We start from the raw sequence: 56,568 nt of genomic DNA on the forward strand, positions 1-56,568 counted from the left end.
TGTTATTAAGACAAGCTGGGCCACTGAGGCAATGATCCATTATCAAGGAAGCGGGAGCCGCTCATGAACGACTGTCCCGATAAAGACCACGTGCTCATCATCGAAGACGATCAGCGACTGGCCGGGTTAACCCGCGACTATCTGGAAAACAACGGTTTCAAGGTCACCGTGGAAGCCGACGGTGGCAAAGGGGTCGAGCGCATTCTCGAGCTGCAGCCGGATCTGGTGATTCTGGATCTGATGCTGCCCGGGGAAGATGGTCTGTCGATCTGCCGGCGGGTTCGCCATAATTTCGCCGGGCCGATCATGATGCTGACCGCCCGCACCGACGATCTGGATCAGGTGCTGGGACTTGAGATGGGCGCCGACGACTACGTGCCCAAACCCGTACAGCCGCGCGTATTGTTGGCCCGCATGCGCGCGTTGATGCGCCGCGCCGACGCGCCCGCCGCCCCCAACGGCGAAGTAAGGCTTCAGTTTTCCAATCTGGATATCGATAGCGCCACCCGCGAGGCGTTTCTGGACGGTGAGCGTATCGATCTGACCAGCGCCGAGTTCGATCTTCTCTGGCTATTGGCGCGCAATGCCGGCAACGTTTTGACCCGGGAAGAGATCTTCAGCGATCTGCGCGGCATCAAGTACGACGGCCAGGACCGTTCTATCGACGTGCGTGTGTCGCGTATTCGACCCAAGATCGGCGACGACCCCCATCAGCCGCACCGTATCAAGACCGTTCGCAGCAAGGGCTACCTCTTTGTCAAGGATAGCTGACGGCGCCGGCGCCTTCGTGGCGAACGCGTATCCACGAGGTAGGGCTCATGCCGCGCGTGCCTAGCCAGGGCTCCTTTCTACGCTTTTACGTGCTGTTGGGCCTGGCCCTGTGCATCGTCTTTTTGATCTCCATCGGCGGGCGTACGTTCATCGAGCAGGTGCGCCGCGAAGAGTTTCGTGAAGAGCTGGCAAGCTTGCCCATGACGCTGATGACCCGCCAGCTTGCCGCGCTCGCGCCCGAACGCCGCGCCGAGCGGCTGGAAACCTTCGCCCGTCAGTTCGGCATGCAGCTGACCCTCATTCCCGTGTCGGACGCGGCGCCTGGTTATTTCGAGGCCGCCCGACTCAAGCGCGGTCGCCCGGTGATCGACGAGGACCCCTGGCAGCTTAGCCAGCTCATTCCCGGCGGTTCGTTTGAGCAGGGAACGCTTTTGAGCGCGACCCTCATGGGCTGGAGCGAGCGTCAGTGGCAGGCAAGCGTGGCGTTGCTCGGCGACTGGCTCGGCCAAACGCCACAGGACGAGCGCCCGGCGCTGCTCTCCGAGCTGCGCTTGCCCCACTGGCCGCTGACGCTGTTGACGACGCTGCCCGAAGACCTGACGACCGTTCAACGCCAGGCGCTGGCGCGCGGCGAGGTCGTGACAAGGCTGGTCACCGAGCAGCTGACGCTATCGTTTGTCTATCGCGTACCCGAAAGCGACCAGTGGTTGAAGGTCGGCCCGATTCCACGCCACGAAACCATGCCGCTGGGGCTTCACCTGCCCCTTCTCATCGGCGTCATGGCGGTGCTGAGTCTGATCATCTATCTGATCATGCGCAGCATCGAGGCGCGCATGGCGCGTTTGGAGCTTGCAGCGACACGTATTGCCAGCGGCCGGCTCGAAACCCGCGTGAAGGTCGAAAGCGGCGACTTTTTAGGCCGGTTGGGCATGGCCTTCAACGCCATGGCAAGCCAGGTACAGACGCTGTTGAAAGGCCAGCAGGAGATGATTCGCGCGGTATCCCACGAGCTGAGAACGCCGGTGGCGCGCATTCGCTTCGCCGTGCAGATGGTCGAGGACATGACCGAAGAGCCCTCGATTCGCCATCAGCTCCAGGGGATCGACGCCGACATTGCCGAGCTCGACGACCTGGTCGACGAGATTTTGACCTACGCCCGTTTGGGCGGCGGGCCGGACCACGGCGATCCGCTGGATATGGTGCCGGTGGAGTGCTCGGCCATGGCGAACCGCGTGATCGACGCGCTGACGCCGCTGCACAAGTCGCTTTCGATCACGCTCGAAGCGGATAGCGAAATAGAGCTTCTGGCCGAGCCGCGCTATCTGCAGCGGGCGCTGCAAAACCTGGTCAGCAACGCCTGCCGCCACGGGCGCAGCCAGGTCGTCATTCGGGTGTGGGACGAGCCGCAGCTGGTGCGCTTCGACGTCGAGGACGATGGCCCAGGCGTTCCGGTAGAGGCGCGCAGCGACATCTTCAAACCCTTTGCGCGGCTGGACGACAGTCGCGCGCGAAGCTCCGGCGGCTATGGCCTGGGGCTCTCTATCGTGCAGAAAGTCATGTCCGGGCACGGTGGCAGCGTCACCGTCGATGAAAGCCCGAAGCTCGGCGGCGCGCGCTTTACGCTGTTGATTCCTCGTCGGGAGTCGCCGGCTTGACGCCGCTGAGCACCGCAAACGAGGTTTCTCGCGCGGTGCGCAGAAAATCGCGCATCCAGGGCGTGGCGCGGGTTTCCTCGCGAATCGCCGCGAACAGCGTGCTCCAGATCCCCGTTTCACCAAGCGTCACTGCGCTTACGTAGTCGCGCTCCAGATACTCGGTCAGCGCCCAGTTGGGCAGCGCGCACACGCCGCGCCCGCTGGCCACCAGCTGCATCATCATGATGGTGAGCTCAGCGGTGCGAATCTCTTTAGGGCGCACCTGGGCGGGGCTCAGAAACTGGGTGAAGACGTCCAGCCGTGAATGCTCCACCGGATAGGTGATCAGCGTCTCATCGGCGAGCTCCTGAGGGGTGACGAAGCTCTTTTTGGCGAAGGGGTGCTGGCGCGCCACGGCCAGAAGGCCTTCGTAGCGAAACAGCGGCGCGTAATGAATGCCGTCGATCGGCTGGGGGTCGGCGGTGATCACCAGATCGAGCTGCTCTCGGGCCAGCGCCGGCAGCGGGTCGAAGTGGTGGCCGCTCGGGATATCGATTTCGATTTCCGGCCAGTGATCGCGAAAGTAGTCCACCGTTGGCATCAGCCACTGAAAGCAGCTGTGGCACTCGATCGCCATGTGAAGCCGGCCCTGCTCGGTGCCGGCCAGCCGCGCCAGATCGCGCTCGGCGCGGCGCACTGCAGGCAGAAGCTCGTCGGCCAGCGCAAGAAGGCGAAGCCCCGCGCGAGTGAACTCCACCGGGCGCGTCTTGCGCACGAACAACGGGCTTGCCACCCGATTTTCCAGATCCTTCAACTGATGCGACAGCGCCGACTGGGTAAGGTGAACGCGCTCGGCGGCCTCGACCAGCGAGCCGGTTTCGCGAAGCGCGATCAGAGTGCGCAAATGGCGTAGTTCGAGCATGGTAAAAATTCACGATTAAGAATGAACAGTTGAGTCATGTTCATTCTAAGCCAGAGTACGCCATAACACATCCTACTCTCTCACTGACGCCTCACTCACACCTCGCTAGCTTTTCGACGCATAGGCGTACAGCAGCGTTTCCTGAGCGCTGATGGGGTCGCTTTTACCCGGGCTTTGCAGGTGGTAGCTGCCGTCGCTTTCGAGTATCCAGCTCTGGCAGTTGTCCACCAGATAGGTCTCTAAATCCTTGCGCACGCGGTTGGCGAGCTTCTTGTCCTTGAGCAGAAAGCAGGTCTCGACCCGGTGGAACATGTTGCGCGTCATGAAGTCGGCGCTGGCGCACCAGGTTTCCGGCTTGCCGCCGTTGTGAAAGTGGAACACCCGGGTGTGTTCGAGAAACCGGCCGATGATCGAGCGCACGCGAATGTTCTCCGACACCCCCTTCACCCCCGGGCGAAGGCTGCACATGCCGCGAATGATCAGATCGCACTCCACGCCGGCCTGGGAGGCGCGGTAGAGCGCCTTGATCAGCTTGGGCTCGGTCAGCGAGTTGCACTTGATGATGATATGGCCGCGTTTGCCGCGGGCGGCGAACTGGGCCTCGCGATCGATCATTTCGATCAGCCGCGCGTGCAGCGTGAAGGGGGCGTGGAGCAGGGTGTCGATCTTGCGCGTCTGGCCCATGCCGGAAAGCTGCTGGAAGACTCTATGAACGTCGGCGCAAAGCGCCTGATTGGCGGTCATGAGGCTGTAATCGGTATAGAGCCTGGCGGTTTTGGCGTGGTAGTTGCCGGTACCCAAATGCGCGTAGTGTCTGAGCTCCCCGCCTTCGCGGCGCACGATGTGGATCATCTTGGCGTGAGTCTTGTAAGCCATGATGCCGTAGATCACGATCGCACCGGCCTCCTGCAGGCGCGAGGCGAGCTGCAGGTTGTCGGCTTCGTCGAATCGCGCGCGCAGCTCGATCACCACGGTCACTTCCTTGCCCTGGCTTGCCGCCTCCACCAGGGCGCCGACGATGGAGGAGTCCGCGCCGGTGCGATAAAGCGTCTGCTTGATCGCCAACACGTCCGGGTCGCGAGCCGCCTCGCGCAGCAGATCCTCGATCGGCGAGAACGCCTGGAACGGGTGATGCAGCAAAATGTCCTGCTGGCGGATAGCGCTAAAGAGGCTACCCTCCTTCAGCCCCTTGGGAATGCTCGGGGTAAAGGGGCGATACACAAGCTCCGGGCGGTCGACGTCGCCCAGCACCGACATCATGCGCGTCAGGTTCACCGGTCCTTCGACGCGGTACAGGTCGTCCTCGGTGAGGTCGAACTGGCGCAGTAAAAAGCCGGTCAGCCCTTCGGGGCAGTTGTTGGCCACCTCCAGGCGTACGCCGCTGCCGTAGCGTCGTGCCAGAAGCTCGCCCCTGAGCGCCGAAGCGAGATCGGACACCTCCTCCGGGTCGACGCTCAGATCCGCGTTACGGGTCAAGCGGAACTGGTAGCAGCCCAGCACGCGCATGCCGGGAAAAAGCTCATCGGCGTGCGCGTGAATCATCGACGAAAGAAAGACGTACTCGGAGAAGCCTTCAGAACAGAGCTCTTTGGGCAGTGCGATCAGGCGCGGCAGCGAGCGCGGGGCGGGCAGGATCGCCATGCCGCCGGCGCGGCCGAAGGCGTCCTTGCCTTCGAGCTCGACGATGAAGTTAAGGCTCTTGTTCACAAGTCGTGGAAACGGGTGCGACGGATCGAGGCCGATCGGGCTGATCACCGGCATGATTTCGCGATCGAAAAATGCGCGCACCCAGGCGCGCTGCTCGTCACACCACTGGTCGCGGCGGCGAAAGCGCAGCCCCTGGGCTTCCAGCGCCGGAAGCAGGGTATTGTTGAGAATTTGATACTGGCGGCGAATCTGGCGATGCGCGGTATCGGAGATTTCGGCCAGCACTGCCTTGGGCAGTCGGCCGTCGGCGGAGGCGGCGTTGTCGTTGAGCGCCACCTGGTGTTTCAGCCCGGCCACACGAATCTCGAAGAACTCGTCCATGTTCGAGGAGAAGATCAGCAGAAACATCAGCCGGTTCAACAGCGGGTGTGCGTCGTCGAGGGCCTGTTCGAGCACGCGGATGTTGAACTGCAGATGCGAAAGCTCGCGGTTGAAGTAGAGCGCCGGGTCGTCCAGGTCGGTCTGGCCGAGCGCCTCCTTCGCCTGAACGCCGGTGGGGGTGCGGTTGATACGAAGCGGAAGGCTCTCGCCTTCAGCGCTTGACGTATCAATACCGGAAGGCGGTGTCGCGTCTGACGTTTGCATCTCCATGACGAATTCCCCGCAGAATGGGCGGCGCGCTTTGTCGGCGCTTTCCTTGACCTTAGTGTGTTGCGCCCGATTCTGCAGGAGAAAGATGACAGTTGCGTGTCACGCGCGCCCGGTTAGCGCTTCGCGCTTAGTAGCCGCGCGGCGTCGAGGGCGAAGTAGGTCAGGATGCCGTCGGCGCCGGCGCGCTTGAAGCACATGAGTGACTCGAGGATCACCGCGTCGGCGTCGAGCCAGCCGTTATCGAACGCACCGCGGTGCATGGCGTACTCGCCGCTCACCTGGTAGGCGAAGGTGGGTACGCCAAGTTCGCTCTTGACCCGGCGCACCACGTCCAGATAAGGCATGCCGGGCTTGACCATCACCATGTCGGCGCCCTCAGAAATATCGAGCGCGACCTCGTGGATTGCCTCGTCGGTATTGGCCGGGTCCATCTGATAAGTGCGTTTGTCGGCCTTACCCAGATTGCCCGCCGAGCCCACCGCGTCGCGAAACGGGCCGTAGTAGGCCGAGGCGTACTTTGCGCTGTAAGCCATGATGCGAATGTTGTGCAGGTTGTCCTGCTCGAGCACCCGGCGAATGGCGCCGATGCGTCCATCCATCATGTCCGAGGGGGCCAGCACATCGGCGCCGGCTTCGGCGTGGGACAGCGCCTGCTTCAACAGCGTGTCGACGGTGCGGTCGTTCTGCACGTAGCCGTGCTCGTCGAGAATGCCGTCCTGACCGTGGCTGGTGTAGGGGTCCAGCGCCACGTCGGTGATGATGCCAAGCTCGGGCAGCGCCGCCTTGAGCGCGCGCACGCTTCGCTGGATCAGGCCGCCCGCGTTGTAAGCCTCTTCGGCGAACTCGCTTTTATGCTCGGGGCCGACCACGGGGAACAGCGCCAGCGCCGGAATGCCGAGCTCGAAGGCTTCGCGCGCCTGCTCGATCAGAAGATCGATGGAGAGGCGCTCGACGCCGGGCATGGAGGCGACGGCCTCGCGCTGATTCTCGCCTTCCAGTACGAACACCGGCAGGATGAGGTCACTGGGCGTCAGGGTGGATTCCTGCATCAGCCGGCGAGAAAAGTCGTCACGGCGCATGCGGCGCATGCGGGTGGCGGGAAACTGACGGGGGCCTGGTGTGCTCAAATGTACTCTCCGCTCGACGCTGACAAAAATGTCCGTGGCCTTGAGTATATCAGCCATGCTCTACGGCGAAAGCCGCCTTGTGGAGGGGGTGAAGAGTGATTAGAGTGTCGATTCCACTAAATCGCTCGCCGTTAGAGATCATGGGTATCACCAAGGGAGACAGGCATGAGCAAAAAAGTAGCAGTGATTCTGGCCGGCTGCGGCGCTTATGATGGATCGGAGATCCATGAGGCGACTCTTACGCTGTTGCGCCTCGACCAGCTCGGCATCGCCTACCGCGCCTTTGCGCCGGACATCGACCAGCATCACGTGATCAATCACCTCTCCCAGGAGGCCGAGGAAGGCGAGACGCGAAGCGTTCTGAAGGAGTCGGCGCGGCTCGTGCGCGGCGATATCCAGCCCATCACCGAGCTTAACGCCGATGACTTCGATGCGGTCATCGTCCCCGGCGGCTTCGGCGTGGCCAAAAACCTCTGCGACTTCGCCGAGAAGGGCGACGCCATGAGCGTGCTCGAAAGCCTCAAGGCCCCGCTTGCCGCTTTCAAGGAGGACGCCAAGCCGATCGGGTTGATGTGCATTGCGCCGGTACTGGTGCCAAGGCTTCTGGGCGACGGCATTTCGGTGACCATCGGGCGCGACCCGGGCGTGGCCGGGGCAATCAGCGCCATGGGCGGGCTGCACAAAAGCTGCGACGTCGACGATATCGTCGTCGACCTGGAGCATCAGGTTGTGACGACTCCTGCCTACATGCAGGCCAAAAGCATCGGCGAGGCCGCCACCGGCATCTTCAAACTGGTCGAGCGGCTCAACGACATGATCGATCAGGCCAAAAAGTAGCCGGCGCTAACGCTTTAGCACAGCGAAAAAAGCCTCTGCAGACGCAGAGGCTTTTTTTATGACGACACCGTGTATGACCACGATGTTTATTAAAACGATGTTTATTGCAGCGATGTTTATTACAGCGATGTTTATTACAACAAGGCAAAACGGCTACTCGCCGCTCTCCTCGGCCTCGGCGCGAAGCTGGCGCCGGCGCACGAGCCGGCCAAACAGCAGGCCCACCTCGTAGAGGAGGTACATCGGAATGGCCAACAGGCTCTGGGAGATGACGTCCGGCGGGGTGAGCAGCATGCCGACCACGAAGCACCCTAAAATGATGTAGGGGCGCTTTTGCGACAGGCTCTGCACCGTGGTAGCGCCGGAGAGAATCAGCAGGAAGGTGGCAATGGGGATCTCGAAGGCCACGCCGAAGGCGAAAAAGAGCTTCAGCACGAAGTTCAGGTACTGATTGATGTCGGTCATCACCGCCACGTTTTCTGGCCCGGTCTGGGTAAAAAACTCGAACAGCAGCGGGAAGACGACGTAGTAGGCGAAGGCCGCGCCGGCGTAAAAGAGTGCCACGCTCGACACCAGAATCGGAACCGCCAGCGCCTTTTCGTTATCGTAAAGCCCGGGCGCCACGAACGCCCAGGCCTGGTGAAGCACGAAGGGGATCGCCAGAAAGACCGCCACCACCAGCGTGAGCTTGAACGGCGCCAAAAACGGCGAGGCCACTTCCGTGGCGATCATCTGCGAGCCCGCCGGTAAAAGCGCGATCAAGGGCTCGGCGACGAAGCCGTAGATATCGTTGGCAAAGGCGTAGAGCGCCAGAAACATCACCAGCACCACCGCCACTGCCTTGATGAGCCGCGAGCGCAGCTCGATCAGATGCTCGACCAGCGGCGCCTGGCTTAAATCCTCGCGCGGGCGCTGGTCTTTATGCGAAGGCTGAGAGTCGCCCGGATTGCTCATGGCTGGGTGCGGTCCTTGTTCGGGTCGGCCTCGGCGGGCGGGGTGTCACTTGGCGGCGCCGGCGTCTCATGAACGCTTTCGAGCGCATCGTCTAACCGAGCGCTTGCACGGGCGGCGCGCTCTTCGGTGTCTTCGCTGGTTTGCTTCGAGTGCGAAGCGGGCGAGGCGATGCTTTCCACATCACGCTTGGCCTGCTTCAAGCTCTGGTCGAGCTTTTTCTGCTGTTCGCTGATTTTCTGGCGCAGCTCCTCGGCTTCGAGCTGGGCGCTGATTTCGCGCTGCATGCCGGATACCGTGCGCTTGATCTTACCGATCCACATGCCGGTGGTGCGCGCTGCCTTCGGCAGGCGCTCGGGGCCGAGTACCAGAAGCCCGACGATGCCGATCAGCAACAGTTCTAAAAAGCCGATATCCAGCATGGCTTACGGGCGCTCTTCGCGCTGCTGTTCGGCCTTGCGCTTCTCTTCGGCCTGCACGTCATAGGTATTGCCCGGCTCTTCGTGGGCGACCTTGGCAGCATCCTTCTCGGAGGCTTTCTCTTTTTCCTTGTCCTCTTCGCTCATCGCGCTTTTGAAACCCTTCACCGCGCCGCCAAGATCGGTGCCGACGTTGCGCAGTTTCTTGGTGCCGAAAATCAAAATGATGATGCCCAATACAATCAAGAGCTGCCAGATACTGATGCCACCTAACATGGTCGTTTCCTCATAAGGCCTTGGCGTAGAACGCGTGGAAAGGGCGCGGATGCTTGGCTAGCGGGACGCTTTTTCGTCGTGGCCGGAGACCCCGAAGCGCCGCGCAAGCTCGTCGAGTACGCGCTGATGGTCGAGCTCCAGGTGCGAGAGCATCACCATGCTATGAAACCATAGATCCGCGGTTTCGGCGATAAGTGCCTGGCGCGCCTGCTCATCGCCGTGTTCGGCGTCTCTGGCGGCCAGCACGGTTTCGAACGCTTCCTCGCCCACTTTCTCCAGAATCTTGTTGAGACCCTTGTGATGCAGCGAGGCGACATAGGACGCCTCGGGCGCTGCGTGGCGGCGCTCGGCAAGAACCTGGGCCAGGTGATCCAGAACGGGCGTGGTCGCGGTAGTGCTCATCGAAATCCTTGGCGTTGGCGCGAATCGAACCCGCGCAAGACGTGCGGGCGTGTCTTGGGGTTAGCGTATCACAAACGCCGTCACTGCCATAAAAGCAGTATCAGCCCGGCGGCCGCCGCGGCCAGCACCTGCCAGGGCTGCGCCAGCGCCCACTCGCCAAGCGGCTCCCAGGCAAGGGCCACGGCGACCAGCGCGATGCCAACGCGCAGGCGGTGGTGGCGCTTTTTCTGCTGGGTAAATTTCTCGTCGAGCCGGGTGATGGCGTGGGCCTGCTGATGACGCTGGCGGTGCTCCTGCTCCATGCGGCTAAGCGCCTGGTGGGCCAGCACCGGAAGCTCAGGCAACTGGTGGGAAAGCTCCGGTGCCTGGCGCTTGAGCGACTCCCAAAGCCCACCAATGCCGGCGCGCTCTTTCATCCACTGCTCGAGATAGGGCTTGGCCGTGCTCCATAGATCGAGTTCCGGGTAGAGCTGACGCCCCAGCCCCTCGATGTTCAGAAGCGTTTTTTGCAGCAGTACCAGCTGCGGCTGGACTTCCATATTGAAGCGTCGAGCGGTCTGGAAAAGCCCTAAAAGCACCTGGCCAAAGGAGATGTCCTTGAGCGGCTTTTCGAGAATCGGCTCGCACACGGTGCGAATGGCGGCGGCGAACTCGTTGGCGCGGGTATTTTCTCCTACCCAGCCGGATTCGATGTGAAGCGCCGCCACCTCGTAATAGTCCTGATGGAAAAACGCCAGCAGATTGCGCGCCAGATAATCCTGATCTTCCCGGGTGAGGCTTCCCACGATGCCGCAATCGATGGCGATGTACTGTGGGTCTTCCGGGTTGTCGGCGTTGACGAAGATGTTGCCCGGGTGCATGTCGGCGTGAAAGAAGTTGTCGCGAAATACCTGGGTGAAGAAAAGCTCGACGCCGCGCTCGGCGAGTTTCTTGAGGTTGACGCCTTGCTTGATCAGCGTGTCGAGATCCGCCACCGGCACGCCGCGAATGCGCTCCTGAACCATGACATGGCGCCGGGTGAAGGGCCAGTAAATGGTGGGCACGAACAGAAGCGCCGAATCCTTGAAGTTGCGCTTGAGCTGCGAGGTGTTGGCGGCTTCCTTGTAAAGGTCGAGCTCGTCAAACAGCGTCGATTCGTAGTCGCGGATGACCTCGACTGGACGCAGACGTCGCGCCTCGGGCACCCGGGCCATCAGCTTGGCGGCCCGGTACATCAATGCCATGTCCTGGCGCATCACCGCGTCGATACCGGGGCGGATGATCTTGACCACCACTTCTTCGCCGGTGTGAAGCGTGGCAGCGTGAACCTGGGCGATCGAGGCGGAGGCCAGCGGCGCGTGATCGAAGCGGGCAAAGGCCTCTTCGAGGGACATCTCGAGCTCACGCTCCACCCGCGCCACGGCGAGCTCGCCGGGAAACGGCGGCACCTGATCCTGCAGGCGTCTAAGCTCGTTGGAAATGTCGTCGGGCAAAAGGTCGCGCCGGGTGGAAAGCATCTGGCCGAACTTGATGAAGATCGGCCCCAGTGACTCCAGCGACAGGCGCAGGCGCTCGGCACGGGAGCGCTTGCCCACCGGAATCAGGCGCAGCGGCAAACACCACATCACCCCGCGCAGCCAAAGCGGCAGTCGCTCCATGGGGATCAGCGTATCGAGGCGGTGGCGCGCGATGACCCATAGAATCTTGAATAGCCGCAGGCTCATGTACAGCGCTCCCGAGCCTGGGCGGCGGCCTGGATGTCGAGACTCGCGTTCAGACGCCGCGTCAGGCGATCGAGGCGCGCTTCCAGGCGATCGGTGGCCATGTCCAGATCGGTCAGCGCGTCGCGCAGCACGTCGCGCTGCGCCCGGCCCGGCAGCATCCGCGCCTCCTCGAAAACGTACTCGGAGAGATCCTGTAACAGCTCGTCCTTGGCGCGCAGCCCGAAGCGGTTCAGGCGGCGAACGCCTTCGGCCAACGAGTGGGCGGGCGTGGCGCCGATCCAGCCGGCAAGCTCGCCTTCCCAGTCGAGCTCCAGATCGAAAAACAGATCGCGGGTCGCTTCCAAAAGGCCAATACGCCCGCGCACCGCGAGCTTGCTGTCGAACATCAGCCGCTCGATCGAGGCGCCGCTGAGCCACTCCGAAAACGTCTCCGGCGTGAGCTCGACGGTCGCATCCGCCTCGGCCTCGTTGACATCGTCACCGGGCAGCAGGTCGACGCCGGTTTCGTGGTAGGCGAGCAAAAGCGCCAAATGCGGTTTTTCGAGCCGGACCAGCAGCCGGCTGCCGGCGAGGGCTGCCAGCCGGTTGGGCGCGGCCGGGTCGCGGGCGAGCAGGGCATTCAGCGTGCGTTCGCATCCAGCCAGAAGCAGGGGCGGGGTCAATCGCATGCGCGCCTCGATTGTCGCGTCAATGGAGTGGGAGGCGTTGCGCTGCCAGGCGTCATAGCTTGATGCCGCGGTGAAGCGCGACGATACCGCCGGTGAGGTTGGTGTACTCCACCCGCTCGAGCCCGGCGGCTTCCATCATTGCCTGCAGCGTCGGTTGGTCCGGGTGCATGCGAATCGATTCGGCAAGATAGCGGTAGCTCTCGCCGTCCTTCGCCACCAGCTCGCCGATTTTCGGCAGAAAGCGAAACGAGTACTCGTCGTAGGCTTTGCTTAGAAGCGGATTGCCGGGCTTGGAGAACTCCAGCACCAGAAGCCGTCCGCCGGGCTTGAGCACGCGCGTCATGGAGCGCAGCGCGGCGTCCTTGTCGGTGACGTTACGAAGGCCAAAGGCGATGGTGATGCAGTCGAAGTGGTTGTCCGGGAAGGGCAGGTTCTCGGCGTTGGCCTGAACGTACTCGACGTTGCCGCCCACGCCCTGGTCGATCAGCTTGTCGCGGCCGACGTTCAGCATTGAGGCGTTGATATCGGCCAGCACCACCTTGCCGCGCGGGCCGACCATGCGCGAAAACTTGAGCGTCAGATCGCCGGTGCCGCCGGCGATGTCCAGCACCCGGTGGCCCGGGCGCACGCCGGAGCGCTCGATGGTCAGGCGCTTCCATACCCGGTGAATGCCGAAGGACATCAGGTCGTTCATGACGTCGTAGCGCGCGGCCACCGAGTGAAACACATCCGCTACCCGCGAGGCTTTCTCGTCGAGCGGGACTTCCTGATAGCCAAAATGGGTGGTGCGCTTTTGTGTGGGGCTCATGAGGCGACGGGCTCCCGAGTTCGAGGCGGATATCGATGATATGGCGATCATCGCTTGATAGGTTGGCTGTATTGTAGCCTTCTCCCAACGGTTTTGTCTGCGCCCGGGTCACTTAACCCAAGCGTGCGCTCGCGCGCAGCAAGACCGATTTTCAATACCTTGAGCCTCAAAGCTGTTTGAACTGAATGCCCGCCGGCTCGCGGGAGGCGCCGGCGTCGCTGAGCGCCTGCAGATACTTCGCCCAGTAGGCGTCCTGCTGAGTGGCGAGCTCTAACAGGTAGTCGTAGCTGTAGAGGCCGCTGTCGTGGCCGTCGTCGAAGTGAAGCTTGAGCGCGTAGTGGCCGACCTGGCTGATGTCCATCAGGCCCACGTCGCGCTTGCCGGTTTGCAGCACGGCGGTATCGGCGCCGTGGCCGCGCACCTCCGCCGACGGTGAGTAGACGCGCAGAAGCTCGACCGGCACGCGGTAGTGCCGATCGCCCGGGTAGGTGAGCTCCAGCAGGCGATTTTTCTTGTGATAGTGCACGTGGGTGGGAATCGGGCTTTCCATCGGGCTCTCCTGTTCAAGAGACGAACGGGGCATATAGACGAACGGGCGGGTGTCGCCACCCGCCCGTAAGGCGTAAAAACGGCACCTGCAACGCGCAGGTAGCTCGAGCTTACAGAATGTAGCGCGAGAGGTCCTCGTCGACCGCCAGCTCGCCAAGCTGCGCGTTGACGTAGTCGGCGTCGACCACCAGCGGGCTGTCCATATCGCCGCCCTTGAAGGAAGCCTCTTCGAGCAGGCGCTCCATCACGGTGTGCAGGCGCCGAGCGCCGATGTTCTCGGTGCCTTCGTTGACCTGCCAGGAGATCTCGGCGATGCGCTCGATACCGTCCTCGGTGAAGTCGACGTCCAGACCTTCGGTAGCGAGCAGCGCCTGGTACTGCTTGGTCAGCGAGGCCGAAGGCTCGGTCAGGATGCGCTTGAAGTCGTGGGGCGTGAGCGCATCGAGCTCGACGCGAATCGGCAGGCGGCCCTGAAGCTCCGGAATCAGATCGGAAGGCCGCGATAGGTGGAACGCGCCGGAGGCGATGAACAGAATGTGGTCAGTCTTGACCATGCCGTACTTGGTGGAAACGGTCGAGCCCTCGATCAGCGGCAGCAGATCGCGCTGCACGCCTTCGCGGGACACCTCGCCGCCGCTGGACTGGCCGCTGCCCTTGGCCACCTTATCGATCTCGTCCAAAAACACGATGCCGTGCTGCTCGACGGACTCTACCGCGCGGGCCTTGATCTCCTCCTCGTTGACGAGCTTTCCGGCTTCCTCGTCGCGCAAGAGCACCAGCGCCTCTTTCACCGTGACCTTGCGCTGCTCGCGCTTTTGCTGGCCCATGTTGGAGAACAGGCTTTGCAGCTGGCTGGTCATCTCCTCCATGCCCGGCGGGGTCATGATGTCGACGCCCTGGCCCTGGGATGAGACCTCGATCTCGATCTCCTTGTCGTCGAGCTGGCCTTCGCGGAGCTTCTTGCGAAACGACTGGCGGGTGGCGTTCTCTTCGCGCGGCTTGTCTTCCTGGCCGCGCGGCGGGGGCAGCAGGGCATCGAGCACGCGGTCTTCGGCGGCGTCCTCGGCGCGGTGACCGACCTCCTCCTTGGCGTGCTCGCGCACCATCTTGATCGCGGCTTCCATCAGGTCACGAATGATCGACTCGACGTCGCGGCCGACATAGCCCACCTCGGTGAACTTGGTCGCTTCCACCTTGATGAAAGGCGCGCGGGCGAGCTTGGCCAAACGGCGGGCGATTTCAGTCTTGCCCACGCCGGTCGGGCCGATCATCAGGATGTTCTTCGGCGTGACTTCCGGGCGCAGATCGGCATCGAGCTGCATGCGCCGCCAGCGGTTACGCAAAGCGATCGCCACGGCGCGCTTGGCGTCCTTCTGGCCGATGATGTACTGGTCGAGGGCGTGAACGATTTCGCGGGGTGTCATCTGGGTCATGAAAAAAGCCTCAACGGTCGTCGATGTTCAGCTCTTCGAGCGTGACGTGGTGATTGGTGAATACGCAGATGTCGCCCGCGATTTGCAGGGATTTTTCGGTGATTTCCCGCGCGCCGAGCTCGGTGTTTTCCAGAAGGGCGCGGGCGCTGGCCTGGGCGAAGTTGCCGCCAGAGCCGATGGCGATGATGCCGCGCTCCGGCTCGACGACGTCGCCGTTGCCGGTGATGATCAATGAGGCGCTGTGATCCGCCACGGCCAGAAGGGCCTCGAGCCGGCGCAGTGCGCGATCGGTGCGCCAGTCTTTTGCCAGCTCCACGGCGGCCTTGGTCAGATGGCCCTGATATTTCTCGAGCTGCGCCTCAAAACGCTCGAACAGCGTGAAGGCGTCCGCCGTGCCGCCGGCGAAGCCCGCGAGCACCTTGCCCCGATAGAGGCGGCGCACCTTGCTGGCGTTGCCCTTCATCACGGTGTTGCCAAGCGATACCTGGCCGTCGCCGGCGAGGGCGACCTGGTTGCCGCGGCGTACGGATACGATCGTGGTCATGGAGATGACTCCTTGAGGGAGAAAAGACTCCCGATAACTTATCGGCCGCCTGGCGGCCGCAACTAAAGCGCGTAAAAAACCTGAGCGATTCACCACAAAATGCGGGCGGTCGATAAAAAATCAACCGCCCGCATAGGGTTCTGCTTGGCTTTTATGGCCGCGCCCACGCGGGGCGCGCTAGTTTTGCAGCTGGATGAGCAGCGGCTCGATGCCCTGGGTCGCCATCAGGTCCTGGGCGCGGTTGAGCTCGCGAGTGTCCTCGTAAGGCCCGACCTGAACGCGGTGCCAGATATCGCCGCTGGCCTGCACTTCGGTGATCTGGGCCAACAGGCTCAGGTTGCGAAGTCGCGAGCGCAGCTGCTCGGCATCCCCTAACTCCTTGAACGACGCCGCCTGCAGCATGTAGCGGTTGGGCGTGGCGGGCGCTTGTGCCGCGGGCTCGGCGGGCGTTGCCGGGGCGCTTTGGGCCTGCTCCTCCGGGCGGGTGTTGGCGGCGATCACCTGGGCGATCGGGTCATCACCGGAGGCGCCGTCAGTATTGGAATCGGCTGGCGGCGCTTCCGGGCGATTGACCGTCGAGGGCAGCGCCCCACCCGGGGCGATGACTTCGGTTTCCGGCAGCAGGGTGTAGAACTCGAAGGTCGGCATCGAGGGCTCGGCGTCTCCTTCGGTCTGGCGCGCGGCGCTGCGCTCGTCGCTACCGGGCGGCTTTGGCAGCACCGTCGCCTCTGGCGTGGCATTTTGCTCCTGCCAGGGGGCGGTGCCGTGCTGATGCTGGGCCAGAAAGAACCCAACGGCGATACCGGCCAGCGCCCAGAGCCAGCCCGGCAGGCGAAAACCGCTGCCGGGCTCTTTCGGCGTCTTGCGCTGGCTGGTCGCTCCGCGACGGCTGGGCCGCTTGCGCGCTTTGGACATGGTTTACATCTCCTCCGGGGCGCTGACCCCCATGAGATCGAGCCCGTTGCGCAGCACCTGGCGGGTGGCCAGGCCCAGCGCCAAACGTGCGTTTCGGGTGGCATCATCGTCGACCATCACTTTCACCGCGTTGTAACAGGTGTGAAAGTCCGCGGCCAGATCCAGCAGGTACTGGGAGATTTGCTGCGGCTCGCGGGCGCGGGCGGCCTGCTCGACCACTTCCGGGTAGCGCGCCAGGCGATTGAGCACCGCCTTCTCCTGGTCGCTGTCTAGGCTCGCCAGATTCGCCATCGCCTGATCGAAATCGAAGGCGCGGGATTCGGCGTCGGCCTTTCTCATCATGCTGCACACGCGGGCGTGGGCGTACTGCACGTAGTAGACCGGGTTGTCGTTGGACTGCGAGCGGGCCAGGTCGATATCGAAGGTGAGCTGGGAGTCGGCCCGGCGCGCGGCGAGGAAGAAGCGCGTGGCGTCGCGGCCTACTTCGTCGATCAGATCGCGCAGCGTGACGTAGCTGCCGGCGCGCTTGGAGAGCTTCACCTCGACGCCGGAGCGGGTCACCATCACCATCTGGTGCAGTACGTAGTCCGGATAGCCCTTCGGAATGCCGACTTCCAGCGCCTGGAGACCGGCGCGTACGCGGGTGACGGTGGAGTGGTGGTCGGCGCCCTGCTCGTTGATGACGGTCTTGAAACCGCGGCTCCACTTGTCGTGGTGATACGCCACGTCCGGCAAAAAGTAGGTGTAGCCGCCGTCCTGCTTGCGCATCACGCGGTCCTTGTCATCACCGAAGTCGGTGGTGCGCAGCCACATCGCGCCGTCTTCCTCGTAGGTGTGGCCGTTGGCGACCAGTCGCTCGACGGTTTTTTCGACCTTGCCCTGCTCGTAGAGCGACGATTCGAGAAAGTAGACGTCGAACGCTACGCCAAAGGCCTTGAGGTCCAGATCCTGCTCGCGGCGAAGCCAGGCAACAGAAAAATCGCGAATGGCGTCGAGATTCTCCGGGTCCGCCTTGCCGGTCACTTCCCGGTCGTCGGCGGAGACGGTCTTGCCGGCCAGGTAGTCCTGGGCAACGTCGTTGATGTAGTCGCCGCGGTAGCCGTCTTCGGGCCAGCTTGCGTCGTCCGGGCCAAGCCCTTTGGCGCGGGCCTGCACGGAAAGGGCCAGATTCTGGATCTGGGCGCCGGCGTCGTTGTAGTAGAACTCGCGGGTGACGTCATACCCTGTGGCCTCGAGAAGCCGGCACAGGCAGTCGCCGATGGCGGCGCCCCGGCCGTGGCCAACGTGCAAGGGGCCGGTCGGGTTGGCAGAGACGAACTCGACCTGGACCTTTTCGCCCTGGCCGACGAGGCTTCGCCCAAAGGCGTCGCCGGCGTCGAGCACCTGCGCGATGATCTGTGCGGCGGCGTCCGTGGCGGCAAAGAAGTTGATGAAACCGGGGCCGGCGATCTCGGTGTTGGCGATCGAGTCGCTTTCGGGCAGCGCCTCGAGGAGCTTCTCGGCGAGCTCGCGCGGCTTGAGGCCTGCGGGTTTGGCCAACATCAGCGCGAGGTTGGTGGCGTAATCGCCGTGGGCCTTGTCTTTGGTCGGGTCGATCTTGATCGTCGGGGTCAGATCAACAGGCAGCACGCCCTGATGCTTTAGCGCATCGATGGCGCCCTGGAGCAGGGAGGTGATCGTCTCTTTCATTTGAATATCCGAAATTTTGGGTGGCGGCGTGTGCGTTTAATCGTGCGCGTTCGGTAAAAAGGGGCGGTCGATGTTGACGTTTGAGAGCATCGACGCAAAAAGGCCCGGTACACATAAAACCGCCATTATCGGCAATTGGCGCTCACTTTCAAAGCCGTATCGGGTTCGAAAGCGAGCACTCGTCGCCTTGTTTGGGCTTGCCAGCGTCTACGCCAGCGTCTGCGGGTCGATGTCGATCGACCAGCGCACGCTGCGCGCCTCGCGGTGGGCGTCCAGCCACTGGACCAGGTAGTTGGCCGCAGCGTGGCGCTGGCTGCGCTTGTCGGCGGCGATCAGCACGTGCACGTGGTAGCGATTTTGGCGCCGCTCCATCGGCGCGGGCACCGGCCCCAGGCAGCGCGCCTGCACGTTGGCTACCTTGAGCCACTCTCTCAGCGCCTGGGCGGCGTCTTGTGCAAGCGAAAGCGCGGCCGGCTCCTTCGGGCTCTCAAAGCGTAACAGCGCCATGAAGCCAAACGGCGGCAGCTTGGCCAGCCGCCGCTCTTCGAGCAGGTTGCGCGCCAGCGCCCCGTAGCCGTGCTCGGCCAGCTGGCCAAGGTGCGGGTCGTCCGGATGCAGGGTTTGCACCAGCACCCGGCCCGGGTGGGCGGCGCGTCCGGCGCGCCCAGCCACCTGCTCGAGCAGTTGGGCGCTGTGCTCGAGCGCGCGAAAGTCCGCGCTGTAGAGCCCGCCGTCGGCGTTGATCACCACCACGAGCGTGACGTGGGGCAGGTGATGGCCCTTGGCGAGCATCTGGGTGCCGACCAGAATGCACGGCTCGCCGCGGTGAACCTGCTTGAGCACCTGGTCGAAGCTGTCCTTACGCCGGGTGCTGTCGCGGTCGATGCGATGGATCGTGGTGTCGGGAAAAAGCCCCGTCAGCGTCTCCTCGGTGCGCTCGGTGCCGGCGCCGAGCGCGCGCAAATCGCCGCTGCCACACTCGGGGCAGGCGTCCGGCAGCGCCCGGCGGCTGTCGCAGTGGTGGCAAGCCAGCAGCGGCGGCTGGCGGTGCAGCGTCATGCGCGCGTCGCACTGGTGGCAGTCCGCCATCCAGCCGCAGCCGTGGCAGGCAAGCCTGGGGGCGAAGCCGCGCCGGTTGATGAACACCAGCACCTGCTTGCCGGCAGCCAGGGTCGACGTGATCGCCTTGAGCGCGCCGGGTAGCAGCCCGCCCTGGCGGCGCTGATGACGAAGATCCAGAAGTTCGAGTTTGGCCGGTGGGTGGCGGCTCGGGCGCTGGGTGAGGCGCAGGTGGCGGTAGTCGCCGGCCAGCGCGCGCTGAAGGCTCTCGAGCGACGGCGTGGCGCTGCCCAGCAGCAGCGGAATCTGGTGATGGTGGGCGCGGGCCACGGCCAAATCGCGGGCGTGGTAGCGAAGCCCGTCGTGCTGCTTGTAGGAGCCGTCGTGCTCCTCGTCGACGATGATCACCCCGGGTTTGGCCAGCGGCGTGAAGATCGCCGAGCGGGTGCCGATCACGATCAGCGCGCGCCCGTCGGCGGCGGCCTCCCAGGCGTCCATGCGCTCGGCGTCGTTGAGCCCGGAGTGCAGCGCCACCACGGGTACATTGAAGCGGCTTTTAAAGCGCGAAAGCGTTTGCGGGGTCAGGCCGATCTCCGGCACCAGCACCAGCGACTGTTTGCCCCTGGCGGCGACCGCCTCGATCAGCTGCAGATAGATTTCGGTCTTGCCGCTGCCAGTGACGCCTTCCAGCAGGCAGGGGTGGTAGCCGTTCAGGTTTTCGTGCAGCGCGGCCAGCGCCGCTGCCTGCTCGCGGTTGAGCGCAAGCGACGGCGTGGCGAGCAGATTTGACGCGGTGTCAGCCCGCCGGCCTGCCTGGCGGGCAAGCTCCGTTGAGGTGATTAGCCCCTTGCGGGCAAGCGCGTTGAGTTGCTCTTTGGTATAGCCGTGGGCGCTGATTGCCTGGGTCGGCAGGCCGTGAGCGTGCTGGCGCAAAAGCGCGTAAAGCTCGGCCTGTTTGGGGGCATTTTTAAGTGAGTCCGGCGTTTGCTCGCCGACGGCCTGCCACTGGGTAAAGGTGCGCCCGGCCATGGGGTAGCCCTGGCGCAGTCTTGCCGGCATGGCCAGCTGCATGGTGTCGCCCAGACCGTGCTGGTAGTAGCGCGCGGTGAAGTGGCAAAGCCACTGCCAGTCCTCCGGCAGCGGCGCCTCATCGAGCACTTCGGAAATCGGTTTTAACTTTTCGCGGGGCAGTGTGCTTCGATCGAGCAAATTGATCACGACACCCACAACGTCGCGCCGACCAAACGGTACGCGCACGCGAAGTCCCGGCTGCCAGCCGCCGGCCGGTGGCTCGCGGCCGGGCAGGTAGTCAAACAGCTGACGCAGCGGCGAGGGCAGGGCCACCTGAAGCGCGCCGGGGGCCGTGGGCGCCTTTGGAGCGGGCGTTGAAGAAACGGGAACGGGCAATTGGCCTCCGGCGTAAAAGTTGCTAGAATATGCGCCCGCTACACGTTTTACCAACCCGGTTTTATGTGAGCGACTATCCGGTTAAGCAGTTATTTCAACCCCCTATGCGGTGCCTGGCAACGGATCAGGTGGCGGCATAAGCGAGTGAGGTTCACGATGAAACAAGGTATTCACCCGAATTACAACACGGTCACCGCGACGTGTTCTTGTGGCAACGCCTTCCAGGTGGGTTCGACTTCTGGTCAGGACTTCTCTCTGGACGTGTGCTCCAACTGCCACCCGTTCTACACGGGCAAGCAGAAGCAAGCGACCACCGGTGGCCGCGTAGAGCGCTTCAACAAGCGCTTCGGTGCTGCCATGAAGCGCGGCTAAAACGCCCGCTTGCCGGCACTCACGTGCCGGGTGCCAAAGACCCACGCTTCGGCGTGGGTTTTTTTATGCTCACGTACTCGTGCCCACGAACTGATGCCTGCGAGATAATGAAAAATTTTTCCATAAATGCTGCGGCGCATCAATAAGTAAAGCGTTATGGCTCACGCTCTTCGTTATAAGTTCTACCAAATAGAGCTTAAAAGTTTCCATAGTTAGTCAACGTGTAGCCAAATGTCGAAATCAAGAGTCGAGTTGACGGCGCTTGAGGGTCTTCGGCTTTTTCTATACTCTTGAAGCACTTTTCAACTTTAGGATAACGGATTTGACCATGACAGACGCGAACCGGCAGGCAGCGCTCGACTATCACGCCAACCCCATTCCAGGAAAGCTATCGGTCGAGTTAACCAAGTCCACCGCCACCGCTCGTGATCTGTCGCTGGCTTACAGCCCGGGCGTGGCGGAGCCGGTACGCGAAATCGCCGCCGATGCGGAAAACGCCTACCGCTACACCGGCAAGGGCAATCTGGTCGCCGTCATTTCCGACGGCAGCGCCATTCTGGGCCTGGGCAACCTGGGGCCGCTGGCCAGCAAACCGGTCATGGAAGGCAAGGGGGTGCTGTTCAAGTGCTTCGCCGGCATCAACTCAGTGGACATCGAGGTCGACGCCGAGAATCCGCAGGCGTTCATCGACACCGTGGCGCGCATCGCTGATACCTGGGGCGGCATCAACCTGGAGGACATCAAGGCACCGGAGTGTTTCGAGATCGAAAAGGCGCTGATCGAGCGCTGTTCGATTCCGGTCTTCCACGACGATCAGCACGGCACGGCGATCGTCACCGCCGCGGGCATGCTCAACGCTCTGGAGATCGCCGGCAAGCGCATCGAGGACGTCAACATCGTCTGCATGGGCGCAGGGGCCGCGGCGATCGCCTGCATGCGTCTTCTGATCAGCTGCGGCGCAAGCGCCGAGAACCTGGTGATGCTCGACCGGCGCGGCGTGATTCATAGTGGGCGCGAAAACATCAACGAGTACAAGGCGGAATTCGCTCGCGACACCGAGATGCGCACCCTCGATGACGCCATCGACGGCGCCGACGTCTTCATCGGCCTCTCTGGCCCCGGTCTTTTGAGCGCCGAGCAGGTCAAGAAGATGGCCGCCGATCCGGTCATCTTTGCCTGCACCAACCCGGACCCTGAGATCCACCCGGACGTCGCCCGCGAGGCGCGCCCGGACGTGATCATGGCCACCGGCCGCTCGGATTTTCCCAATCAGGTCAACAATGTACTGGGCTTTCCGTTCATCTTCCGCGGGGCTTTGGACGTGCGCGCCACGCGCATCAACGAGGCGATGAAGCTCGCCGCGGTGCATGCGCTGAAGGATTTGGCCCGCGAGCCGGTGCCGGAAGAGGTGCTCAACGCCTACGAGCGCACCGAGATGAGCTTCGGACGCGAGTACATCATCCCTACACCGGTAGACGTGCGCCTTCTAGAGCGCGTCTCCGCCGCCGTCGCTCGGGCCGCCGTGGATTCGGGGGTGGCGCGCAAGCCGTATCCGGCGCACTATCCGCTGAAAACGATCAATAACGTGTACGGCGGCTAGAAAAGCTTTCGAACAGATCGACAAAGCCCGTCATTGACGGGCTTTTTTTGATTGAAGGGCTGTGGAGCCCCTCCAATATACTTGCGCCCAGAAGCAAACCTGAGCGAGGGTCTTTCGCCATTGCCGAAGATTGCTCCTGCATATTCGGCATTCCCGCCATCCATGGCGGTCAGATGGCGAAAGTAGCCTACAAGGACGTATTCATGGCGCCCCCGCGCAGGGTTGCTTCTGGGCCCACCAACCGCGATCCTTTTCAACGAATCAGGCCTGGGGATAGCGTGTCAGCCCTTCCTGGGCGGTGGAGGCAACGAGCCGCCCCTGGCGGTCGAAAATGCTGCCGCGGGCCAAGCCTCGGGCGCTGCCGGCCCAGGGCGAGTCGATGGAGTAGAAGAGCCACTCGTCGACGCGGGTGTCCTGGTGCAGCCACAGCGCGTGATCGAGGCTTGCGATACGAAGCTTCGGGTCGCCGAACTCGACCCCGTGGGGAATCAGCCCGGTGGTCAAGAGGTTGAAGTCCGACGAGTAGGAGAGCAGGTGGCGGTGAAGCGCCGGGTCCTCGGGAAGCTTTCCCTTGATGCGAAACCAGAGCCCACGCCCGGCCGGCGCCGCCGGGCTTGGGTTGTGGTCCAAATGCAGAAACTCGATCGGGTGGCCGGGGAAGCGCTCGTGCTTGACGTTGCCCTCTTCGATCAGCGTTTCCGGGGCCGGCACGTCGGGCATGGTGAGCTGGTGGGTAAACCCCGCTTCCGGGCTTTGAAACGAGGCGCTACAGAAAAAGATCGGCCGGCCCTTCTGGATCGCGGTGACGCGGCGGGTGGTGAAGCTGCCGCCGTCGCGCACGTTGTCCACCTGGTAGACCACCGGGCGGTGCGGGTCGCCCGGGCGCAGAAAGTAGCCGTGCTGGGAGTGGGGCAGGCGCTCGGGCTCCACGGTGCGAGACGCCGCCGCCAGGGCCTGGCCGAGCACCTGGCCGCCGTAGAGCTGGGGGAAGCCCAGGTCCTGGCTCTGGCCGCGAAACAGCGTCTCCTCCAGGGGCTCGAGATCCAGCAGATTCAGTAGCGTCTTCAGCGCGTCGTTCATTCTCGGTATCCTATGGCGTTTAGCCGCTTTCTCGATCGACTGGCTACCTTAGCGGAGTTCGCCCCGATGCGCAGCGACGAATTTTACATGTACCGGGCGTTGGATCAGGCGCACCGGGCGGCCGCCGCCGGCGAGGTGCCGGTAGGCGCGGTGGTGGTCGACCCACAAGGCGAGATCATCGGGGCCGCCCACAACGCCCCGGTCGAAAGCCGTGACCCCAGCGCCCACGCGGAAATTCGCGCGCTGCGCGCGGCAGGCGAGGCGCTTGGCAACTATCGCCTTGACGGCTGCACCCTGTATGTCACATTGGAGCCCTGTATGATGTGCGCCGGCGCCATGGTCCACGCGCGCATCCAAAGGCTGGTCTACGCCGCCGCCGAGCCGCGCACCGGCATGGTCGAATCGAAGGCCAACCTGCTCGCTCAGCCCTGGTTCAATCACCGCGTCGAGGTCGAGGCGGGCGTATTGGCCGGCGCTTCGAAAAAGCTCCTGAAGGCGTTCTTTGCAGAGCGCCGCTAACCCGCCCAAGGAGGCACGATGCACGTGCTGCTCAATACGCTGATCGTGGTGCTCACCGTCGCCTGCATGGAAGTGGTGGCCACACTCGCCCACAAGTACATCATGCACGGCTTTGGCTGGGGCTGGCACCGCTCGCACCACGAGCCGCGCACCGGCTGGTTCGAGCGCAACGACCTTTACGCGGTCGTCTTCGCGCTACTCGCCATCGTGCTGATCGCCTACGGCACCGCCGGCGCGTGGCCGCTGCAGTGGATCGGTGCCGGCATGACCGCCTACGGGGTGATCTACTTCGTGCTTCACGACGGCCTCGTGCATAAGCGCTGGCCGTTCAGCCTGATTCCCCGGCGCGGCTACATGAAGCGTCTTTACAAGGCTCATCGGCTGCATCACGCGGTGAAGGGCCGCCACGGTGGCGTGTCGTTTGGCTTCATCTATGCCCCGCCGGTGGAGACGCTCGAGGCCACGCTGCGACGCCGTAAGGCCGCTAGCGCGGGCGCTGCCAAAGGCTCATCGAGCGAGGCGTCGAGCTCCGCCGAGCGCGAGAACCCAGCGCGCTAGCCCCGCCGGCCAGCAAAAGCGCGACTTTTTCACTTCGCCCGGTACTTTGACGCCCATTCCAGGCGAGTTTGCCCGCGCGAGTCACCTTCACACCGATTTTGCGATACACCCCGAGCGCGGTGGCGATCGCCCAGGCCGAGCGCAGCGGCAGCCGCTCGATGCCGATGCGCGCCGAGGCGTAGTAGGGCTCCGCCGCCGCGATCAAACGCTTGGAGACGCGCGCAAGCGCCTCGCGCTGGCTCGGGTCGAGAATGTCCTCGGCGCTCAAGCCCTCCTCACGCAGCCACTCCCCGGGCGCATAGCAGCGCCCCGCCTCGGCGTCCTCGACGATGTCGCGGGCGATATTGGTCAGCTGAAAGCCGAGTCCCAAATCGCAGGCGCGATCGAGTACCGCCTCGTCGCGCACGCCCATCACGCGGGCCATCATCAGCCCGACCACGCCGGCCACGTGGTAGCAGTAGCGCAGCGTGTCATCCAGGGTTTCATAACGCTCGTCGCGCACGTCCATGGCGTAGCCTTCCAGGTGATCGAAGGCCTGGGAGGGCGGAATGTCGTGGGTCAGCGCCACTTCCTGGAAGGCGGCGAAGGCGGGCTCCTCCATCGGCTCGCCTTTGAAGGCGCGCGCGGTCTGGGCCTTGAGCTCGGCCAGGCGCGCCTCGCTCTGCGCTTTTTGCTCGCCTTCCGAGGGCGCGTTGTAAAAGCCCAGGGTCTGGTCGTCGATCACGTCGTCACAGTGGCGACACCAGGCGTAGAGCATCAGCGCGGCGCGGCGGGTGGCGGGGTCGAACAGTTTCGAGGCGCTGGCGAAGCTCTTCGAGCCCGCCGCCATGGTCACCGTGGCATGATCGAGCAGCGCCTCGCTCATGCGTTTTCCTTCTCTGACGTTAGCCGCTCCACCATCAACCCGGCGGTCGCCTTGGCGGAGCCGATCACCCCGGGAATGCCCGCGCCCGGGTGGGTACCGGCGCCGACCAGATACAGGTTGTCGATCTGGCTGTCCAGGTTGTGCGGGCGAAACCAGGCGCTCTGGGTCAGAATCGGCTCGATCGAGAACGCCGAGCCCTGGTGGGCGCCGAGCGTATCGCGAAAATCGAACGGCGTGAACGTGCGGTGGGTGACGAGCTGGCTTCTCAAGCCCGGCATGTAGTGCTTCTCCAGATAGTCGAAGATGCGCTCGCGCAGCTTCGGCCCTTCGACGTCCCAATCGAGCGCGGCGGTGCCCAGATGTGGCACCGGCGCCAGCACGTAGTAGCTGCCGCAGCCTTCGGGGGCAAGCGAGGGGTCGGTGACACACGGTGCGTGCAGGTAGAGCGAGAAATCCTCGGCCAGCTCATCGCTGTTGAAGATTTCATCGATCAGCTCGCGATAGCGCGGCCCGAAGCAGACCGTGTGGTGGGCGAGCTGAGTGTGGTTGTGATCGAGGCCAAAGTAGAGCACGAACAGCGAGTTGCTCATGCGCTTGCCCTTGAGCTTTTTGGCTCGCTTCGCCCCTACTGGGTGGTGGCCGAGGAGTTTTTCGTAGGTGTGCACTACGTCGGCATTCGACGCCACGGCCCGCGCCGGGATTTCGCGGCCATCGGCAAGCGTCACGCCGCGGGCGCGGTTGCCCTGCATCTCGATACGCTCGACCTTGGCGTTGACCAGTATCTCGCCGCCGAGGTCCTCAAACAGCTTCGCCATGCCCTTGACCAGCGCGCCGGTGCCGCCACGGGGAAACCACACGCCCCATTTGCGCTCCAGCGCGTGGATCAGCGTGTAGATCGACGAGGTGGCAAACGGATTGCCGCCGACCAGCAGCGAGTGAAACGAGAACGCCTGGCGCAGGTGCTCGTCCTCGATGTACTGCGATACCTTGGCGTAAACGCTCTTCCAGGCCTGCAGTTTGGCAAGCTGGGGGGCGGCGCGCAGCATGTCGCGAAAGCTCAAAAACGGCACCGTGCCGAGCTTGACGTAGCCCTCGTCGAACACCGCCTTCGAGTAGTCGAGAAAGCGGTGGTAGCCCTCGACGTCTTTTGGGTTGAAGTGATTGATCTGGCGCTCGAGGCTTGCCTGGTCGTTGTCGTAATCGAACACCTCGCCGGACTCCCAGCAAAGCCGGTAGAACGGCGTGACGGGTAAGAGCTCGACGTACTCGTCGATCGATTTACCGGCAAGCGTGAAAAGCTCCTCGAGGGCGCTCGGGTCGGTGATCACCGTGGGGCCGGCGTCAAACACGAAGCCTTCGTCCTCGTACACGTAGGCACGCCCGCCGGGCTTGTCGCGGCTTTCCAGAAGCAACGCCGGAATGCCCGCGGCCTGCAGGCGAATGGCCAGCGCCAGGCCGCCAAAGCCCGCGCCAATTACGATCGTTTTACTCATCTTTAAAAGCTCGCAGCCGAGGGGTTTGTTTAAGCACGGCCGGGATGGCCTCGCGCACCGGCACCGGGGGCTTGCCGGAGACGATGCGCGCCTTGTCCAAAAGCGTGGGCCGACCGGCGTAGAAGCGCTCGATCAAACCGTCGTTCAGCGTGTAGAAGCGCTGCATGACCTGCCAGCGCCGGCCCGGTTGGCCTGCCAGAAACAGCATGCGGTTGAGCATGCGAAAAAACCGCTGCTGCCGCCAGCGCCGCCTCGCGAAATCTTCGATCAGCTGGAACAGCGACGCGGCGTCGAAATGCGTCTGCGCGGCGATCTCGTCTGCCAGCGCCACCGCGTGGGGCAGCGAGTAGCCGGTGGTGGCGTGAAAGAGCCCGGCACGCAGCCCGCTTCTGGGCTGGTTCTGGGCCGCCTGCCAGAAGGCGTCGATGTCGCCGTCCAGGGTGATCGGCAGATGGCCGTGCTCTTCGCGCTCCAGCGTTTCGAGCGCCCAGCCCTGACGCTCTGCGTAGGCGGCAAGGTTGTCGCGGGCCAGCGCCGGGTCCAAATCCGCCGCGTCGACGTAGTGGGTGTCCTCGATCAGAAGCGTCCGGTCATCGAGCGGCAGGCTGTAGACGAAGCGGTAGCCGCCCTGTTGATCAACGGTGGCGTCCATCATGATCGGCCGGGTCAGCCCGTGGGGCGTTTTGATCCGCCACTGCTGGCCCAGAAACGACTGATAGCCGATGGTCAGGTGCGGCGACGCTTGTGGGCCGCGCCCGTCGATCACCGCGGCCGCTGTGAGCGCCGTGCCGTCTTCGAGCGTCACGCCGGTCGGGGTGACGGTGGCAACGCGGGTATCTGTCAAAAGCCGCTCGCCGAGATCATCCTCGAGCACCTTCGCAAAGCGCTCGGCGGTCACGCTCAGGTAGTCGCTTTTTAGATGCCGGCTGAACGCGGGAAAGCGCACCTCGTAGCCGGGCCAGCGATGCGCCACGAATGGCTCAATCCAGGCGTGCTGCTCAGAACTCAAATCGTGCTGGTGAAACGACCAGGTGTGGTTGCCGCCGGGGCGGGAGCCGGATTCGATCACCAGCACGTCGAGGTTCGGGTGGCGCTTGCCAAGCCGCCAGGCGATCAGGGCGTTGGCCAGCCCCGCGCCGACGAGAATGAGATCATACGACTGCTTCATGGGCGCTCTCCGTGTAAACCGGGCGGTGCGTGGTCAGCGCCTGCTCGGCGATGGCGGCGGCTTTGTCAGCCCCGCCGGCGGCGCGAAGCGGCGCCTGAAGCGCGGTGAGCCGTTCACGATAATCAAACGCGTCGAGCCGGGCGAGCTTTTGCGCAAGTGTCGCCGGGCGCGAGAAGTTGAAGGCGCGCTCGCCAAGGCCGTGATACAGCACCCGCGCCGCCACGCCTGGCTGGTCGAAGGCCAGCGGCACGACCAGCATCGGCGTGGTGGTGTCGATGGCATCGACCACGGTGTTGAGCCCGCCGTGGGTGATGACCGCCTCACTGCGGGCAAGCGCTTCGCGCTGGTCGACGAAACCGACCGCCGCGGTGGCCCCAGCGCGCACAAGCGCCGCTTCCTGCGCGTCATTCAGCTTGCCACAGTGAGCGATCAACAGCGCCTTGCCCTGACGGCGGCACGCGCGGGCGATCTTCTTGAACAGTCCAAAGCGGTGGCCCTGCAGCGTGCCGAGCGAGGCGAACACGAAGCGCTTTGGAAGCGCCAGCGCCTCCAGGGGTTGGTGGCGGGCGCCGGCGTTTGGCAGGCGCAGCGGGCCGACGGCGTGGAAGGTGTCGGGAAGCGCGGTACGGGGGAAATCGAAGGCGAGCGGCGTCTGGCTGATCTGGGCAAGCGGTGACAGGCACTCGTGAAGCCCGCGGCGCGGCGACAGCCCGAAGGCGTGGGCGTGGCGCTCGACGACCTTCGCGTGGCGGCCCATCATTTGATCGTAAATGCGCTCGCTGGTGGCGTACATGCCGCGGGCTCGCTCAGACTCTGCCAGGCGAAACGGCATCACCGGCAGCGGAAGGCCCGCCTCGCGGTTGACCGGCAGCGCGCAAGCCACCGACACGAACGGCAAACCGAGCCCCTCGGCGACCAGGGCGCCTGCGGGCTCCATCTGATCGGCGATCACGCCGTCGATGCCGAGCGCCTCAAAGGCGGCGGGCAGCTCGCGGCAGAGCATGTCAGTGGTCTCGGCCAAATCGCGAATCATGGCGAAGAGCCCGGCGCCGGAAGGGCTTGCCAGCCGCTCGAGCGTGCGCGCCATGCGCCCTTCGGGGTGGCTTTGTTGACCGACGGCGAAAAAGCCGATGCCCGGCTCGCTGACCAGCGGCCGAGCGTCGGCCTGATGAACGAACGTGACCCGGTGGCCGCGGGCGATCAGGCCGGCACCAAGCGCCTCAAGCGCCTTGACGTGGCTGTAAAGCGCCGGGGCCACGATGGCGAAGTGGCTCATGAGGGCGCTCCTTCCGGCCGGCTCAAGGCGCGCCGATCACGGCGAGCTGCTGGTGAAACCAGCCCTGCACGAAGGCGCGGGTGCGCCCGCCCGTGGGGCAGGCGGCGGCCAGGTGCGTGTCGGCGCGGGCCAGGTGAGCGTCCAGGCGCTCGCGCACGGCGCGCTCGCCAAGCGTTGCCACCAGCGTCGACTTGCCGATGTCCTGATGAAGATCCTTGCCGGTGCCCATCACACCGTCGGCCAAATCGTCGATCAATTGAAAGGCCTGACCGAGATCTTCGGCGAACAGCGCAAGCGCCTTTTGGGCGTGCTCGTCGGCGTTGGCCGCCAGGCCTGCCAGTGACAGCGTGGCGCTAAAGAGCTTGCTGGTCTTGAGGTCGTTGGTGGCGAGAATCGCATCGACGCTGCGCGCGCCGGCGCCTTCGCTCAAATCCAGAAACTGTCCCTCGACCAGCCCCTGAAGGCCCACCGCGCGAGCAAGCGTCGAGACCGCCGTCGCGCGGCGTTCGCTTTCAAGCCCGGGCGCCTCGGCGGCGATGGCGTAGGCGTGGCTCAACAGCGCCACCGCCGCCAGAATGGCGACGCTTTCACCGAACTGGCGATGAATGGTGGGGCGGCCGCGGCGAAGCTCGGCGTTATCCATGCAGGGAATGTCGTCGAGAATCAGGGACGCCGCGTGGATCATCTCCACCGCGCAGGCGAGATCGAGCAGGCCGTCGGTGTCGGCGTCGGCCGTCAGGTCCTGGGCGGTCAGCAGCAGCAGCAGCGGGCGAATCCGCTTGCCCGGGGCCAGGGTGGCCTCGCGCATCGCGCGGGCGACCCGCTCGCTCTCGGGGGCCGCCGGCAGGCGCTCGTCGAGTCGCCGCTCCAGAGCCGCGCGTAGCGCCTCGATCGGGTCTCGGTGGCTTGTCAGTTGGTCGGCGTCGGCATTCATCAAAGCGGTCCCTGGCGTTTCGTTGTTCGTGGCCATCGTTTTATATCAAGCGGCGAGCACGCAGCGCCGTGCTCGCCAAGGCCTGCGCTCATCGAAGGCCATCATGAAAAAGGTTTTAACATCAACGGACAGTGCTTGAAAGTCACTGTCCGTTCTGGCCGAGCACATGGGCGTCGAATCTGCCCGGCTCGGGCTCGCTTGAGTCGAGCATCGCGTGGAGAAGGTCCATGACGTGGTTGACCTCATAGAGCGTCAGCGGCCCGTCCTTGGCAAAACGCACGCGCCCGGCGGCGTCGTGGACGATGACCGCCGAGCCGCCCCGCTCGAGATTCCAGGCGCTCTGTACCGCGCTCTGGTCGTCCACCACGAACTGCACCTCGGGGACGTCGCGCTTGCTGCCCTCGACGCTTTTGCGCACGAACATCGCGCTCCCGAAGACCGCATCGTCGGTGTTGACGATGGTGGTGGTCTGAAAGCGCTCGTCGGGAAACCGGGCGGCCTCGATCGCCTCAATGATCGGCGCGTTCAGGTCCTTGGCCGAGAGCCTGCCGGCGACGTGCAGCACCACGCCGACGCTTCCGGCCAGCGCGCTGGTGTCCCAAACCTGGTAGCGAAGCGCGCCCTCGTCGAGCACCACTTCCCCGCGGTCCGCCACGCGCACCGGCGCCGGGGGCTCGCCGGTCTCGAAGGCGAAGGCGGGGGTGAGCGCTGTCGCGACCCAGAGCGCGGCGGCGGTCAGCCCGGCCGCGGTTGAGATGAAGCGGTTTCGCATGGTGCTCTCCCTGGGGCAAGCGGCCCCGGTGCGGGTGGTCGGTGTCGTCAAGGCGATGCGCCGGTCTGGGCAAGGCCGGTCTGGCCGAGCTGGAAAAACTGCTGGCGGCTGCGCTCGACGTAGCTCAGCATCTCGTAATAGCGGCGAATGTTGCGCACGTAGATTACCGGCTCCCCGCCGCGGGCGAAGCCGTAGCGGGTCTGGCTGTGCCAGCGGCGCTGCTGTAAAAGCGGCAGCGCCTCGCGCACGTCTGCCCACAGGTTCGGGTCGCCGCCGCGCATTTGGGCGATGTCGCGGGCATCGAGCAGGTGCCCAAGCCCCACGTTGTAGGCGGCCATGGCCATGTAGAGGCGGTTGTCGCCGAGGATCTCCTCGGGCAGGCGCTCCATGAGGCTTCTCAAATAGCGCGCGCCGCCGTCGATGCTCTGCGCCGGGTCGCGCCGGTTTTGCACGCCGAGGTCGCTGGCCGTGGGCAGGGTCAGCATCATCACCCCGCGCACGCCGGTGGGCGATACCGCGTCCGCGTCCCAGTGGGACTCCTGATAGCCCACCGCCGCCAGCAGCTTCCAGTCAAAGCCGGTCTCCAGGGCGGCGCGTTTGAACAGCGGCGCGAACTCCGGCAGGCGCTGGTCCAGGTGGCTCAAAAAGGTCCGCGTGCCGACGTACTCCAGATAGTCGTCGTGGCCGAAGTAGCGGCTAATCAGGCGCTCGAGCGCGCCGTTTTCACGCTGCTCGTCCAGAAAGCGGTCAGCGGCCTCCAGAAGCCCGAGCCCCTGGCCCGCGGGCAGCGCCCAGACCAGCGAGCGCGGCTCGCCCACGGCGAAGCCGCGCTCGACGTTGGGGAAAAACAGGCGGTTGACGCGAAACTGGTGATCGAAAATCACCGCAGCGTCGAGCTCCTCGTTTTCGACCATCGCCAGAAGCTCGGCGATTTCGCTGCCCTCCAGCGCCTGCCACTCGAGCTCGGGAAGCGTGTCCTTGAGCGTTTCGAGCATCTGCTCGGTGCCCGAGGCGCTGAGCGTGCCTACCGTCAGCCCTTCCAGGTCGGCGGGGCCGTTGATGGCGTAGAGCCCCCGGCGATACACCACCAGCGGCTGCATGTCGATGATCGGCCGTGTGTAGTGAAGCCCTGGCGTATTGGGGGAAAGCGGCAGGGCGGCGGCGCCGATATCGCCCTGGCCGCGCACCGCGTCGAGCACCTCGTCTGGTGAGTGGCGCGCGTCGAGATTCAAGCTCACGCCCAGGTACTCGGCAAACCGATGTAGAAGCTCGTATTCGAAGCCGGTCGGCCCCTGGCGGCCCTCGAAGTAGGTCGTGGGCGTGGTACGGGTGTGTGCGGTGATGAAGTCCTTTTCCAGTACGCGGTCCAGGTGCTCGTGCGGCGTTTTGCCGGCGCCGGCGGGGACCAGCGTCAGCCAGACAATGCTGATGACGGCCCAATAAAGGCGGTAGTGGGCGAGAAAATGTCGGCAGTACAGTGTCGGCATGGCGCGGGGTCGGTGTAAAACAGGCAGTCACCATACCCAGCCCGATAGACGCTGTCACCTTGTCGATTTCGTATCAAAGCCGCTTTCCAGTATCATGTGCGCCTGTCGCACTGCGGCTTGGTGATTTCCCGCTCGAACTCTCTTAGCTTTAGAGGCCCCCAGATATGCTCGAACTGCGAGGCGCGCCCGCCCTTTCTGCCTTCCGTCATGACCGGCTTTTAAAAGCGCTGCGTGAACGCGTTCCCGAAGTGACGGCGCTGGACGCCCACTACGTTCATTTCATCGACTGTGCGGTAGCACTCGACGATACCGCCCGCAGTCGGCTGACCGAGCTTCTGGAGTACGGCAGTTTCACCGCTCAGGAAGCGATCGATAACCCGACCCGCCTGTGGGTGGTGCCGCGTTTGGGCACCCAGTCGCCGTGGTCGACCAAGGCGACCGATATCGCCCATAACTGCGGGCTTGGCGACGTGCGCCGCATCGAGCGCGGCATCGAGTACCAGGTCGGAGGCGAGCGGCTCGACGAGCAGCAGCGGGAAATCATCGCCGCCGAGCTTCATGATCGCATGACCGAAACCGTGCTGTGGGACGACGCCGAGGCGGAAAAGCTTTTCACCCGGCTCGAGCCGGCGCCGCTGGGATCGGTCGATATCCAGCAGGGCGGGCGCGAGGCGCTGGCGGTGGCCAACGACGAGCTCGGGCTGGCGCTGACCGACGACGAGATCGACTACCTGGTCGACGCCTTCGGTGAGCTGGGTCGCAACCCGAGCGACGTCGAGCTGATGATGTTCGCCCAGGCGAACTCCGAGCACTGCCGCCACAAGATCTTCAACGCCGACTGGGTGGTCGATGGCAAGCCTACGCCCCAGTCGCTGTTCAAGATGATCAAGAACACCTTCGCAAGCTCGCCGGACAACGTGCTCTCGGCCTACAGCGACAACGCCGCGGTGATCAAGGGCAGCCAGGCCGGGCGCTTTTTCCCGACGCCTCTGACCGGCGCCGCCGGCGAGCGCGCGCTGTACGGCGCCCATCAGGAGCCGATCCACATTCTGATGAAGGTGGAGACCCATAACCACCCGACGGCGATCGCGCCGTTTCCCGGCGCGGCCACCGGCTCCGGCGGCGAGATTCGCGACGAAGGCGCGACCGGCATCGGCGGCAAGCCCAAGGCGGGCTTGGCCGGCTTCACCGTGTCGAACCTGCGTATTCCCGAGTTCGTCCAGCCCTGGGAGGCGTTCGATTACGGCAAGCCCGAGCGCATGCAGTCGGCGCTTCAAATCATGCTCGACGGCCCGATTGGTGGGGCGGCGTTCAACAACGAGTTCGGCCGCCCGAACCTGACCGGCTATTTCCGCACCTACGAGCAGGATGTGCTTAGCGGTGATGACATCAAGCGCCGGGGCTTTCACAAGCCGATCATGATCGCCGGCGGTTACGGCAACATCCGCGCCCAGCACGTGCAGAAGGGTGATATCCCCATCGGCGGCAAGCTGATCGTGATGGGCGGGCCGGCGATGCTGATCGGGCTTGGCGGCGGCGCGGCATCGAGCGTGACCTCCGGCACCTCGAGTGCGGATCTCGACTTTGCCTCGGTGCAGCGCGAAAACCCGGAAATGGAGCGCCGCGCTCAGGAAGTGATCGACCGCTGCTGGGCGATGGGCGACAAGAACCCGATTCGCTTTATCCACGACGTGGGCGCCGGCGGGCTCTCCAATGCGCTGCCGGAGCTGGTCAAGGACGGCAACCGCGGCGGGCTTTTCGACCTGCGCGCGGTGCCCAACGCCGAGCCCGGCATGAGCCCGCTCGAGATCTGGTGCAACGAAGCCCAGGAGCGCTACGTGCTGGCCGTCGCCCCGGAAGACCTCGACACCTTTGACGCCTTCTGCAAGCGCGAGCGCTGCCCTTACGCGGTGGTCGGCGAGGCGCTCGAGGAGCACCATCTGGAAGTGCGCGACGGCCACTTCGAGAGCAAGCCCGTCAATCTGCCGATGAGCGTACTGTTCGGCAAGGCGCCGAAGATGGAGCGCGCGTTCACCCGCGAGCACCCGGAACTTTCCGGGGTAATGCTCGACAACCTGGATCTGCGCGAGGCGCTGGATCGCGTGCTGCGCCTGCCGGCGGTGGCGTCGAAAAGCTTCTTGATCACCATCGGCGATCGCTCGATCACAGGCCAGGTGGCCCGCGATCAGATGGTCGGCCCCTGGCAGGTGCCGGTGGCAGACGTCGCCGTGACCACGGCCAGTTTCGATACCCACGCCGGTGAAGCGATGGCGATGGGCGAGCGCCCGCCGGTGGCGCTGATCGACCCGGCGGCCAGCGCCCGTTTGGCCGTGGCCGAGACGATCACCAACCTGGCCGCTGCGCCGATCGCCAAGCTCTCCGACATCAAGCTCTCCGCCAACTGGATGAGCGCGGCGGATCGCCCAGGCGAAAACCAGGCGCTGTATGACGCGGTCTACGCCGTCGGCATGGAGCTCTGCCCGGCGCTCGGCATCGCCGTGCCGGTGGGCAAGGACTCGATGTCGATGCACACCGCCTGGCAGGGCGAAAACGCCAAAGGCGAGGCAGAAGAGAAGAGCATCACCTCGCCGCTGTCGCTGATCGCCACCGGCTTTGCCCCGGTGACCGATGCGCTCGCCACCCTCACGCCGCAGATCAACATGGAGCAGGAGGAGTCGGATCTGATCCTGATCGATCTGGGCGGCGGCAAGAATCGCCTGGGCGGCTCGGCGCTGGGCCAGGTGTACGGCCAGCTCGGCGACGAGTGCCCGGACGTCGACGATCCGGAGGACATCAAGGCGTTCTTCGAGGTGATCCAGGGGCTCAACCGTGACGGCAAACTGCTGGCCTACCACGACCGCAGCGATGGCGGGGTGCTGGTCACGCTGCTCGAAATGGCTTTTGCCGCCCACGCGGGCCTGGAGATCAAGCTCGACTGGCTGATCGACGAGCCGGTCGAGGCGTTCAGCGCGCTGTTCTCGGAAGAGCTGGGGGCGGTGATCCAGGTCAACCGAGCGCACACCGAAGAGGTGCTGACCCAGTTCGCCGTGGCCGGTCTCGAAACCTGCGGCGTGATCGCGCGCCCGCGCTACGACGACCAGGTGCGTGTGACGCTGTTCGAAGAGCCGCTACTGGAAACCACGCGCCAGCTGACCCAGCGCACCTGGTCGGAGACCAGCTACCGGATGCAGGCGCTGCGCGACAATCCGGAGTGTGCGAAGAACGAGTTCGACAACCTGATGGACCTGCGCGACCCGGGCCTTTTTGCGGCGCCGAGCTTCGAGGTCGACGAGGACGTGAGCGCCCCTTATGTCAATACCGCCAAGCCCGCGGTGGCGGTGCTGCGCGAGCAGGGCGTCAACGGCCAGGTCGAAATGGCCTGGGCGTTCGACAAGGCCAACTTCGAGGCCGTCGACGTGCACATGAGCGACATTCTCGAAGGGCGGGTGTCGCTCGATGAGTTCAAGGGGCTGGTCGCCTGCGGCGGCTTCTCCTACGGCGACGTGCTGGGTGCCGGCGGCGGCTGGGCGAAGTCGGTGCTGTTCAACGAGCGCGCCCGCGAGCAGTTCCAAGCGTTCTTCACCCGCGATGATACGTTCAGCCTGGGCGTGTGCAACGGCTGCCAGATGCTTTCGCAGCTGAAACCGTTGATTCCCGGTGCCGAAAACTGGCCGGAATTCCTGCGTAACGAGTCCGAGCAGTTCGAGGCGCGGGTGGCCATGGTGCGGGTCGAGAAGAGCCCGTCGATTCTGCTCTCCGGCATGGAGGGCTCGACGCTGCCCATTGCGGTTGCCCACGGCGAAGGCCGCGCGGCGTTTCGCGACAGCGCCCATCTGCGCCAGATGCAGTCATCCAGCCAGATCGCGCTTCGCTACATCGACAACTACGGCCAGGTCACCACGCGCTACCCGGCCAACCCCAACGGCTCGCCTTCGGGCATCACCGGGCTGACCACGCCGGATGGCCGCGTCACCATCATGATGCCTCACCCGGAGCGCGTCACCCGCGCGGTGACCAACTCCTGGCGGCCCGCCGAGTGGCGTGAGGACGGCGCGTGGCTGCGCCTGTTCAGAAACGCCCGCGTCTGGCTGGGCTGATGTCCGGCGTGCGCCCGGGGCCGCGCTAGGCGGCCCCAAATGCGGGTGAAAAAAAGCGGTGGCAGGGAGTCTTTCCTGTCACCGCTTTCGCTTGGGGCACGCGTGCAAGAACGCTACAGAACGGCCTTTGCGTGTCACACGGGCTACTCCTGGGCGCGAAGTTCGGCTGGCTTCTGCCCGGAGGCCGTGGGCACTTCAAGGTCGCTCTCCAGCTCGCTCAGGGTTTTCTGGTAGCGCTTGACCAGCGCTTCGTAGCGGCCAAAGTCATGTCCGCAGTCCATACAGTAAACGTGAACCGAGTCGCGGCGGGTGGCGGGCAAACGCTTCAAGCGGCTACCGCAGCTGGGGCAGTCGGCGCTAAAGTGATTGGTGGGCATATCGCACTCCTTAAACGTCCTGTGTTCCCGGATACTTAAAAAATGTTAAACCATCTCTCCCTGATCGTGTGATTCGCGTTTTTCCAAAAAGTTCAGTAGCAGGCTAACTAGTTGATGGATAACGATCCGGCAGGCGATTCCCCGGTAGACGGCGGTACCGCCTCACTCCCGCAGCTACGTGACTATCAGCGTCAGGCGGTGACGCGGGTCATCGAGCATTTTCGCGCCGGCAGCGACCCGGGCGTGGTGGTGCTGCCCACCGGCAGCGGCAAGTCGCTGGTGATCGCCGAGCTTGCGCGCCTGGCGCGTGGGCGGGTGCTGGTGCTGGCCCATGTGCGCGAGCTGGTCGAGCAGAACCACGCCAAGTACCAGGCCTACGGGCTCCAGGCGGATATCTTCAGTGCCGGGCTCAAGCGCAAGGAGGCGAGCCGCCAGGTGGTGTTCGGCTCCGTGCAGTCGGTGGTGAGAAACCTCGATGCCTTCGAGGATGACAACTTCACCCTGCTGGTGATCGACGAGTGCCACCGGGTGTCGCTGGAAAAGACCTCGAGCTACCGCCAGGTGATCGAGCATCTCCGGCGCCAAAACCCGTCGCTCAAGATTCTCGGGCTGACCGCTACGCCCTATCGGCTGGGGCAGGGCTTTATCTACCACCGCCACTACCACGGCATGGTGCGCGGCGACGCCGAGAGCTTTTTCACCGACTGCGTGTTCGAGCAGCCGCTGCGCCTGATGGTCAAAAAGGGCTATCTCACCCCGCCCGAGCGCCTCGATATGGCGGTTGCTGGCTACGACTTTTCGCGCTTGGTGCCGGCCCAGGGCGGCCAGTTCGCCGAGCGCGCGCTCAACGAGGTGGTGGCCAAAAGCCGCGCCACGCCCGGCATCGTCGAGCAGATCATCGAGCGCGCCCGCGAGCGCCAGGGCGTGATGATCTTCGCCGCCACCGTGGCCCACGCCGAAGAGATCATGGGGTATCTGCCGGACGGTGAGGCGGCGCTGATCACCGGTGAAACGAAGGCACTCGAGCGCGAGCGGCTGATCGATGCGTTCAAGGCGCGCGCGCTCAAGTATCTGGTCAACGTCTCGGTGCTGACCACCGGCTTCGACGCGCCCCACGTCGACGTGATCGCGATTCTGCGCCCCACCGAGTCGGTGAGTCTCTACCAGCAGATCGTGGGTCGCGGGTTGAGATTGTCGCCGGGAAAACACGACTGCCTGGTGCTCGACTACGCCGGCAATCCCTGGAATCTTTACGCCCCGGAAGTGGGCGAGCCGCGCCCGGACAGCGACTCTGAGCCGGTGCAGGTGGTATGCCCGGCCTGCGAACACGCCAACCTGTTCTGGGGCAAGCGTGACGGCGAGTTTGTCATCGAGCACTTTGGGCGGCGTTGCCAGGGCCTGGTCGAAAATGAGGCCGGCAAGCGCGTGCAGTGTGATTTTCGCTTTCGCTTCAAGGTGTGCGATCAGTGCGGCGCCGAGAACGACATCGCCGCAAGGCGCTGCCACGGTTGCCAGACGCTGCTGGTCGACGCCGACGACAAGCTCAAGGACGCGCTGAAGCTGAAAGACGCGAAGGTACTGCGGGTCAGCGGCATGACGCTCGAGGCCACTATCAACGGCCGAGGGCTTCCCCGGCTCAAGATCACCTATTTCGACGAGGACGGGACGAGCTTGAGCGAGTGGTTCGCGCTGGAAACCGCCGCCCAGCGCCACGCCTTCTATCACGCTTTTCTGCATGACCACGCTCGCGCCCCGGGCGTCGAGTGGAAGCCCACGTCTGCCGAGGAGGTGGTCGCCGAGCGTCGTCGGCTGCGCCGTCCAGATTTCGTGGTAGGGCGCAAGGTGGGACGCCACTGGCAGCTGCGCGAGAAGCTCTTCGACTACCAGGGGCGCTACCGCAAGGCCTTCGATGCCGGCGGCGATGTCACCTAAGGCGTGCGCTGTTACACTGGCGCCTGATTGAACCACCGCCTTTGTGCCAACAAGGAACGCCACCCGCGTGAGCGAAACGCTGGAGCCCGACAACGAGATCGAATCCGCCCTCGACGAGCCGGTGGTAGAGGCGCTTGGGCGGCTGTTCGACGAGCCGATCACCCAATTGCCCGAGGATCTCTACATTCCGCCGGAGGCGCTGCGGGTGTTTTTAGAGGCCTTCGAGGGGCCGCTGGATCTGCTCTTGTACCTGATTCGTCGCCAGAACCTGGACATTCTCACGGTCAACGTTGCCGCCATCACCCATCAGTACATCGAGTACGTGGAGCTGATGAAGGCGATGCAGATCGAGCTTGCCGGCGAGTATCTGCTGATGGCCGCGATGCTCGCCGAGATCAAGTCGCGCACGCTGTTGCCGCGCCCGCCGAAGGAGGAGGGCGAGGAGGAAGAGGACCCGCGTGCCGAGCTGATTCGCCGGCTGCAGGAGTACGAGCGCTTGAAGGAGGCCGCCGAGACGCTGGATACGCTGCCGCGGGTGGGGCGCGACTGGTTCAGTGCTCAGGCGGGCCTGCCGCCGATCGAAACCCGGGTGATCCACCCGGACGTCGAGCTCGATGAGCTGCTCGGCGCGCTCTCGGGGATTCTCAAGCGTGCCGAGCTGACCCAAAGCCACCAGGTGAGCCGCGAGGTGCTCTCGACCCGCGAGCGGATGCTCAAGATCATGGAGGTGCTCGCAAGCGACGACGCCCAGGGGCGCTACACGCCGTTTGAAGCGCTTTTTACCCTGGAGGAGGGGCGCGGCGGCGTGGTGGTCACCTTCATGGCGATCCTCGAGCTTGCCAAGGAGGCGATGATCGAGATCGTGCAGAACGCCCCGCTCTCGCCGATTCACGTGCGCGCCCGGCCAGCCGCGCTGGCCGATGACGAAAGCGCCTTCGAGCTCGAGGAGGACGAAAGCGACGCCTTCGAGGATGCCGAGGCCACCTTCGGTGCCGACGACGACCCTTTGGATACCGGTGAGAACGAGCCGTGAGTACGACCCTGACGAACAGCACCTTTGGTAAAAGCACGACGCTGGACGAGATTCTCGAGGCGGCGCTACTGGCCGCCGGCGAGCCGCTGAGCCTGGAGCGGCTGGAGACCCTGTTTCTCGACGGCGAAAGCCCCGGGCCCAAAACGCTTCGCGAGGCGCTCGGGCGTCTTTCCGAGCGCCACGAGGCCGGGGCGCTGGAGCTGGTCGAAACCGCCTCGGGCTTTCAACTGCGTATTCGCCCGCGCCTTTCTCAGTGGGTCTCCAGGCTTTGGGACGAGCGGCCCCAGCGCTACTCCCGGGCGCTTCTGGAGACGCTGGCGCTGATCGCCTACCGCCAGCCGGTCTCGCGCGGCGACATCGAGGAAGTGCGCGGGGTGAGCGTATCGAGTTCGATCATGCGCACGCTGATGGAGCGCGGCTGGATTCGCGTCGTCGGTCATCGCGACGTGCCGGGCCGCCCGGCGGTGTACGCCACGACGAGAAGTTTTCTCGACGATTTCGGCCTGAAAACGCTGGACGCGCTGCCGCCGATGCACGAACTGACCAGCCAAAAAGAGCTCGATATCGATGACCAGGCGCCTGCGACGCACGACGACGTGGAATCTTCATCGGCCGAAGCGGTCGAGACACTGGACGAACGCGCCGAAACCGGGCAGGATGCGCCCCCCGATACGGGCGACGCTTCTCTAGAAGACGACGCCCACCCCCACGCCGAGACGGCGTTAACCCTGCCGCTGAGCTTTGCCGATCTTGAGGCGCGGCTCGCGGCGCGCGCGGCGGAAAAACGTGACCCGCCCGCGTCGACAGACAAGAGGTCCGACGACCATGAGCCAGAATAAGCAAACCCCACCCCCCGGTAGCGAAAAGCTGCAGAAAGTGCTGGCCCGCGCCGGCTTCGGCTCGCGCCGCGAGATGGAAACCGTGATCAGCGATGGCCGCGTCAAGGTCAACGGTCAGGTCGCCAAGCTCGGCGACCGGGTCGAGGAGCGCGACAAGGTCAGCTTCGACGACCGCCCGGTGTCGCTGCGCCCGGAGGCCGAGGTGCCCAGGCGCGTGCTAATGTACAACAAGCCCGAAGGCGAGCTCTGCACGCGCAAGGACCCGGAAGGTCGACGCACGGTGTTCGAGCGCCTGCCGCGCCTGAAAGGCGAACGCTGGATCGCGATCGGGCGCCTGGATATCAATACCAGCGGCCTTCTGCTGTTCACCACCGACGGTGAGCTCGCCAACCGCCTGATGCACCCCTCTACCCAGGTCGAGCGCGAGTACGCCGTGCGCGTCATGGGTGAGGTGAAGCAGGAGCACATCAAGGCGATGGTCGACGGCGTCATGCTCGAGGACGGCCCGGCGCGCTTTACCGACGTGCAGGAGTTCGGCGGTGAAGGGATCAACACGTGGTTTCACGTGGTGATCATGGAGGGCCGCAACCGCGAGGTGAGAAGGCTCTGGGAGTCGCAAAACCTGACCGTGAGCCGCCTGAAGCGCGTGCGCTACGGCAACATCTTCCTCGACAAGCGGGCCAAGGCCGGCGAGTGGATCGAGCTCAGCCAGGACGAGATCGACGATTTGGCCACGCTTGCCCAGCTCGAAGCACGCAAGGTGCCCGAGCTCACCCCGGACGAGAAGAACCGCTGGAGCCGCGACAAGCACAAGCGCCGCCCGGTGCAGGCGATGCGCAAGCCCAAGCGGCGCTAAGCGCGACCTGATTCTCGAACAGCCCGGCCCTCTTCGCGTTTACTACTCGCTGCGAAGAGGGCCGGGCTTTTTTATCGAAAGGAGTCGATGATGGTCTTTTTCCAGCGTGTGGCGATCATCCTCTATTGGCTATGAGTCCTGAGCCTGGTTCGCGAAGAGGGCCACCGGGCGGCACCAGCCGGCCGAGCCGCGAGCGACCTTGACCGGGAAGCAGATCACCTCGAAGCCGGTATCCGGCAGCAGGTCGAGATTAGCAAGCTTCTCCATGTGGCAATATACGGTATCGGCCCCGGCCTTGTGGCCTTCCCAGAAAAGCTCCCACTGGCCGGTCGCCCTGGCCTTCTCGGCCACTGCCTTGAGCGGTGCGTCCCAGCTCCAGGCATCGGTCCCACAGACTTTCATGCCGCGCTCGGTCAGCCAAAGTGTCGCCTCGCGGCCGATGCCGCAGCCGGCGGCGACATAGCCGGGCTGGCCGTAAAGCGCACCGGCGCTTGTGTTGACCAGCACGATGTCACCGGGCTGTAGCGTGTGGCCGATGCGGGCGAACTCGGCCTCCATCTCGGCGGCGCTCACTACGTGGCCATTAGGCAGGTGACGAAAGTCGAGTTTCACGCCCGGCCCCATGCACCATTCCAGCGGCACCTCGTCGATGGTGATGGCGCGTTCGCCCTTGTTCATGGTGGGGTGATAGTGCCAGGGCGCGTCGAGATGGGTGCCGTTATGGGTGGACAGTTTCAGCCGTTCGACCGCCGCTCCCGCGCCATCCCGCTGGTGCTCGACGGGGATGCCGAACATCTGCGCGTATTCGCGCGCACCGCCCTCGTGATCCATGTACTCGATTGCTGGGCCCATGCCCGGCGGGTCCGCGGGCACCTCGTCGGTAAGCGTGACCGAAAGGTCGATGATTCTGCGGCTCATGTCCGTCCTCCCTTGATGACCTTCTGGTCGATAGCCCCGAAAAGCGGCGTCTGGTCGCGGCTGCGGCACTCCATGGCAACGCGATCACCGAACCCCATGAAGGGCGTGCTCGGCGCACCCTCATCCAGCAGTTCGATCGCCCGGCGTTCGGCCAGGCAAGACGAGCCGACCTCGCGGTAGTTGTCGTTGGAAACGGTGCCCGAGCCGAGCACCGTTCCGGCCACCAGATCGCGCGAATGCGCGGCATGGGCGAGCAGTTCGTCAAAACCGTAGCTCATTGGGTAACCCTCGGCATGGCCGAAGGAGGCGCCATTGAGCGTGACCGTCAGAGGCAGGTCGACCCGCGCGTCGCGCCAGGCCTCGCCCAGCTCGTCAGGCGTGAGAGCGACCGGCGCAACGGCGCAAGCTGGCTTGGCCTGAACCCAGCCAAAGCCGGTTTTCATCTCGATGGGCGCCAAGCGGCGCAGCGACCAGTCGTTGATCTGCACCACCAGCCGGATGCGTGCGGCGGCCTCGGCAGGTGTGCTGCCCATCGGGACGGCATCGCAGATCACCCCAAATTCGCCTTCGAAGTCGATGCCGTCCTCTTCGGAAGGCAGCGGGATGTCGTCGGTGCCCCCATAAAAGCGGTCGGACATTCCCTGATACATCAATGGCCGACCCTTGGGGTTGGGATCGAGGCCGAAAACCTTCTGCATCAGATCGCCGTGGCTGTCGTAAGCCGAGCCGTCGAGCCATTGCCACGCGCGGGGCAGGGGCGCACGAGCGGCGGTGGGATCGAAAGGCGCGCCGCCTCCCTCGTTCAGCGCCGCGTATTGCGCCTCAAGCGCAGGCGAATGTGCGTCCCAGTTCTCCATGAGGGAAAGCAGCGTTTGCACCCCCTCGGCGGGGATGCAGCGGGCGTTGTCACGGGAGACGAGGTGCAGTCTTCCGTCGGGGCTGCCATCGGGCAGGGTGGCGAAACGCATGTCAACTCTCCATGCCCGTGGTTGCCGAAAGCCTCCCGCCGAGGGTCTGGGCGAACCAGTCTGCGATGAAGTTGCGGCCGTAGGTCATGTTGTCCGCGCCAACATGCTCGACCCCGCCCTCGCGGTCGGTGAAGATCTTCAGCTCGCGACGGGGCGAATTGACCAGTTGATCGTAGCTCTGGTGTGCGTAATCGAGCGCGATCTGCCGGTCGTTAGCACCGTGGGTGACGAGGAAGGGCACCTTGATCTTCTCCATCTGCCCATCGAGGCAGAAGCCAGACGCCTTGGTGAGGAAAGTGTCCATGTCGTCGGTGCCGAATACCCACATCACGTGGTTCCAGTAGTGCGGCACCGGGTTCTCGCCTTCGCGCTTGAGGCGCTTCTGCTGCACTTCGGCCCAGTTGTGGTTCGCGCCCCAGACCGCGCCAGAGGCGTAGCGCGGTTCGTTGGCGCAGACTCGCGGCGCATAGTAGCCGCCAAGCGAGATGCCGGTGATGCCGATACGGTCCGCGTCCACGTCAGCGCGCGCGGCCAGCCATTCGTAGATCGGCGTGCCCCATTTTTCGCTGTCGTAATGCGCGGGCAGATCCTGTAGGCGCAGGCTCTCGCCGGTGCCGGGCTGGTCGACGCAGAGCGTTGCAATGCCGCGCTTGGCCAGCTCGTGCGGAAGGAACGACCAGTAGAGCAGCTCCTTGCAGCTATCGAGTCCATTAAGATAAACCACCGCCGGTGCCGGGCCAGAGACGCCTTGCGCCGGCGTGTAGAGCACCGGGATGACCTTATCGCCATAGGGAATTTCAAAGCGCTGCACATTCTCGCCAGACTGCCGGGTGCCTTTCAGGAAGTTCTCAAGCCCCTTCTTGTAGGTCACCATACGCTCAGGGTCGCCCTGGCCCTGCATGCGCTCTGCAAGGATGTAGTAAAGCGCCGCGCGCTTGCGCTTGTCCCCGGCCGAGAAGAGCTTGCCCTCGGCTTCCTCTTCATCGGCGATGGCGCTCAGCTTGTCGGCGACCCGCACCCATTCGACCATGAAATCCTGGGTTCCCGCGTCCGCGCCATCCTTCGCCTTCTCGAGCAGCGGCTGGCACATGTCCATGATTTCACCGATCTCCGCGCCCGAGGCGAGCGCGATGGAAACCGTAAGGTTCCAGACATAGTTTGGAAAATAGTCGAACATGGCCATGGATAAGCTCCTTGATGTGTCGCAGTAAGCGGGCGCTTTGCCCTTCGGGCCGAAAAGTAGACACGACCCCAATATTCGGAAAATGGAAAAGCATGATCCCAGCCATTCACGGCGTGAATGACCGGGCAGGAGGTCAGAAGTCCTGCAGGTCTTCGGCGATGGCAATTTCACCGTCGAAACCGGCGCGGATCTGTTCAATCCAACCTTCGGTCTGCTCTTGCGTGATATGAGCGCCGGCCACGAGGTGCGTGGCGACGACGCTGGACACCCCCGCCTCCGCGGCCATGCGGCCGACCTGCTCGGGGCTGACATGGTGTTCGGCAAGGTGCCATTCGATCTCTTCGAGCAGGTGTTCGGGCGCGCTGCGACGCACGTTCTCCATCACCGCGGGCAGATCGATCAATTCGGAGACCAGCAGATCCGCATCCTTGGCCAGAGCGATCACCTCCTCGGACCAGCCGGTGTCGCCGGTATAGACGATCGACCGATCCGGCGTGTCGAAGCGGAAGGAGAGCGACTCGTATTTGTCTTCGAGGTCGGACCCGTCGGGGAAGCTGTAATGCGCGTTCTTCGCCACGGTCACCGTCACGTCACCAAGCTCCAGGGTGTCGCCGTCGCGGATCTCGCGCACCTGCACCAGTTGCTCGGGGGTCATGATCTCGGCATCCTCCATGCCGTAGGCGGCTTCCATCGCCGGTCCCATGCCTTCGACAATGCCGTTGATCAGCGCGGCGGTGCCCGGCGGTCCGTAGATCATCACGGGCTTGGCCGGGTTGGTCTGGAAGCGCAGGCCAAGCACTGCCAGCAGCCCGCCGGCATGGTCGAAATGAAGGTGGCTGAGCAGAACGTCGTCGATATCGCCCATGCGCACACGTTTCGCTGCAAGACGGATCGACAGGCCGTCGCCGGCGTCGACCACGATGTTGCGGCCATTGACCTGCAGCAGGTTGGCGGGCTGCGAACGCTCGGCGCTGACGATCGGACCTCCGCCGCTGCCGAGCACGGTAAAGGTGGTTTCGGCTGCCGCGGGCAACGCTGTCAACGCGGTAAGAGCCAGCGCGGTTGCAGTACGCTTGATCATGTCCGGGTTCCCCTTCTTGGTCACGAACCCGCCAAAGCGGCGGATTTTGTTGTTTTCGGTAGGCCCTGCGCGCGGGTGCCGCGGGCAAAGCAGGTAACAGAGAGTGCGGCGACGATCACCGCGGTCACGCCGAGCGCGCCGATGCCAAAGCTTTCCATCAGGATGCCACCGATGATGGGACCGAGCGCCGAGCCGGTCATCAGCATCGCCGGGGTCGCGGCTACGGCGCGGCCCGTTGGGTCCATGCGCGCCAGCAGGCCGAAGGCAAAGGTGTGGGTGAAGATTTGGACCGCCACAAAGAACGCGGCGACCGGCGCCCATACGGTCAGCACCGTGGCAAAGGTCAGAACCAGCGCAAAAGTGGCCTGGACGACCGGCCCGGCCAGCACGACGCTGCGTGCCGAGAGGCGCTTTTCCAACAGTGCGGCGAGCGGCGCCGGGCCGACGAAGTTCACGATGCCGAGGGCGATCAGCGTGCCAACGATGGCTTGCGGGGCGAAGTTGCGAGCATTGCCGATGACCTCGACGAACGAAAAGACCATCGCCTGGTTGAAGGTCATCAGGCTGACACCCGCCACCACGGCAAGCACACCTGCGGCGAAAGGTGCACGGCTCGTTACGCCCTTTGCATGCCCCGCCACATTGGGAAATGCCAGCAACATGGCCAGTGCCGCCAACGCCATGATCGCGCCGAAGGTGTAGAACAGAATCTGTCCGCCGTGCAGCGCCAGCAGTTGCGGCACCGCGGCCATGTAGATCACCCCGAAGAGGCCTAGCCCTGCGCCCGCGAAGGCGAACAGCCGGTGCGGGTTGGCCGCCCGGCCCATGCTGCCGTGCACGAGGCTAAGCGCCATGCCGGTAGCGATCCCGCCCAGCAGATGCAGTACGGCCAGCGGAACAAAACCGGTTTGTCCAGCAGCCAGCAAAAAGGCCAGCGCCGAAAGCGCGTAGCCTGTCACCGCCAGCGCCTTACGTGGCAGCCGGTTGAAGTTGCGCGCGGTCAGAACACTTGCGATCACCGCGCCGATCAGGAACAGCGTCACCAGCGCCCCGGCCTCGCGCGGACCGAAGCCGAAACGCACGATTAGTGCACCCACCCAGACCGGCAGCGCCACCAGATCGATCAGACCCGCACAATGCCCGACGATCAGCGCGATAGCCCCGGTTTTGCCCAATTCTCCCTTCGTCGGAACAGACCCGGCGTGTAGTTGTGTTTCCGTCATATGTTCATCCCCCCTCTAGTGGGCCGACCTTGTGCCCCTGATTGTTATGTTATCGCGGCAGGTTCAGACCGGCTCGCCAAGAGCCATCATCGAGCGGCTCATGATGTTGTTGTGTTCCTTCTGGTCGCCGCCGGTGATTTCGATTTCCGACAGGCGAGCCGAGTTGTGGACGACCATGCTGCAGCGGTCCCAACGGCGCGATTCATGCGCGGTGAAGGCCTCTGCCACGGTATCTGCGCGCAGCAGCTGCTCGGCGATCACCAGCCCATCCTCCATCCCGATGCAGGCGCCGGCACCGAGATGTGGCGTGGTGGCATGCACGGCATCGCCAATCAGCATGACCCGGCCGGCGTGCCAGGGCTGCGGCAGCAGCATCTTTTCGAGCGGGCGGTAGATCAGCTTGCTTTCTTCGCTCAGACCTTCCTTCACCGCGGTGAGGGTCGGCGAGGGGAACTGATCGAGCAGGGCGATCATCTGTGGCAACAGCTCGGATTCCTCGACCCAGTCATTGGTCGGGCGGTCCTCGGTGACGAACATGTACGAGCGGCCTGCGGAAACCGGATTGATCCCAACCTTGAGCCCCTTGCCAAGCCACATGTTGATGGTCTCGATGCCTTCGGGCGTGGCCATCTCGGCGCGCCAGACCGCCTGCCCGACATATTCGGGCTGCGGCGCCTCCGGCATCAGCGTGGCGCGGGTCTTGGAATAGAGCCCGTCGGCGCCGATCACCGCATCGTAGCGCGCCCGGGTGCCGTCGGTGAAAGTGACGTCCACACCCAGCTCATCCTGCGTGATCGTTTCGAAACTGCAGCCAAGCTTCACCGAAACACCCGCCGCGCGGGTGGCATCGGCGAGGATCGCGGCCAGCGCCGGGCGCATGATGGCGGCATTGCCGGGCAGGCCGGTGCCGGGCATTGGCGGGGTAGGGATCGTGACGATCACCTGATCGTTATGCGGCATGCGTACGACCAGCCCGTCGGTCGCAGCCCCGGTCGCCTTGAAGGCCTCAAGAATGCCGAGTTCGGCGAAGACCCGCAGGGTCGCGCCGTGCAGGCTGATCCCCGCGCCATAGCTGCGCCAACCGGCGTCGATCTCGACGAGGTCGGTCTCGATGCCTCCGCGTGCCAGCATAATTGCCGCGGACATGCCGGAAAATCCGCCGCCGATCACCAATACCTTCTTTGCCGCTGCCATCATCAGCCCTCCTGTTCTGAGCGTCCGGCGACCTGCGCCGGAACGCTGATGAACCCGTCCAAAGCCTCGCTGAGAGGCACACGGGTCAGTTTTCGTCCCAGGCAGGGACCGGACACGCAGGCCCCCGTCTCGATGTTAAAAAGTGCTCCATGGGCATGGCAGGCCAGATGTGTGCCCTCGCCATTGAGATAGGCGTCCTTGCGCCAAGCCATGGGCGTGCCGCCGCGGTAGTGCGGACAGGAATCCATGTACCCATATAGCTGCCCGTTGCGCTTCACCACGATGACGTTGCGAGGGGCGTCGGGCAGGGGCAGAAAGCCGCGGGCCGCGCCCTCGGGCACGTCATCCCGGTGGCACAGGATTAGCTGTCTGTCGCTCATGGCTTGCCGGAACCGCCTTCGGGCCCGCCGCCGGGCGCCCATTTCTCGCGCCATTGGAGCAGGAACATCTGGCTCGCCTCGGGGCCATTCGGCGCCTCGCGTGCGACCCAGCTGTCGTCATGCTTGTCCATGTCGGCGTCGTATTCGAAATGCACACCGAGCGGACTGTTGAAGTACCAGAACCAGTTGGAGCCGAACTTGTGGCGGCCCGGCCCCCAGAAGGTCTGGTAGCCCTTTCGCACGAAGCGGTCGCCCGCCACCATCAGCTCGGTTGGTCCGCCCATGTGGAAGGCAAGATGCTCGCAGCCTTGCATGTAGGCAGGCGTGCGGATGAAAAAGAGCGTGTGGTGATCGTCGTTGGACGCCGGGCGTAGGAAGGGGCCGGCGCCGGTCAGCACGTCGGTGATGACAAAGCCGAGGCGGTCGCAGAAGAAGTGGACCAGCTTGTCGATGTCGGGCACGAAGAGCACCACGTGGCTCAGCGTACGTGGCAGGGCGGCCATGTCGTCGGTGACGCCAAGCTCGTTCGCCGCGCGCTGCGCCGGGGCACCAGGGGCGTTGATCTTCTCTGCGGGCATCGAGAGCGCGCGGCGGATAGTCACCTGGAAGCGCAACTCGAAGCCGAGGTCATCCTTGAACTCGAGCGCGCCGTCCGCGAGCCGCGTCACGCGGCGGTCCTTGGACATCTCGGCCTCGATCTCGTCGAGAGCCGCGTTGTCTTCAACGCCATAGACCTGCTGGCGCAGCATGTTCTTCGTCTCGAGCGGCGCGGGCAGCCTGGGGTCGTCCTTGGTGCGAATGATGACGCCGGTACCGTCCAGCGTCTCAAAGAGCCAGCCGGTCGCGTCGAGCTGAATCGGCTTCAGGCCGAAATCGGAAAGGTAGGTCTTCGATCCTTCAAGATCGTCTACCCCAAACACCAGATAATCGGGTCCCACGATACGCATGGTCAGCCTCCTTTGTTCGCTGGCACCTGTTTCTGGTCAGGTGCGAATTATGTTTGGCGAGTATGTGGCTTGGGCTGAGGTATTAAAAAATTGCTTCGATAAATAGATGACATTCATGCGGTAAATTGGGGGAGGGAGACTGAATGCGTTTCAACAAGCTCAACATGAGCCTATTGGCGGCGCTGATTCAGCGCAGGCTCGCCGAGCCAGAGGTTGCGCAGGGTGGGCTGGCGACCAAGCCTGCCCGCTTCGACTTTCCGGCGGGGCAGAGCATCCGCTGGCAGTCGCACCCCAGTAGCGATCCCGTACTGGCTTGGCTGCGGGGGTTAATACACTATTGCGTGCTGCCCTTTCGGATGACACGAGTATCCGCGCATTTACCGGGTGAATAGCTATATGGGACAGAATCAATTTTCTTTCCTCTGTGCCGGCGTTTAGGGTCTGCCCTAAAGCGCATTGGAAAGCTGTCGGGGAGTTAGCGCGTGCAGGTGGAGGAAAGCGTGCGACACGAAGGCTTCCTGCGCTGGTCAGGTTGAGCATCGCCTGGTTCTACGCTGACTGCCCCGTCTCAAGCTGCGACAAGCCCATCGATCGACGATCGCGGTCCTGGCACTCGGGAAGGTTTCGTGCGGCTTATTAAAGCCCCGGTCTCGGTGTAAGAGCGCCGTTTGGTGCGTTTCTCGGCCATTTCGGGCCGACAGACGGTTTGAGGACCGGCACTTCCATTTGCCCGGGAGTAATCCTTTTACCATAAAAGGCACCGTTCGTTGATCGAGTGAACGCAGTCATCCGATACCTTGAGCGCCGCGCGAATGGTGGACTCGATGTCGTCGCGTCTGTCGATATAGCCATGTCGCTATGAGCCCCTAACAAGAGGGGCCGAGGAAAATGATGTTCCGGATTGCAGGTTTGATGTGAGCTTTTATGGAGGAAAAAAACAAATGAAGACGATGTTGGTCGCCACGGCCGCGCTTGCTGCAGCCTTCAGCCTGCCTGCCCTGGGGCAATCACAGCCCGAGATCGGGACAAGGGCGCGCGCCATCCTTGATGTTGATGGCTTGCAGTTCCGCGACGCGAACGGGAACGGAAATCTGGACCCCTACGAGGATTGGCGCCTGCCGGTTGCTGACCGCGTCTCGGATCTTCTGGAGCGTATGTCAATCGAAGAGCGCGCCGGGATGCTGCTGATCGACACGCTGAACGCGGGCTGCGCCGGCACGACCGAGGGCACGCGGGCCGAGGAGATGATCGCAGAGCAGCACATGACCCGCTTCATTCTGCGCAACACCATCGCCGCTAAGGCGCAGACGTGCGACGGCCGCCCCTCGCGTAGCGGGTTCGACGTAACGGCGCGGCAGATGGCGGCTTTCGCTAACGCAGTGCAGGAGCTGGCCGAGACGCAGCCGTCCGGCATTCCTGTTCTGTTCAAGGACAATGCAAGAAATCATCGGGAAAGCGATCCACGTTTCGGCATCGGCGGCGGGGCCGGTGCGATGACCGCCTTCCCCAAGGAGCTTGGCATCGCTGCAGCGGTCCTGGGCACCGAGAGCATGGCGCCGGTCGAGGCGCTGACGCAGGTCACGGCAGCCGAATGGCGCGCGCTCGGGCTGCGAGGCATGTATGGTTACATGGCCGATCTGGCGACCGAGCCGCGCTGGCACCGTGTCCACGAGACCTTCGGGGAAGACAGCGATACGGTTGCGGACATCATGGAGGCGCTGGTGCTGGGCCTCCAGGGCGGCCCGGTCGACTCTGAGTCTGACGTCGCGCTGACGATGAAGCATTTCCCCGGTGGCGGGCCGCAGGAGCAGGGGCTGGACCCGCATTATTCGTTTGGTCAGCGCCAGGTCTATCCGTCGGGCGCTTTCGCCGCCCATCTCGCCCCCTTCCAGCGCGCGATCGATGCAGGGCTTGGCGCGATCATGCCCTATTACGGCGTCCCGGTCGATCTGACCCATGAAGGCGAGACCTTTGACGAGGTGGGTTTTTCCTTCTCGGCCCAGACCGTGAACGGTCTTTTGCGCGACCGGCTCGGCTTTCAGGGCTATGTCAACTCGGATACCGGCATCATCCAGTCCCGCGCATGGGGCTTTGCAGATGCCACCGTTCCAGAACGGGTCGCGCTGGCCATCAACAGCGGCAATGACGTGCTGTCGGGCTTTTCGGATGTCGGCGAGATCCTGGATTTGGTCGAAGCCGGCCTGATCGATGAGGCCCGCGTCACCGAGGCCGCCGGTCGTCTGCTGACCGAGCAGTTTGCCCTGGGCCTCTTTGAGAACCCCTATGTGGATGAGGACGCCGCTGGTGACATCGTTGCCGCGCCGGACCATCTGGCGCTTGCCGCGCAGGTTCATCGTGAATCGATTGTCCTGTTGCAGAACGATAACCTGTTGCCGCTTGCGCAGGGCGCGCAGATCTACGTGCTCAACGCCGATGCCGGGATGGCAGCGGAAGCGGGCTTCAAGGTCACGCAGGGCACTGCCGACGACGGACGCTCCTCGGCGGCTGACCACGACGCAGCGGTGATCCGAGTCTATGTTCGAAATACAGGCACCGGCGACTATCGCTCGAACGACCCGGAATGGGGGGCGAACCCCGAGCACCTGAACCCGAGAACAGGCGAGGTCTGGGGCGGCGAGGACAATTGCAACGTCACCCCCGATCTCAACGCCTCCTGCGCGGATGACGGACAGATTGGCGGTCCCGGTTCGCCTGCCTTGGGCTTGCTGTTCGGCGGCGCCCTGCCTTGGGAAGCCGACGCGCTGTCTTTCACGACCATGGCCGAGGCGCAGTCCTGGGACATCTTTCCGCCGCTTCCCGTGATCCGCGAGGTCATGAACGAGGTTGGAGCGCAGCGCACCATCATTGCGATCGACTTCCGCAACCCCTATGTTATCGACGCTGAAAGCGGCCTGCGCGATGCCGGTGCCTTGCTGGCCACTTTTGGTGCGGTTGACGATGCGTTGTTCGATGTTCTCTCGGGCCAGTTCGCGCCCGTGGGCCGGCTGCCCTTCGCCTTGCCAGATAACCTCGGTGCGGTGATCGAAAACGCTTCTGATGCGCCGGGATATGCGGCCGAGGACACGCTATTTCCCTTTGCTCACGGTCTGTCCTACTAAGTTTAGGCAAGCCAGGTCCGAGCCGCCGGCTCGGACCGTTAGGCGGTTTCATCATCCGGACGATCCATGCTGCCAGCGCCGAAACCTGACTGGGTGTACAACAAAAGCCGGGCCCAATCTTTCAGGCCTGCCTCCTTTGCTGACTCACGATCACCGACCCGGCGTTGGATCGCGATCGGGCGGCTGGACATCAATACCAGCGGCCTCTTGCTGTTCACCACCGACGGCTAACTCGCCAACCGCCTGATGCCCCCCTCCACCCAGTTCGAGCGCGAGTACGCCGCCCGGTACAGGCGATACGCAAGCCCAAGCGTCGCTGATTCCTCGGCGCTTACGCTCGCCTTTCACGCCCCGCTCGGGGCGTGAAGCAAGTCTTCACTCGATACCTCCGCTCAAATCCATTACCCATCCCCTTATCGAAAGCTTTCCATGATCGTCTCTTCCCAGCGTTTGGCGACGCTCGATGGGGAGAAGTGCGTTTTGAATCGAGCCCGCGCGTGGTCTCCCAAGCGGCGGGCCAGACCGGGCTCCACCACCAAACGGGTCAGGTGTTCGGCAAACGCGGTCGTGTCATTGGGCGCGACGAGAAAGCCGGTCTCATCGGAGACGATCATGTCAGACGGGCCGTAGCGGACATCGAAGGCGACCACCGGGCAGCGAAAGGCCATCGCCTCGAGCAGCGTCAGCGGGAACCCCTCCATCACGCTGGTCAAAATGGCGCACTGCGCGTCGCGATAGATGCTCGCGATGTCGTTGCAGTAGCCTTCGAGCACGACGTGGCGCTCGAGCCCCAATGCCTCGATGCGCGCTTTGATTTTGTCGCGCTCGCCGCCCTCGCCGTAAAGGTGCAGGCACACCTGCGGCGCGTGCTTCACGACCTCGGCCAGTATCTCGAGCGCCTTTAGGTGCTGCTTTTCCGGCGACAGGCGCGCCACGTAAACGATTTTATCCCGCTGGCTGGGCGGTCCTTCACCGTCGGCGCTTTTCAGTGCCTTGTAGGAGGCGCTGAGCGTGTGCGGCACCGTTACTACGTTTTGATCCGGGAACCGGCGCTTGACGTCCCGGGTTTGCACTTGGGTCAGCGCCACCACGCCATTCGGCGCGTCGTGGCCTTCCAGCAGGTCCCGGTAGTGGGTCTTGAGCTTGGTATCGAGCTCTTTACCCTGAAAGTGTGTGCTGTGCAGCGCGCCGAACACACGAATTTGCTTCTCTCGGTTTGCGCCTACCGGCGTGTCGCGCAAAAGCGCGGAGGCCTTGAACGTAAACTTGTTCTTGTCGTTGAGCAGCCACAGCCTCTCACTCTTCAGTCGCGTCGTCAGGGCGTTGAGTGCGTAAAGCGAAAAGTCCGTGCTGTCGCCCAAAAACGTGCACTGACCGAGGATGTGGTCGATCGCCCTCAAACCGGTGGCGGTGCTCTCGAAAGAAGCATGAGTGGGTTGAGAAAAAGACTGCCCCGTCGTGAGCGAGGCGTGTAGATAAAAGCCGGGTGCGAGCCTCTCTTCTGGCGAGGATTCGGTTCCCTCTCTTTCGAATACCCGAAAAAAAAGCGGCGTGCCCCAGGGGCTATAAAAGATTTCGTGAGTTCGTTGCCGGGAGTTGGGATCGTACAAGCGATGACTGCTGCGGTGTCCCGTGGTGTGGTAGATATCCGCCGCGACTTTCTGACCCTTCTCGAAGTAGTTGATGTGTATCAACTCGCCATGCTCTTTCGAGTAGACCTTGTAGGCAAAGAGCCGGCCCTGGCCGTTGAGGTAGCGCACGTCCTTGTGCCCTTCGACCGGGGCGGGGGTGTAACCGATGAAGCTCGGGTCGGTCGCTGGCGGGAGCGTGCCTTTGAGCTCGCTTACCGGCAGGGCAGGGTCGTCGAACCCCTGCAGGCAGTCGTAGAGGCCCTTGATGCGCGTAGCGCTGTGGTAACGCTCGCTACCCAGAAGTGCAGCGACGTTGCGCTGAAGCTCTGGGCGATACTGGAACGTCACGATCAAGGGATGAACGCCCAGTTCATCGATGAAAAGCGATGCCCTGGCCAGCGCCGAGTGTTCGATGCCGGTGAGCGTTTTGCCCATGTCCAGATTGAGAAACAGGATGTCGGTATCGTGCAGCGCGGGCTGTGCCATGATGGTCGCCTTGTCGTTTAGTCGGTAGCATGACCTTGAAAACGCATTGTCATGAACCCGGGGCGCAGCGACAAGGCTTGTGCTGTCTGGCAGCGAGCGGCGCGACTATTTTAACGGCGCTTGTCAAAAAGCCTTGCCACATCCCGGGTCGATCTGTACTATATGCATCCGTTCGAGGGGGTCGTTAGCTCAGTTGGTAGAGCAGTTGACTTTTAATCAATTGGTCGCAGGTTCGAATCCTGCACGACCCACCACCGACGCTGAAGGCGTTGGCCCTCAAGACTCGAACGCGATGCCGGTGCGGCAATGGCCGTACAACATGGCACTCTGGGTCGTTAGCTCAGTTGGTAGAGCAGTTGACTTTTAATCAATTGGTCGCAGGTTCGAATCCTGCACGACCCACCAGATTCGGCGCCCCTGACAGTCCACTGTCAGGGGCGTTTTCGTTCGTCTAGACGTTGTTCGATGCTTGTTTCTCTATCCGCGCCGTTACCGGCGCGCGATACCGCGTGGCTCGCGCGCTGGTTGGCTAGTTGAACGACGAAAGCGCCTCCCGGTAGTCGAGAAACGCTTCGCGGCGCTGGTCGATCAGTGCGACCAGCGGCGTGTCGCCTTCCTGCTGGGCCACGTTTTTGGCGATACCGAGCTGCTGAATGCCGCGATCCACCCGGCCTGTCAGCTGCAGGTACTCCGCCTGGGCCAGGTGCCCCCAGCCGTTGTGGCCGCTGCGCCCGGCGGCGGTGACCAGCAGATTAAAGCCCTGAGGATTTTCCGGGTAGCGTTCGGTGACGCGGCGTAGCAGATCGAAGGCCGCCTGCGGGTCGCGCTGCAGCTGCGCTTCGGCCAGAATCAGCTGCGCCGGCAGGTAGTTCGGCATGACGCGCAGCCAGCGCTCGGCCCGCGTGATCGCCTCGTCGATGCGGTTGGCCTCGAGCGCAACCTGGGCGCTCGAGGCGGGAATCATGGCGTAGTCCGGAAGCTCGGCGGCCAGCGCGTCGAGGCTTTGGAGCGCCGTGTCCACCTGGCCGCGGCGGGCGTCGATCAGCGCGCTCAAGTAGCGCCGCGCAGGCTCCTCGGCGCCGCCCTGGGCCAGGCGCGCCTGCGCCTGCTCCGGGGCGTTCTGGTAGAGGCTCAACAGCGCCCGGGCGCGCATCAGGTTGTAGAGGGTGTTGCTTTGGTAGCTGTCCGCCACGGTGAGCTGGGCCACGCGGGCCTGGGCGTCGCTCAGGCGACTGTCCGACACCGGGTGGGTGAGCAGAAACTCCGGCGGGGTGCCACCCTGCAGGCGCGCAAGGCGCTGCATCGAGGCGAACATGCGCACCATTGCCTCCGGGTCGAAACCGGCGGCGGCCATGGCCTGAAGGCCAACCCGGTCGGCCTCCTGTTCAAAGCGCCGCGAGTAGGCAAGCTGGTCCTGTATCAGCGCCGCCTGCGAGCCCATGGCGGTGGCAATACCCGCATCGCCACCGCCGCTGGCGGCGATCAGCATGCCGGCGAGCAGCCCCGCCAGAGCTGGCAGCTGGGTTTGGCCGGCACGCTCGCTGCCGCGGGCGTAGTGGCGCTGCGACAGGTGGCCAAGCTCGTGGGCAATGACCGATACGAACGCGCCTTCGTCCTCGGCAAAGGCGAAAAGCCCTGAATTGATCCCCACCACGCCGCCGGGCACGGCGAAGGCGTTGAGCGCGCGGTGATCGACCATCACCGTCGTGGTGTCCAGCCCGCCCAATTGGCTGTAGGGCGTTAGCCGGGTCACCACGCCTTCCAGGTA

At 64.1% G+C, this 56,568-nt stretch carries 49 protein-coding genes and 2 tRNA genes (1 of these 51 cut by a window edge); 16 read left to right on the top strand and 35 right to left on the bottom strand.

Annotated elements, in window-relative coordinates:
- Window positions 1-63 precede the first annotated feature (63 nt).
- Both OCT39_RS02695 and OCT39_RS02700 read left to right on the top strand, forming a co-directional pair.
- The gene (locus tag OCT39_RS02695) at window positions 64-771 is read left to right on the top strand and encodes a winged helix-turn-helix domain-containing protein (protein WP_263586163.1); all 708 of its coding nucleotides are present in this window, start codon (window positions 64-66) and stop codon (window positions 769-771) included.
- A 47-nt stretch (window positions 772-818) separates the two neighbouring features.
- Window positions 819-2,426: an ATP-binding protein gene (locus OCT39_RS02700; RefSeq protein WP_263586164.1), complete on the top strand. Its 1,608-nt coding sequence runs from the start codon at window positions 819-821 to the stop codon at window positions 2,424-2,426.
- Here OCT39_RS02700 and OCT39_RS02705 read toward each other — a convergent pair.
- From OCT39_RS02705 to hemB, 3 genes are all read right to left on the bottom strand, one after another.
- Window positions 2,389-3,327 carry a LysR family transcriptional regulator gene (locus tag OCT39_RS02705; RefSeq protein ID WP_263586165.1) on the bottom strand — a complete coding sequence of 313 codons (939 nt, stop codon included), beginning with the start codon at window positions 3,325-3,327 and terminating at the stop codon, window positions 2,389-2,391. The genes OCT39_RS02700 and OCT39_RS02705 overlap by 38 nt on opposite strands.
- 105 nt (window positions 3,328-3,432) lie before the next feature.
- Entirely contained in the window at window positions 3,433-5,625 is a 2,193-nt protein-coding gene (gene ppk1 / locus OCT39_RS02710) for a polyphosphate kinase 1 (protein WP_263586166.1), read from the bottom strand.
- A 113-nt stretch (window positions 5,626-5,738) separates the two neighbouring features.
- On the bottom strand, window positions 5,739-6,752 hold the full coding sequence (hemB, locus tag OCT39_RS02715) for a porphobilinogen synthase (protein WP_263586167.1): 1,014 nt from the start codon (window positions 6,750-6,752) through the stop codon (window positions 5,739-5,741).
- Window positions 6,753-6,917: 165 nt separating this feature from the next.
- On the opposite strand from hemB, the gene elbB reads away from it, so the two are divergent.
- On the top strand, window positions 6,918-7,589 hold the full coding sequence (elbB, locus tag OCT39_RS02720; protein ID WP_263586168.1) for an isoprenoid biosynthesis glyoxalase ElbB: 672 nt from the start codon (window positions 6,918-6,920) through the stop codon (window positions 7,587-7,589).
- 153 nt (window positions 7,590-7,742) lie between these two features.
- Here the strand turns inward: elbB and tatC are convergent, their stop codons facing one another.
- The 13 genes from tatC to OCT39_RS02785 all read right to left on the bottom strand — a co-directional run bounded on the left by tatC (window position 7,743) and on the right by OCT39_RS02785 (window position 20,412).
- Entirely contained in the window at window positions 7,743-8,543 is an 801-nt protein-coding gene (gene tatC / locus OCT39_RS02725; RefSeq protein WP_263586169.1) for a twin-arginine translocase subunit TatC, read from the bottom strand.
- A complete protein-coding gene (gene tatB, locus OCT39_RS02730) occupies window positions 8,540-8,962 on the bottom strand; it encodes a Sec-independent protein translocase protein TatB (protein WP_263586170.1) in 423 nt (140 codons plus the stop codon). Before tatB ends, tatC begins: the two co-directional genes overlap by 4 nt.
- 3 nt (window positions 8,963-8,965) lie before the next feature.
- The gene (tatA, locus tag OCT39_RS02735; protein ID WP_263586171.1) at window positions 8,966-9,235 is read right to left on the bottom strand and encodes a Sec-independent protein translocase subunit TatA; all 270 of its coding nucleotides are present in this window, start codon (window positions 9,233-9,235) and stop codon (window positions 8,966-8,968) included.
- Between the two features lie 57 nt (window positions 9,236-9,292).
- Window positions 9,293-9,637: a phosphoribosyl-ATP diphosphatase gene (locus OCT39_RS02740; RefSeq protein ID WP_252106235.1), complete on the bottom strand. Its 345-nt coding sequence runs from the start codon at window positions 9,635-9,637 to the stop codon at window positions 9,293-9,295.
- 80 nt (window positions 9,638-9,717) lie between these two features.
- Complete coding sequence (ubiB, locus tag OCT39_RS02745) at window positions 9,718-11,340, bottom strand: ubiquinone biosynthesis regulatory protein kinase UbiB (protein ID WP_263586172.1); 1,623 nt, start codon at window positions 11,338-11,340, stop codon at window positions 9,718-9,720.
- Window positions 11,337-12,008, bottom strand: a complete 672-nt coding sequence (locus tag OCT39_RS02750; RefSeq protein WP_263586173.1) for an SCP2 domain-containing protein — start codon at window positions 12,006-12,008, stop codon at window positions 11,337-11,339. The genes ubiB and OCT39_RS02750 overlap by 4 nt, the downstream gene beginning before the upstream one ends.
- A 52-nt stretch (window positions 12,009-12,060) precedes the next feature.
- On the bottom strand, window positions 12,061-12,816 hold the full coding sequence (ubiE, locus tag OCT39_RS02755; RefSeq protein WP_263586174.1) for a bifunctional demethylmenaquinone methyltransferase/2-methoxy-6-polyprenyl-1,4-benzoquinol methylase UbiE: 756 nt from the start codon (window positions 12,814-12,816) through the stop codon (window positions 12,061-12,063).
- 166 nt (window positions 12,817-12,982) lie between these two features.
- Complete coding sequence (locus tag OCT39_RS02760) at window positions 12,983-13,366, bottom strand: DUF971 domain-containing protein (RefSeq protein ID WP_263586175.1); 384 nt, start codon at window positions 13,364-13,366, stop codon at window positions 12,983-12,985.
- Between the two features lie 109 nt (window positions 13,367-13,475).
- Window positions 13,476-14,798: an ATP-dependent protease ATPase subunit HslU gene (gene hslU, locus OCT39_RS02765; protein WP_263586176.1), complete on the bottom strand. Its 1,323-nt coding sequence runs from the start codon at window positions 14,796-14,798 to the stop codon at window positions 13,476-13,478.
- Window positions 14,799-14,808: 10 nt separating this feature from the next.
- Window positions 14,809-15,342: an ATP-dependent protease subunit HslV gene (gene hslV / locus OCT39_RS02770; protein WP_252106241.1), complete on the bottom strand. Its 534-nt coding sequence runs from the start codon at window positions 15,340-15,342 to the stop codon at window positions 14,809-14,811.
- A gap of 177 nt (window positions 15,343-15,519) precedes the next feature.
- Window positions 15,520-16,257, bottom strand: coding sequence for an SPOR domain-containing protein (locus tag OCT39_RS02775; protein ID WP_263586177.1), 738 nt, complete (start codon window positions 16,255-16,257; stop codon window positions 15,520-15,522).
- Between the two features lie 3 nt (window positions 16,258-16,260).
- A complete protein-coding gene (argS, locus tag OCT39_RS02780) occupies window positions 16,261-17,946 on the bottom strand; it encodes an arginine--tRNA ligase (protein WP_263586178.1) in 1,686 nt (561 codons plus the stop codon).
- Between the two features lie 207 nt (window positions 17,947-18,153).
- The gene (locus OCT39_RS02785) at window positions 18,154-20,412 is read right to left on the bottom strand and encodes a primosomal protein N' (RefSeq protein WP_263586179.1); all 2,259 of its coding nucleotides are present in this window, start codon (window positions 20,410-20,412) and stop codon (window positions 18,154-18,156) included.
- A 156-nt stretch (window positions 20,413-20,568) separates the two neighbouring features.
- On the opposite strand from OCT39_RS02785, the gene rpmE reads away from it, so the two are divergent.
- Both rpmE and OCT39_RS02795 read left to right on the top strand, forming a co-directional pair.
- The gene (gene rpmE, locus OCT39_RS02790; RefSeq protein ID WP_252106245.1) at window positions 20,569-20,784 is read left to right on the top strand and encodes a 50S ribosomal protein L31; all 216 of its coding nucleotides are present in this window, start codon (window positions 20,569-20,571) and stop codon (window positions 20,782-20,784) included.
- 328 nt (window positions 20,785-21,112) lie between these two features.
- Window positions 21,113-22,384: a malic enzyme-like NAD(P)-binding protein gene (locus OCT39_RS02795; RefSeq protein WP_263586180.1), complete on the top strand. Its 1,272-nt coding sequence runs from the start codon at window positions 21,113-21,115 to the stop codon at window positions 22,382-22,384.
- Window positions 22,385-22,645: 261 nt separating this feature from the next.
- On the opposite strand, the gene OCT39_RS02800 is transcribed toward OCT39_RS02795, so the two are convergent.
- Entirely contained in the window at window positions 22,646-23,464 is an 819-nt protein-coding gene (locus tag OCT39_RS02800) for an acyl-CoA thioesterase (RefSeq protein ID WP_263586181.1), read from the bottom strand.
- Between the two features lie 66 nt (window positions 23,465-23,530).
- Between OCT39_RS02800 and tadA the strand changes: the two genes are divergently transcribed.
- Window positions 23,531-23,983: a tRNA adenosine(34) deaminase TadA gene (tadA, locus tag OCT39_RS02805; RefSeq protein ID WP_263586182.1), complete on the top strand. Its 453-nt coding sequence runs from the start codon at window positions 23,531-23,533 to the stop codon at window positions 23,981-23,983.
- An 18-nt stretch (window positions 23,984-24,001) separates the two neighbouring features.
- A complete protein-coding gene (locus OCT39_RS02810) occupies window positions 24,002-24,541 on the top strand; it encodes a sterol desaturase family protein (protein WP_263586183.1) in 540 nt (179 codons plus the stop codon).
- Here the strand turns inward: OCT39_RS02810 and crtB are convergent.
- The 7 genes from crtB to mltF all read right to left on the bottom strand — a co-directional run bounded on the left by crtB (window position 24,468) and on the right by mltF (window position 32,536).
- Window positions 24,468-25,406, bottom strand: coding sequence for a 15-cis-phytoene synthase CrtB (gene crtB, locus OCT39_RS02815; protein ID WP_263586184.1), 939 nt, complete (start codon window positions 25,404-25,406; stop codon window positions 24,468-24,470). The genes OCT39_RS02810 and crtB overlap by 74 nt on opposite strands.
- Complete coding sequence (locus OCT39_RS02820; RefSeq protein WP_263586185.1) at window positions 25,403-26,899, bottom strand: phytoene desaturase; 1,497 nt, start codon at window positions 26,897-26,899, stop codon at window positions 25,403-25,405. Before OCT39_RS02820 ends, crtB begins: the two co-directional genes overlap by 4 nt.
- Window positions 26,892-28,067 carry a lycopene beta-cyclase CrtY gene (gene crtY, locus OCT39_RS02825; protein ID WP_263586186.1) on the bottom strand — a complete coding sequence of 392 codons (1,176 nt, stop codon included), beginning with the start codon at window positions 28,065-28,067 and terminating at the stop codon, window positions 26,892-26,894. The genes OCT39_RS02820 and crtY overlap by 8 nt, the downstream gene beginning before the upstream one ends.
- Window positions 28,051-29,343, bottom strand: a complete 1,293-nt coding sequence (locus OCT39_RS02830; RefSeq protein ID WP_263586187.1) for a glycosyltransferase — start codon at window positions 29,341-29,343, stop codon at window positions 28,051-28,053. The genes crtY and OCT39_RS02830 overlap by 17 nt, the downstream gene beginning before the upstream one ends.
- 22 nt (window positions 29,344-29,365) lie before the next feature.
- Window positions 29,366-30,277, bottom strand: coding sequence for a polyprenyl synthetase family protein (locus tag OCT39_RS02835; protein ID WP_263586188.1), 912 nt, complete (start codon window positions 30,275-30,277; stop codon window positions 29,366-29,368).
- Between the two features lie 142 nt (window positions 30,278-30,419).
- A complete protein-coding gene (locus OCT39_RS02840; protein WP_263586189.1) occupies window positions 30,420-31,049 on the bottom strand; it encodes a YtfJ family protein in 630 nt (209 codons plus the stop codon).
- 47 nt (window positions 31,050-31,096) lie between these two features.
- Window positions 31,097-32,536, bottom strand: coding sequence for a membrane-bound lytic murein transglycosylase MltF (mltF, locus tag OCT39_RS02845; protein ID WP_263586190.1), 1,440 nt, complete (start codon window positions 32,534-32,536; stop codon window positions 31,097-31,099).
- 164 nt (window positions 32,537-32,700) lie between these two features.
- Between mltF and purL the strand changes: the two genes are divergently transcribed.
- On the top strand, window positions 32,701-36,633 hold the full coding sequence (gene purL, locus OCT39_RS02850; RefSeq protein WP_263586191.1) for a phosphoribosylformylglycinamidine synthase: 3,933 nt from the start codon (window positions 32,701-32,703) through the stop codon (window positions 36,631-36,633).
- Window positions 36,634-36,776: 143 nt separating this feature from the next.
- Here the strand turns inward: purL and OCT39_RS02855 are convergent, their stop codons facing one another.
- Complete coding sequence (locus tag OCT39_RS02855) at window positions 36,777-37,010, bottom strand: zf-TFIIB domain-containing protein (protein ID WP_263586192.1); 234 nt, start codon at window positions 37,008-37,010, stop codon at window positions 36,777-36,779.
- Between the two features lie 114 nt (window positions 37,011-37,124).
- On the opposite strand from OCT39_RS02855, the gene OCT39_RS02860 reads away from it, so the two are divergent.
- The 4 genes from OCT39_RS02860 (at window position 37,125) to rluB (ending at window position 41,670) form a co-directional block, all read left to right on the top strand.
- Window positions 37,125-38,942, top strand: a complete 1,818-nt coding sequence (locus tag OCT39_RS02860; RefSeq protein WP_263586193.1) for a DEAD/DEAH box helicase — start codon at window positions 37,125-37,127, stop codon at window positions 38,940-38,942.
- 67 nt (window positions 38,943-39,009) lie between these two features.
- A complete protein-coding gene (locus OCT39_RS02865; protein ID WP_409335769.1) occupies window positions 39,010-39,975 on the top strand; it encodes a segregation and condensation protein A in 966 nt (321 codons plus the stop codon).
- Complete coding sequence (gene scpB / locus OCT39_RS02870) at window positions 39,972-40,814, top strand: SMC-Scp complex subunit ScpB (RefSeq protein ID WP_263586194.1); 843 nt, start codon at window positions 39,972-39,974, stop codon at window positions 40,812-40,814. Before OCT39_RS02865 ends, scpB begins: the two co-directional genes overlap by 4 nt.
- Window positions 40,801-41,670, top strand: a complete 870-nt coding sequence (rluB, locus tag OCT39_RS02875) for a 23S rRNA pseudouridine(2605) synthase RluB (protein WP_263586195.1) — start codon at window positions 40,801-40,803, stop codon at window positions 41,668-41,670. The genes scpB and rluB overlap by 14 nt, the downstream gene beginning before the upstream one ends.
- 129 nt (window positions 41,671-41,799) lie before the next feature.
- On the opposite strand, the gene OCT39_RS02880 is transcribed toward rluB, so the two are convergent.
- The 8 genes from OCT39_RS02880 to OCT39_RS02915 form a co-directional block, all read right to left on the bottom strand.
- Window positions 41,800-42,588 (bottom strand): cyclase family protein, encoded by a 789-nt coding sequence (locus OCT39_RS02880; protein WP_263586196.1) that lies wholly within the window; start codon window positions 42,586-42,588, stop codon window positions 41,800-41,802.
- Window positions 42,585-43,556, bottom strand: coding sequence for a fumarylacetoacetate hydrolase family protein (locus OCT39_RS02885; protein ID WP_263586197.1), 972 nt, complete (start codon window positions 43,554-43,556; stop codon window positions 42,585-42,587). The genes OCT39_RS02880 and OCT39_RS02885 overlap by 4 nt, the downstream gene beginning before the upstream one ends.
- A 1-nt stretch (window position 43,557) precedes the next feature.
- Window positions 43,558-44,739 (bottom strand): alpha/beta hydrolase family protein, encoded by a 1,182-nt coding sequence (locus tag OCT39_RS02890; RefSeq protein WP_263586198.1) that lies wholly within the window; start codon window positions 44,737-44,739, stop codon window positions 43,558-43,560.
- Window positions 44,740-44,872: 133 nt separating this feature from the next.
- Window positions 44,873-45,820, bottom strand: coding sequence for an MBL fold metallo-hydrolase (locus OCT39_RS02895; RefSeq protein ID WP_263586199.1), 948 nt, complete (start codon window positions 45,818-45,820; stop codon window positions 44,873-44,875).
- Window positions 45,821-45,840: 20 nt separating this feature from the next.
- Window positions 45,841-47,043 carry an MFS transporter gene (locus OCT39_RS02900; RefSeq protein ID WP_263586200.1) on the bottom strand — a complete coding sequence of 401 codons (1,203 nt, stop codon included), beginning with the start codon at window positions 47,041-47,043 and terminating at the stop codon, window positions 45,841-45,843.
- 63 nt (window positions 47,044-47,106) lie between these two features.
- Complete coding sequence (locus OCT39_RS02905) at window positions 47,107-48,240, bottom strand: FAD-dependent oxidoreductase (protein ID WP_263586201.1); 1,134 nt, start codon at window positions 48,238-48,240, stop codon at window positions 47,107-47,109.
- Window positions 48,240-48,617, bottom strand: coding sequence for a Rieske (2Fe-2S) protein (locus OCT39_RS02910; protein WP_263586202.1), 378 nt, complete (start codon window positions 48,615-48,617; stop codon window positions 48,240-48,242). The genes OCT39_RS02905 and OCT39_RS02910 overlap by 1 nt, the downstream gene beginning before the upstream one ends.
- Window positions 48,614-49,564, bottom strand: a complete 951-nt coding sequence (locus OCT39_RS02915) for a VOC family protein (protein WP_263586203.1) — start codon at window positions 49,562-49,564, stop codon at window positions 48,614-48,616. The genes OCT39_RS02910 and OCT39_RS02915 overlap by 4 nt, the downstream gene beginning before the upstream one ends.
- Window positions 49,565-49,707: 143 nt before the next feature.
- Between OCT39_RS02915 and OCT39_RS02920 the strand changes: the two genes are divergently transcribed.
- Window positions 49,708-49,956: a hypothetical protein gene (locus OCT39_RS02920; protein WP_263586204.1), complete on the top strand. Its 249-nt coding sequence runs from the start codon at window positions 49,708-49,710 to the stop codon at window positions 49,954-49,956.
- Between the two features lie 549 nt (window positions 49,957-50,505).
- On the top strand, window positions 50,506-52,683 hold the full coding sequence (locus OCT39_RS02925) for a glycoside hydrolase family 3 protein (protein WP_263586205.1): 2,178 nt from the start codon (window positions 50,506-50,508) through the stop codon (window positions 52,681-52,683).
- Between the two features lie 413 nt (window positions 52,684-53,096).
- Here OCT39_RS02925 and OCT39_RS02930 read toward each other — a convergent pair whose 3' ends face one another.
- Complete coding sequence (locus OCT39_RS02930) at window positions 53,097-54,800, bottom strand: glycosyltransferase (protein ID WP_263586206.1); 1,704 nt, start codon at window positions 54,798-54,800, stop codon at window positions 53,097-53,099.
- 178 nt (window positions 54,801-54,978) lie between these two features.
- On the opposite strand from OCT39_RS02930, the gene OCT39_RS02935 reads away from it, so the two are divergent.
- Both OCT39_RS02935 and OCT39_RS02940 read left to right on the top strand, forming a co-directional pair.
- Window positions 54,979-55,054, top strand: a tRNA-Lys gene (locus OCT39_RS02935).
- A gap of 75 nt (window positions 55,055-55,129) precedes the next feature.
- Window positions 55,130-55,205, top strand: a tRNA-Lys gene (locus OCT39_RS02940).
- A gap of 124 nt (window positions 55,206-55,329) precedes the next feature.
- On the opposite strand, the gene OCT39_RS02945 is transcribed toward OCT39_RS02940, so the two are convergent.
- Window positions 55,330-56,568: the 3' portion of a M48 family metalloprotease gene (locus tag OCT39_RS02945; protein ID WP_263586207.1), read on the bottom strand. Its footprint extends 222 nt past the window's final position; only the last 1,239 of its 1,461 coding nucleotides appear in the window; the start codon falls outside the window, past its right edge; it ends in the stop codon at window positions 55,330-55,332.

It is taken from the genome of Halomonas sp. GD1P12, from assembly GCF_025725645.1.
Lineage (GTDB): Bacteria > Pseudomonadota > Gammaproteobacteria > Pseudomonadales > Halomonadaceae > Vreelandella.

Coding starts and splice junctions, on each gene's coding strand:
- OCT39_RS02695 (WP_263586163.1), top strand. CDS start 64: ATGAACGACTGTCCCGATAAAGACCACGTGCTCATCATCGAAGACGAT.
- OCT39_RS02700 (WP_263586164.1), top strand. CDS start 819: ATGCCGCGCGTGCCTAGCCAGGGCTCCTTTCTACGCTTTTACGTGCTG.
- OCT39_RS02705 (WP_263586165.1), bottom strand. CDS start 3,327: ATGCTCGAACTACGCCATTTGCGCACTCTGATCGCGCTTCGCGAAACC.
- ppk1 (WP_263586166.1), bottom strand. CDS start 5,625: ATGGAGATGCAAACGTCAGACGCGACACCGCCTTCCGGTATTGATACG.
- elbB (WP_263586168.1), top strand. CDS start 6,918: ATGAGCAAAAAAGTAGCAGTGATTCTGGCCGGCTGCGGCGCTTATGAT.
- tatC (WP_263586169.1), bottom strand. CDS start 8,543: ATGAGCAATCCGGGCGACTCTCAGCCTTCGCATAAAGACCAGCGCCCG.
- tatB (WP_263586170.1), bottom strand. CDS start 8,962: ATGCTGGATATCGGCTTTTTAGAACTGTTGCTGATCGGCATCGTCGGG.
- tatA (WP_263586171.1), bottom strand. CDS start 9,235: ATGTTAGGTGGCATCAGTATCTGGCAGCTCTTGATTGTATTGGGCATC.
- OCT39_RS02740 (WP_252106235.1), bottom strand. CDS start 9,637: ATGAGCACTACCGCGACCACGCCCGTTCTGGATCACCTGGCCCAGGTT.
- ubiB (WP_263586172.1), bottom strand. CDS start 11,340: ATGAGCCTGCGGCTATTCAAGATTCTATGGGTCATCGCGCGCCACCGC.
- OCT39_RS02750 (WP_263586173.1), bottom strand. CDS start 12,008: ATGCGATTGACCCCGCCCCTGCTTCTGGCTGGATGCGAACGCACGCTG.
- ubiE (WP_263586174.1), bottom strand. CDS start 12,816: ATGAGCCCCACACAAAAGCGCACCACCCATTTTGGCTATCAGGAAGTC.
- OCT39_RS02760 (WP_263586175.1), bottom strand. CDS start 13,366: ATGGAAAGCCCGATTCCCACCCACGTGCACTATCACAAGAAAAATCGC.
- hslU (WP_263586176.1), bottom strand. CDS start 14,798: ATGACCCAGATGACACCCCGCGAAATCGTTCACGCCCTCGACCAGTAC.
- hslV (WP_252106241.1), bottom strand. CDS start 15,342: ATGACCACGATCGTATCCGTACGCCGCGGCAACCAGGTCGCCCTCGCC.
- OCT39_RS02775 (WP_263586177.1), bottom strand. CDS start 16,257: ATGTCCAAAGCGCGCAAGCGGCCCAGCCGTCGCGGAGCGACCAGCCAG.
- argS (WP_263586178.1), bottom strand. CDS start 17,946: ATGAAAGAGACGATCACCTCCCTGCTCCAGGGCGCCATCGATGCGCTA.
- rpmE (WP_252106245.1), top strand. CDS start 20,569: ATGAAACAAGGTATTCACCCGAATTACAACACGGTCACCGCGACGTGT.
- OCT39_RS02795 (WP_263586180.1), top strand. CDS start 21,113: ATGACAGACGCGAACCGGCAGGCAGCGCTCGACTATCACGCCAACCCC.
- OCT39_RS02800 (WP_263586181.1), bottom strand. CDS start 23,464: ATGAACGACGCGCTGAAGACGCTACTGAATCTGCTGGATCTCGAGCCC.
- tadA (WP_263586182.1), top strand. CDS start 23,531: ATGCGCAGCGACGAATTTTACATGTACCGGGCGTTGGATCAGGCGCAC.
- OCT39_RS02810 (WP_263586183.1), top strand. CDS start 24,002: ATGCACGTGCTGCTCAATACGCTGATCGTGGTGCTCACCGTCGCCTGC.
- crtB (WP_263586184.1), bottom strand. CDS start 25,406: ATGAGCGAGGCGCTGCTCGATCATGCCACGGTGACCATGGCGGCGGGC.
- OCT39_RS02820 (WP_263586185.1), bottom strand. CDS start 26,899: ATGAGTAAAACGATCGTAATTGGCGCGGGCTTTGGCGGCCTGGCGCTG.
- crtY (WP_263586186.1), bottom strand. CDS start 28,067: ATGAAGCAGTCGTATGATCTCATTCTCGTCGGCGCGGGGCTGGCCAAC.
- OCT39_RS02830 (WP_263586187.1), bottom strand. CDS start 29,343: ATGAGCCACTTCGCCATCGTGGCCCCGGCGCTTTACAGCCACGTCAAG.
- OCT39_RS02835 (WP_263586188.1), bottom strand. CDS start 30,277: ATGAATGCCGACGCCGACCAACTGACAAGCCACCGAGACCCGATCGAG.
- OCT39_RS02840 (WP_263586189.1), bottom strand. CDS start 31,049: ATGCGAAACCGCTTCATCTCAACCGCGGCCGGGCTGACCGCCGCCGCG.
- mltF (WP_263586190.1), bottom strand. CDS start 32,536: ATGCCGACACTGTACTGCCGACATTTTCTCGCCCACTACCGCCTTTAT.
- purL (WP_263586191.1), top strand. CDS start 32,701: ATGCTCGAACTGCGAGGCGCGCCCGCCCTTTCTGCCTTCCGTCATGAC.
- OCT39_RS02855 (WP_263586192.1), bottom strand. CDS start 37,010: ATGCCCACCAATCACTTTAGCGCCGACTGCCCCAGCTGCGGTAGCCGC.
- OCT39_RS02860 (WP_263586193.1), top strand. CDS start 37,125: ATGGATAACGATCCGGCAGGCGATTCCCCGGTAGACGGCGGTACCGCC.
- rluB (WP_263586195.1), top strand. CDS start 40,801: ATGAGCCAGAATAAGCAAACCCCACCCCCCGGTAGCGAAAAGCTGCAG.
- OCT39_RS02880 (WP_263586196.1), bottom strand. CDS start 42,588: ATGAGCCGCAGAATCATCGACCTTTCGGTCACGCTTACCGACGAGGTG.
- OCT39_RS02885 (WP_263586197.1), bottom strand. CDS start 43,556: ATGCGTTTCGCCACCCTGCCCGATGGCAGCCCCGACGGAAGACTGCAC.
- OCT39_RS02890 (WP_263586198.1), bottom strand. CDS start 44,739: ATGGCCATGTTCGACTATTTTCCAAACTATGTCTGGAACCTTACGGTT.
- OCT39_RS02895 (WP_263586199.1), bottom strand. CDS start 45,820: ATGATCAAGCGTACTGCAACCGCGCTGGCTCTTACCGCGTTGACAGCG.
- OCT39_RS02900 (WP_263586200.1), bottom strand. CDS start 47,043: ATGACGGAAACACAACTACACGCCGGGTCTGTTCCGACGAAGGGAGAA.
- OCT39_RS02905 (WP_263586201.1), bottom strand. CDS start 48,240: ATGATGGCAGCGGCAAAGAAGGTATTGGTGATCGGCGGCGGATTTTCC.
- OCT39_RS02910 (WP_263586202.1), bottom strand. CDS start 48,617: ATGAGCGACAGACAGCTAATCCTGTGCCACCGGGATGACGTGCCCGAG.
- OCT39_RS02915 (WP_263586203.1), bottom strand. CDS start 49,564: ATGCGTATCGTGGGACCCGATTATCTGGTGTTTGGGGTAGACGATCTT.
- OCT39_RS02920 (WP_263586204.1), top strand. CDS start 49,708: ATGCGTTTCAACAAGCTCAACATGAGCCTATTGGCGGCGCTGATTCAG.
- OCT39_RS02925 (WP_263586205.1), top strand. CDS start 50,506: ATGAAGACGATGTTGGTCGCCACGGCCGCGCTTGCTGCAGCCTTCAGC.
- OCT39_RS02930 (WP_263586206.1), bottom strand. CDS start 54,800: ATGGCACAGCCCGCGCTGCACGATACCGACATCCTGTTTCTCAATCTG.